Annotated in this window: 57 protein-coding genes and 1 pseudogene (2 of these 58 only partly in view); 39 read left to right on the top strand and 19 right to left on the bottom strand. The window is 72.8% G+C overall.

The window, feature by feature from the left end:
* A protein-coding gene (locus ACIRO3_RS25520) for a hypothetical protein (RefSeq protein WP_404140674.1) crosses the window boundary here: on the top strand, nt 1–40 show its final stretch. Its footprint begins 413 nt before the window's first position; the window shows 40 of its 453 coding nt (coding positions 414–453); its start codon lies off the left edge, out of view; it ends in the stop codon at nt 38–40.
* Between the two features lie 56 nt (nt 41–96).
* Here the strand turns inward: ACIRO3_RS25520 and ACIRO3_RS25525 are convergent, their stop codons facing one another.
* Nucleotides 97–1,200 (bottom strand): alkene reductase, encoded by a 1,104-nt coding sequence (locus ACIRO3_RS25525; protein WP_404140677.1) that lies wholly within the window; start codon nt 1,198–1,200, stop codon nt 97–99.
* Between the two features lie 66 nt (nt 1,201–1,266).
* Here ACIRO3_RS25525 and ACIRO3_RS25530 point away from each other — a divergent pair, with 66 nt between their 5' ends.
* From ACIRO3_RS25530 to ACIRO3_RS25540, 3 genes are all read left to right on the top strand, one after another.
* Nucleotides 1,267–1,653 carry a MerR family transcriptional regulator gene (locus ACIRO3_RS25530; RefSeq protein ID WP_404140680.1) on the top strand — a complete coding sequence of 129 codons (387 nt, stop codon included), beginning with the start codon at nt 1,267–1,269 and terminating at the stop codon, nt 1,651–1,653.
* Between the two features lie 186 nt (nt 1,654–1,839).
* Nucleotides 1,840–3,093, top strand: coding sequence for a hypothetical protein (locus tag ACIRO3_RS25535; protein WP_404140683.1), 1,254 nt, complete (start codon nt 1,840–1,842; stop codon nt 3,091–3,093).
* 192 nt (nt 3,094–3,285) lie between these two features.
* Complete coding sequence (locus ACIRO3_RS25540; RefSeq protein ID WP_365998697.1) at nt 3,286–3,537, top strand: EF-hand domain-containing protein; 252 nt, start codon at nt 3,286–3,288, stop codon at nt 3,535–3,537.
* Between the two features lie 126 nt (nt 3,538–3,663).
* Here ACIRO3_RS25540 and ACIRO3_RS25545 read toward each other — a convergent pair whose 3' ends face one another.
* From ACIRO3_RS25545 to ACIRO3_RS25565, 5 genes are read right to left on the bottom strand one after another with little or no spacing between them, the layout of a single operon-like run.
* The gene (locus ACIRO3_RS25545; protein WP_404140686.1) at nt 3,664–4,653 is read right to left on the bottom strand and encodes an ABC transporter substrate-binding protein; all 990 of its coding nucleotides are present in this window, start codon (nt 4,651–4,653) and stop codon (nt 3,664–3,666) included.
* A gap of 1 nt (nt 4,654) precedes the next feature.
* On the bottom strand, nt 4,655–6,709 hold the full coding sequence (locus tag ACIRO3_RS25550; protein ID WP_404140689.1) for an ABC transporter permease subunit: 2,055 nt from the start codon (nt 6,707–6,709) through the stop codon (nt 4,655–4,657).
* A 46-nt stretch (nt 6,710–6,755) separates the two neighbouring features.
* A complete protein-coding gene (locus tag ACIRO3_RS25555) occupies nt 6,756–7,865 on the bottom strand; it encodes a glycine betaine/L-proline ABC transporter ATP-binding protein (protein WP_404140691.1) in 1,110 nt (369 codons plus the stop codon).
* A complete protein-coding gene (locus tag ACIRO3_RS25560) occupies nt 7,862–9,427 on the bottom strand; it encodes a GMC oxidoreductase (protein ID WP_361771817.1) in 1,566 nt (521 codons plus the stop codon). The genes ACIRO3_RS25555 and ACIRO3_RS25560 overlap by 4 nt, the downstream gene beginning before the upstream one ends.
* A 14-nt stretch (nt 9,428–9,441) precedes the next feature.
* On the bottom strand, nt 9,442–10,926 hold the full coding sequence (locus tag ACIRO3_RS25565; protein ID WP_365998693.1) for an aldehyde dehydrogenase family protein: 1,485 nt from the start codon (nt 10,924–10,926) through the stop codon (nt 9,442–9,444).
* A gap of 218 nt (nt 10,927–11,144) precedes the next feature.
* On the opposite strand from ACIRO3_RS25565, the gene ACIRO3_RS25570 reads away from it, so the two are divergent.
* Entirely contained in the window at nt 11,145–12,635 is a 1,491-nt protein-coding gene (locus tag ACIRO3_RS25570) for a glutamate synthase subunit beta (RefSeq protein ID WP_404140693.1), read from the top strand.
* A gap of 115 nt (nt 12,636–12,750) precedes the next feature.
* Complete coding sequence (locus ACIRO3_RS25575; RefSeq protein WP_404140695.1) at nt 12,751–13,107, top strand: hypothetical protein; 357 nt, start codon at nt 12,751–12,753, stop codon at nt 13,105–13,107.
* A gap of 93 nt (nt 13,108–13,200) precedes the next feature.
* On the opposite strand, the gene ACIRO3_RS25580 is transcribed toward ACIRO3_RS25575, so the two are convergent.
* Nucleotides 13,201–13,344 carry a hypothetical protein gene (locus tag ACIRO3_RS25580; protein ID WP_361771813.1) on the bottom strand — a complete coding sequence of 48 codons (144 nt, stop codon included), beginning with the start codon at nt 13,342–13,344 and terminating at the stop codon, nt 13,201–13,203.
* 257 nt (nt 13,345–13,601) lie between these two features.
* Here ACIRO3_RS25580 and ACIRO3_RS25585 point away from each other — a divergent pair, with 257 nt between their 5' ends.
* The 16 genes from ACIRO3_RS25585 (at nt 13,602) to ACIRO3_RS25660 (ending at nt 29,423) form a co-directional block, all read left to right on the top strand.
* Nucleotides 13,602–15,446: an enoyl-CoA hydratase-related protein gene (locus ACIRO3_RS25585; RefSeq protein ID WP_404140697.1), complete on the top strand. Its 1,845-nt coding sequence runs from the start codon at nt 13,602–13,604 to the stop codon at nt 15,444–15,446.
* 65 nt (nt 15,447–15,511) lie between these two features.
* Nucleotides 15,512–16,567 (top strand): hydrogenase expression protein HypE, encoded by a 1,056-nt coding sequence (locus ACIRO3_RS25590; RefSeq protein ID WP_361771811.1) that lies wholly within the window; start codon nt 15,512–15,514, stop codon nt 16,565–16,567.
* Nucleotides 16,568–16,677: 110 nt separating this feature from the next.
* Nucleotides 16,678–18,462 carry a nickel-dependent hydrogenase large subunit gene (locus tag ACIRO3_RS25595; RefSeq protein WP_365998689.1) on the top strand — a complete coding sequence of 595 codons (1,785 nt, stop codon included), beginning with the start codon at nt 16,678–16,680 and terminating at the stop codon, nt 18,460–18,462.
* Entirely contained in the window at nt 18,459–18,980 is a 522-nt protein-coding gene (locus ACIRO3_RS25600) for a hypothetical protein (protein ID WP_404140700.1), read from the top strand. Before ACIRO3_RS25595 ends, ACIRO3_RS25600 begins: the two co-directional genes overlap by 4 nt.
* Nucleotides 18,977–19,645: a DUF5947 family protein gene (locus ACIRO3_RS25605; protein WP_404140702.1), complete on the top strand. Its 669-nt coding sequence runs from the start codon at nt 18,977–18,979 to the stop codon at nt 19,643–19,645. The genes ACIRO3_RS25600 and ACIRO3_RS25605 overlap by 4 nt, the downstream gene beginning before the upstream one ends.
* Nucleotides 19,642–20,364 carry a DUF6084 family protein gene (locus ACIRO3_RS25610; protein WP_404140704.1) on the top strand — a complete coding sequence of 241 codons (723 nt, stop codon included), beginning with the start codon at nt 19,642–19,644 and terminating at the stop codon, nt 20,362–20,364. The genes ACIRO3_RS25605 and ACIRO3_RS25610 overlap by 4 nt, the downstream gene beginning before the upstream one ends.
* On the top strand, nt 20,361–21,905 hold the full coding sequence (locus tag ACIRO3_RS25615; RefSeq protein ID WP_404140705.1) for a hypothetical protein: 1,545 nt from the start codon (nt 20,361–20,363) through the stop codon (nt 21,903–21,905). The genes ACIRO3_RS25610 and ACIRO3_RS25615 overlap by 4 nt, the downstream gene beginning before the upstream one ends.
* Nucleotides 21,902–22,411, top strand: coding sequence for a hydrogenase maturation protease (locus ACIRO3_RS25620; protein ID WP_361771805.1), 510 nt, complete (start codon nt 21,902–21,904; stop codon nt 22,409–22,411). Before ACIRO3_RS25615 ends, ACIRO3_RS25620 begins: the two co-directional genes overlap by 4 nt.
* Complete coding sequence (locus ACIRO3_RS25625) at nt 22,408–22,512, top strand: DUF6893 family small protein (RefSeq protein ID WP_404140708.1); 105 nt, start codon at nt 22,408–22,410, stop codon at nt 22,510–22,512. The genes ACIRO3_RS25620 and ACIRO3_RS25625 overlap by 4 nt, the downstream gene beginning before the upstream one ends.
* 127 nt (nt 22,513–22,639) lie before the next feature.
* A complete protein-coding gene (locus ACIRO3_RS25630) occupies nt 22,640–23,035 on the top strand; it encodes a hydrogenase maturation nickel metallochaperone HypA (RefSeq protein WP_361771804.1) in 396 nt (131 codons plus the stop codon).
* A gap of 3 nt (nt 23,036–23,038) precedes the next feature.
* Nucleotides 23,039–23,941, top strand: a complete 903-nt coding sequence (gene hypB, locus ACIRO3_RS25635) for a hydrogenase nickel incorporation protein HypB (protein WP_404140710.1) — start codon at nt 23,039–23,041, stop codon at nt 23,939–23,941.
* A complete protein-coding gene (gene hypF, locus ACIRO3_RS25640; RefSeq protein ID WP_404140712.1) occupies nt 23,941–26,442 on the top strand; it encodes a carbamoyltransferase HypF in 2,502 nt (833 codons plus the stop codon). The genes hypB and hypF overlap by 1 nt, the downstream gene beginning before the upstream one ends.
* Nucleotides 26,411–26,788 carry a HypC/HybG/HupF family hydrogenase formation chaperone gene (locus ACIRO3_RS25645; protein ID WP_404140714.1) on the top strand — a complete coding sequence of 126 codons (378 nt, stop codon included), beginning with the start codon at nt 26,411–26,413 and terminating at the stop codon, nt 26,786–26,788. The genes hypF and ACIRO3_RS25645 overlap by 32 nt, the downstream gene beginning before the upstream one ends.
* Entirely contained in the window at nt 26,785–27,939 is a 1,155-nt protein-coding gene (gene hypD / locus ACIRO3_RS25650) for a hydrogenase formation protein HypD (RefSeq protein WP_361771800.1), read from the top strand. The genes ACIRO3_RS25645 and hypD overlap by 4 nt, the downstream gene beginning before the upstream one ends.
* A gap of 67 nt (nt 27,940–28,006) precedes the next feature.
* Nucleotides 28,007–28,996 carry a hydrogenase expression/formation protein HypE gene (gene hypE, locus ACIRO3_RS25655; protein WP_404140802.1) on the top strand — a complete coding sequence of 330 codons (990 nt, stop codon included), beginning with the start codon at nt 28,007–28,009 and terminating at the stop codon, nt 28,994–28,996.
* Between the two features lie 169 nt (nt 28,997–29,165).
* On the top strand, nt 29,166–29,423 hold the full coding sequence (locus tag ACIRO3_RS25660; protein WP_404140716.1) for a hypothetical protein: 258 nt from the start codon (nt 29,166–29,168) through the stop codon (nt 29,421–29,423).
* Nucleotides 29,424–29,473: 50 nt separating this feature from the next.
* On the opposite strand, the gene ACIRO3_RS25665 is transcribed toward ACIRO3_RS25660, so the two are convergent.
* Both ACIRO3_RS25665 and ACIRO3_RS25670 read right to left on the bottom strand, forming a co-directional pair.
* Entirely contained in the window at nt 29,474–30,037 is a 564-nt protein-coding gene (locus ACIRO3_RS25665) for a DoxX family membrane protein (protein WP_404140718.1), read from the bottom strand.
* A 172-nt stretch (nt 30,038–30,209) separates the two neighbouring features.
* Nucleotides 30,210–31,346 (bottom strand): AI-2E family transporter, encoded by a 1,137-nt coding sequence (locus ACIRO3_RS25670; RefSeq protein ID WP_404140720.1) that lies wholly within the window; start codon nt 31,344–31,346, stop codon nt 30,210–30,212.
* A gap of 157 nt (nt 31,347–31,503) precedes the next feature.
* Here ACIRO3_RS25670 and ACIRO3_RS25675 point away from each other — a divergent pair, with 157 nt between their 5' ends.
* A complete protein-coding gene (locus ACIRO3_RS25675) occupies nt 31,504–33,042 on the top strand; it encodes an MFS transporter (RefSeq protein WP_361771796.1) in 1,539 nt (512 codons plus the stop codon).
* 169 nt (nt 33,043–33,211) lie between these two features.
* Nucleotides 33,212–33,421 carry an acyl-CoA carboxylase subunit epsilon gene (locus ACIRO3_RS25680; protein WP_404140722.1) on the top strand — a complete coding sequence of 70 codons (210 nt, stop codon included), beginning with the start codon at nt 33,212–33,214 and terminating at the stop codon, nt 33,419–33,421.
* A 45-nt stretch (nt 33,422–33,466) separates the two neighbouring features.
* On the opposite strand, the gene ACIRO3_RS25685 is transcribed toward ACIRO3_RS25680, so the two are convergent.
* A complete protein-coding gene (locus ACIRO3_RS25685) occupies nt 33,467–35,098 on the bottom strand; it encodes an FAD-dependent oxidoreductase (RefSeq protein WP_404140804.1) in 1,632 nt (543 codons plus the stop codon).
* A 295-nt stretch (nt 35,099–35,393) separates the two neighbouring features.
* On the opposite strand from ACIRO3_RS25685, the gene ACIRO3_RS25690 reads away from it, so the two are divergent.
* The 7 genes from ACIRO3_RS25690 (at nt 35,394) to ACIRO3_RS25720 (ending at nt 40,702) form a co-directional block, all read left to right on the top strand.
* The gene (locus ACIRO3_RS25690; RefSeq protein WP_404140724.1) at nt 35,394–36,494 is read left to right on the top strand and encodes a SchA/CurD-like domain-containing protein; all 1,101 of its coding nucleotides are present in this window, start codon (nt 35,394–35,396) and stop codon (nt 36,492–36,494) included.
* A gap of 97 nt (nt 36,495–36,591) precedes the next feature.
* Nucleotides 36,592–37,038, top strand: coding sequence for a cupin domain-containing protein (locus ACIRO3_RS25695; protein WP_361771793.1), 447 nt, complete (start codon nt 36,592–36,594; stop codon nt 37,036–37,038).
* Nucleotides 37,035–38,306, top strand: coding sequence for a beta-ketoacyl-[acyl-carrier-protein] synthase family protein (locus tag ACIRO3_RS25700; RefSeq protein WP_361771792.1), 1,272 nt, complete (start codon nt 37,035–37,037; stop codon nt 38,304–38,306). Before ACIRO3_RS25695 ends, ACIRO3_RS25700 begins: the two co-directional genes overlap by 4 nt.
* A complete protein-coding gene (locus ACIRO3_RS25705; protein ID WP_404140726.1) occupies nt 38,303–39,553 on the top strand; it encodes a ketosynthase chain-length factor in 1,251 nt (416 codons plus the stop codon). Before ACIRO3_RS25700 ends, ACIRO3_RS25705 begins: the two co-directional genes overlap by 4 nt.
* A 57-nt stretch (nt 39,554–39,610) precedes the next feature.
* Entirely contained in the window at nt 39,611–39,865 is a 255-nt protein-coding gene (locus ACIRO3_RS25710) for an acyl carrier protein (RefSeq protein ID WP_361771790.1), read from the top strand.
* A gap of 1 nt (nt 39,866) precedes the next feature.
* Nucleotides 39,867–40,349, top strand: coding sequence for an SRPBCC family protein (locus ACIRO3_RS25715; RefSeq protein WP_361771789.1), 483 nt, complete (start codon nt 39,867–39,869; stop codon nt 40,347–40,349).
* A 20-nt stretch (nt 40,350–40,369) separates the two neighbouring features.
* Nucleotides 40,370–40,702 carry a TcmI family type II polyketide cyclase gene (locus ACIRO3_RS25720; RefSeq protein ID WP_361771788.1) on the top strand — a complete coding sequence of 111 codons (333 nt, stop codon included), beginning with the start codon at nt 40,370–40,372 and terminating at the stop codon, nt 40,700–40,702.
* 162 nt (nt 40,703–40,864) lie between these two features.
* Here the strand turns inward: ACIRO3_RS25720 and ACIRO3_RS25725 are convergent.
* Nucleotides 40,865–41,149, bottom strand: a pseudogene (locus ACIRO3_RS25725) (amidohydrolase); the annotation flags it as partial.
* A 174-nt stretch (nt 41,150–41,323) separates the two neighbouring features.
* Here ACIRO3_RS25725 and bla point away from each other — a divergent pair.
* Entirely contained in the window at nt 41,324–42,259 is a 936-nt protein-coding gene (gene bla / locus ACIRO3_RS25730; RefSeq protein ID WP_404140729.1) for a class A beta-lactamase, read from the top strand.
* 42 nt (nt 42,260–42,301) lie between these two features.
* On the opposite strand, the gene ACIRO3_RS25735 is transcribed toward bla, so the two are convergent.
* Nucleotides 42,302–43,555 (bottom strand): NAD(P)/FAD-dependent oxidoreductase, encoded by a 1,254-nt coding sequence (locus ACIRO3_RS25735; protein WP_404140731.1) that lies wholly within the window; start codon nt 43,553–43,555, stop codon nt 42,302–42,304.
* A 234-nt stretch (nt 43,556–43,789) separates the two neighbouring features.
* Between ACIRO3_RS25735 and ACIRO3_RS25740 the strand changes: the two genes are divergently transcribed.
* Nucleotides 43,790–44,686 carry an oxygenase MpaB family protein gene (locus tag ACIRO3_RS25740; RefSeq protein WP_404140733.1) on the top strand — a complete coding sequence of 299 codons (897 nt, stop codon included), beginning with the start codon at nt 43,790–43,792 and terminating at the stop codon, nt 44,684–44,686.
* A 73-nt stretch (nt 44,687–44,759) separates the two neighbouring features.
* On the top strand, nt 44,760–45,077 hold the full coding sequence (locus ACIRO3_RS25745) for a UBP-type zinc finger domain-containing protein (RefSeq protein ID WP_404140735.1): 318 nt from the start codon (nt 44,760–44,762) through the stop codon (nt 45,075–45,077).
* 52 nt (nt 45,078–45,129) lie between these two features.
* Here the strand turns inward: ACIRO3_RS25745 and ACIRO3_RS25750 are convergent, their stop codons facing one another.
* On the bottom strand, nt 45,130–46,620 hold the full coding sequence (locus ACIRO3_RS25750; protein ID WP_404140737.1) for an Ig-like domain-containing protein: 1,491 nt from the start codon (nt 46,618–46,620) through the stop codon (nt 45,130–45,132).
* A 419-nt stretch (nt 46,621–47,039) separates the two neighbouring features.
* Between ACIRO3_RS25750 and ACIRO3_RS25755 the strand changes: the two genes are divergently transcribed.
* Nucleotides 47,040–48,293 carry a serine hydrolase domain-containing protein gene (locus tag ACIRO3_RS25755; protein WP_404140739.1) on the top strand — a complete coding sequence of 418 codons (1,254 nt, stop codon included), beginning with the start codon at nt 47,040–47,042 and terminating at the stop codon, nt 48,291–48,293.
* Nucleotides 48,294–48,377: 84 nt separating this feature from the next.
* Here ACIRO3_RS25755 and ACIRO3_RS25760 read toward each other — a convergent pair whose 3' ends face one another.
* A complete protein-coding gene (locus ACIRO3_RS25760; protein ID WP_404140741.1) occupies nt 48,378–49,106 on the bottom strand; it encodes a GAF domain-containing protein in 729 nt (242 codons plus the stop codon).
* Between the two features lie 325 nt (nt 49,107–49,431).
* Between ACIRO3_RS25760 and ACIRO3_RS25765 the strand changes: the two genes are divergently transcribed.
* Together ACIRO3_RS25765 and ACIRO3_RS25770 are read left to right on the top strand one after the other, a co-directional pair.
* Nucleotides 49,432–49,731, top strand: coding sequence for a DUF6247 family protein (locus tag ACIRO3_RS25765; protein WP_361771780.1), 300 nt, complete (start codon nt 49,432–49,434; stop codon nt 49,729–49,731).
* The gene (locus ACIRO3_RS25770; protein WP_365998665.1) at nt 49,728–49,988 is read left to right on the top strand and encodes a hypothetical protein; all 261 of its coding nucleotides are present in this window, start codon (nt 49,728–49,730) and stop codon (nt 49,986–49,988) included. Before ACIRO3_RS25765 ends, ACIRO3_RS25770 begins: the two co-directional genes overlap by 4 nt.
* Before the next feature lie 68 nt (nt 49,989–50,056).
* Here the strand turns inward: ACIRO3_RS25770 and ACIRO3_RS25775 are convergent, their stop codons facing one another.
* Nucleotides 50,057–50,545 (bottom strand): carbonic anhydrase, encoded by a 489-nt coding sequence (locus tag ACIRO3_RS25775; RefSeq protein ID WP_361771778.1) that lies wholly within the window; start codon nt 50,543–50,545, stop codon nt 50,057–50,059.
* 369 nt (nt 50,546–50,914) lie between these two features.
* Here ACIRO3_RS25775 and ACIRO3_RS25780 point away from each other — a divergent pair, with 369 nt between their 5' ends.
* Nucleotides 50,915–51,184 (top strand): hypothetical protein, encoded by a 270-nt coding sequence (locus ACIRO3_RS25780; RefSeq protein ID WP_404140744.1) that lies wholly within the window; start codon nt 50,915–50,917, stop codon nt 51,182–51,184.
* 258 nt (nt 51,185–51,442) lie between these two features.
* Here ACIRO3_RS25780 and ACIRO3_RS25785 read toward each other — a convergent pair whose 3' ends face one another.
* The gene (locus ACIRO3_RS25785; protein WP_404140746.1) at nt 51,443–51,898 is read right to left on the bottom strand and encodes an STAS domain-containing protein; all 456 of its coding nucleotides are present in this window, start codon (nt 51,896–51,898) and stop codon (nt 51,443–51,445) included.
* 364 nt (nt 51,899–52,262) lie between these two features.
* Here ACIRO3_RS25785 and ACIRO3_RS25790 point away from each other — a divergent pair, with 364 nt between their 5' ends.
* Complete coding sequence (locus ACIRO3_RS25790; protein WP_404140748.1) at nt 52,263–52,910, top strand: lysophospholipid acyltransferase family protein; 648 nt, start codon at nt 52,263–52,265, stop codon at nt 52,908–52,910.
* 83 nt (nt 52,911–52,993) lie between these two features.
* Here the strand turns inward: ACIRO3_RS25790 and ACIRO3_RS25795 are convergent, their stop codons facing one another.
* The 3 genes from ACIRO3_RS25795 to ACIRO3_RS25805 form a co-directional block, all read right to left on the bottom strand.
* Entirely contained in the window at nt 52,994–53,479 is a 486-nt protein-coding gene (locus ACIRO3_RS25795) for a peroxiredoxin (RefSeq protein WP_404140750.1), read from the bottom strand.
* Between the two features lie 199 nt (nt 53,480–53,678).
* A complete protein-coding gene (locus tag ACIRO3_RS25800) occupies nt 53,679–54,821 on the bottom strand; it encodes a winged helix DNA-binding domain-containing protein (RefSeq protein WP_404140752.1) in 1,143 nt (380 codons plus the stop codon).
* 130 nt (nt 54,822–54,951) lie between these two features.
* Nucleotides 54,952–55,072 carry the end of an LmeA family phospholipid-binding protein gene (locus tag ACIRO3_RS25805; protein ID WP_404140754.1) on the bottom strand. 647 nt of this gene lie beyond the right edge of the window, so the window shows 121 of its 768 coding nt (coding positions 648–768); its start codon lies beyond the right edge, outside the window; its stop codon occupies nt 54,952–54,954.

A 55,072-nucleotide genomic window follows, 5' to 3' on the forward strand; every position in this document is an offset into this window, starting at 1 on the left:
CCTCGGGTTGTACATGGCGCGAGCGACCGGCAGGATCTGACCCGACGCCCGGACGGCCCGGCGGCCCGACGACCCGCCGGGCAGATCACCCGCCGGTCAGACTCCGGCCAGGGTGGGGTAGTCCGTGTACCCGGACGCGCCTCCCACGTACATGAGGCCGTGGTCGTGCAGGGGGTTCAGGGGCGCGCCCCGGCGCAGGCGCTCGACAAGGTCCGGGTTGGCGATGAAGGCGCGGCCGAGCGAGACGAGGTCCGCGCCGGCGGCGAGAAGGCGTTCGGCCTTCGCGGCGCCGCCGTCGGCGGGCAGGGGAACGCCCCACCCGAGGACCGGATTGGCCATCAGCGTGCCCGTCCAGCCCGTGCGGATCTGCCGGAAGACCTCGTCGTCGGGATCGGCGAACACGACGTGGACGTAGGCGAGGTCCCGGGGGAGCGCGGCGAGGAGAACGCGGTAGAGGTCGGCGGTTTCGCCTTGCTCGTCGATGCCGTTGAAGGTCGCGCCCGGCGCCAGGCGGATGCCGACCCGGTGGGCGCCGATCGCGCGGGTGACCGCCTCGACGGTCTCCAGGACGAAGCGGATCCGGTGGGAGAGGGGCCCGCCGTAGGCGTCGGTGCGCCGGTTGGTGTTCCCGGCGAGGAACTGGTGCAGGAGATGGCCGTTGGCGGCGTGGACCTCGACCCCGGCGAAGCCCGCGTCGACGGCCTTGCGGGCGGCCTCGGCGAAGTCGGCGGCGGTGGAGCGGATGTCGGCGGTGGTCATCTCGCGCGGGGTGACCGCGGGCCGGACGCCGTTCGGGGTGTGGATGGGCTCGGGGAGCGGCACGGGCGACGGTGCGACGGGGATGTGGCCGCTGTTGTCGGGGTGGCCCACCCGCCCGCCGTGCTGGAGCTGGAGGAACATCCGCCCGCCCGCCTCCGCGACGGCGTCCGTCACGGCCCGCCAGCCGGCGACGTGGGCGTCGGTGTGGATCGCCGTGATGTTCGGGTACGTCTGTCCGACCGCGTTCGGGGTGGACGCCTCGGCGATGATCAGTCCGGCCGAGGCGCGTTGGGCGTAGTACGTGGCCATCAGGGGGCCGGGAGTGCCGTCGGCCTCGGCGCGGTTGCGTGTCATCGGCGCCATCACCAGACGGTTCGGAAGCCGCAGGCCGCCCAGCGGGGCGGGTTCGAAGAGCCGGGATTCCCTCGGTGTGATCGTCATGGCCGTACCGTAGGAGTTGACATCAGTGTCAGGTTCAAGTCGATGAACCGATCGATGGGATGGGACATGCGAATCGGTGAACTGGCGGGAGCCACCGGAGTGAGCGAGAGGTCGCTGCGCTACTACGAGGCGCAGGGGCTGCTCACGCCCGGCCGAACCCCCGGCGGCCATCGCGACTACGGCGACTGGGCGGTCGACCGCGTCATCCGTATCCAGGCGCTCTTCGCGGCCGGCCTCCACAGCAAGAAGATCGCGGAGCTGCTTCCGTGCCTGCGCGACGCGGACGGCGGCCCGGCCGGGAACGCCACGCCGAAGCTGGTGGCCGAGCTCCGTACGGAGCGCCGGCGCATCGACGGCCTGATCACCGAACTGCTCCTGACCCGCGAGGTCCTGGACGAGGCGATCGACGCGGCCTCGGGCGCGCAAGCCGGTTCCCCCGCCGTCGGTGTGTAGGACCCGCCCTCCGCGTGTACGCCCGCCGTCGGTGTGCAGGCCCCGCCCCCCGCGTGTAGGCCCGCCGTCCGTGCGTAGGCCTGCCGTCCGTGTGTAAGCCGGTCGGGCCGTGGCGTGGTGCCGGGGAACGGCGACGGTCCGGGGTCTAGCCTCGGCGGCCGGACGATCAGGACAGGTAGGTGCGCCGTGCCCCGTTCCGCAGTTCCCGAGACCATTCGGCGGCCGGCCGGCGCCGGCCGGCGGCTCGGCCCCTTGCTCCTGTGGGTGACCCTGTGTGCGTTCGGCCTCGGCCCGGTCGGCACGGCGGCGGCCTCCGACCCCGCCGGCGGGGCCGTTCCCACCCCGCTGTACGTCTCCGACTACGGCAACAACCGGGTCCTGAAGGTGCCGGCCGACGGCAGCGGCGGTCAGAACCTCGTCCCCACCACCGACCTGCTCCGCCCCACGGGCATGGTGGCCGACGCGGCGGGCGACCTGTACGTCTCCGACACCGGCAACAACCGGGTGGTTCGGATCCCGGCCGACGGCGGCCCCCAGACCACGGTCCCGACCGACGGACTGTCCCGCCCCCTGGGCCTCGCCCTCGACGCCGCCGGCGACCTCTACATCGCCGACAGCTTCAACGACCGTGTCGTGCGGGTGCACGCCGACGGCGGCGGTCAGAGCACCGTCCCCACCACCGGGCTGCTCCATCCGTGGGGCCTCGCCTTCGATTCCGAAGGCACGCTCTACGTCTCCGACTTCGTCAACGACCGCGTCGTGCGGCTGCGCGCGGACGGCGGCGGTCAGAGCACCGTCCCCACCACCGGCCTCTCCCAGCCGGCCGGGATCGTACTGGACCCCCGGGGCAACCTGTACGTGTCCGACACCGGCAACAACCGTGTGGTGCGGGTGGCGGCCGGCGGCGGCCAGAGCACGGTCCCCGCGGTCGGGCTCAACGACCCGCTGGGACTGGCCCTGGACGAGCGCGACAACCTCTACGTCGCGGACGCCTTCAAGAACCGGGTCGTGCGTCTCGCCCCGAACGGCGGCGGCCAGACCACCCTGCCCGTCACCGGGCTGAACACCCCCACCGGCCTGGCGATCCCGCCCTCCGCGACCCGGCTGCGGACGACCGACGCGACCGCCCGGCGGGAATCCCACCCGCAGGTCCTGACGGTCAAGGGCCTCACCGCCACCCTCACCACCGGCCACGGCGCCCCCGTACCCGGTCGGACGGTGGTCTTCAGCGACGCCCGCCGCGAACGGACCCTGTGCACGGCCGAAACCGACAACCGCGGCACGGCCCGCTGCGACGCCCGGATCCGCGCACCCGCCGGCGTACTGGACCGCCTCTACGAGGACCTGCTGCGCCGCGGCTACCTGGCACGGTACGAGGGATCCCCGACCCACGCGGCGACCGCCGCCCCGGGCGCCGTACGAGCCGCCCGCCCGCACTGACCCGACTGCACGGGAACAACGAACGGGGACGCGGGAGACCGGGCCGCGGAGGCACGCGGCGGGGGTCCTGGTGCTGTGACCGGAAGGGTTTCCGGACACCGCGACCCGGCAAACCCTTCCGGCCACAGCACTAGGCTTCGGTCCGGCGGACCGGACCTCCGTACCGCCCCCTCCTGCGGAAAGGACGACGTCATGAGCGAGAAGGCCCGCAAGCTCTTCGACGCACTCGATCTCGACAGCGACGGCGTCCTGACGCGCGTCGAGGTGATCTCGGCCCTGCGGACGAAGGGCCCCACGCTCGCTTCCACCGGTGTCCTGCCCTTCTGGGGCGTGAGCGACGTCGACGCGTCGTCGGCCCTCTTCGACCGGGCCAACCTCGACGGTGACGGGGTGCTGACCTTCGAGGAGTTCGAGCGGGAGGCCGACCGCCGCTTCGGCTGGTAACCGGGCGCGGGTCCGGCGCGATCCCGAGGCCGCCCGCGCCCCGGGGCCGGCACATGACACGACGGCGCCCCGCCACCGCGATCCCGGTGGCGGGGCGCCGTCGCGCACCCGGAGGGCAGGCGGACGTCAGCGGACCCAGGGCCGCCAGACGTCCTCGTTCCGCTCCACCCACTTCTTCGCCGCCTGCTGCGGTGACAACTTCTCCTCGGCGATCATCAGGGCGACCTCGTTCTGCTCCTCCACGGTCCAGTGGAACTTCTTCAGGAAGCCTGCGGCCTTCCCGCCGTCGTCCGCGAACCGTGCGTTGAGGTACTTCTGCAACGGCGTGTGCGGGTAGGCACAGGCCACCTTCTCGGGGTCGGCGTCGCAGCCCTCCTTGTACTCGGGCAGCTTCACCTCGGTCATCGGGACCCGCTCGAAGAGCCACTGGGGCTTGTACCAGTACGTCAGGAAGGGCTTCTTCTCCTTGGCGAACTGCTTGATCTGGGTGATCTGGGCGGCCTCGGAACCGGCGAAGACCACCTCCAGGTCCAGGTCCAGGTTCTTCACCAGCGCCTTGTCGTTCGTCACGTACGAAGGCGAGCCGTCCATCAGCTGACCCTTGCCGCGGCTCTCGGGCGTGCGCAGCTGGTCGGCGTACTTGTCGAGGTTCTTCCAGTCGGTGACGTCCGGGTGCTGCTCGGCGAAGTACGTCGGCACGAACCAGCCGATGTGGCCCGTCACCCCGAGGTCACCGCCGTTGACGATGGTCTTCTTGTCCTCGACGTAGCGCTTCTGCTGCTCGGGGTGGCCCCAGTCCTCCAGGATCGCGTCGACCCGGCCCTGACTGAGGGCGTCCCACGCGGGCACCTCGTCCACCTGGACGGTGTCCACCCGGTAGCCCAGCTCGTGTTCGAGCAGGTAGCCCGCCACGGCCGTGTTGGCCTGCGCGCCGACCCAGGACTGCACGGAGAGCGTGACGGTCTTGGCGCCCTGGGCGGCGGCGTACGGGGACGCCTGGCGGGTCATGTCGGCCGCTCCGCAGCCGGTGACGACGGCCAGGGTGCTCGCCGCGGCGAGCGCGGCGACGATCCGTCGGCGGGCACGTCTCACGGGAAGGGTTCGCGTCTCGGTCATCTCAGGCCTCCTTCGTCTTCGTCGAGGGCTGGGTCACCCGGTCGAGCATCAGGCCGAGGCAGACGATCGCGGCGCCCGCGACCAGTCCGGTGGCCAGGTCACCCTGGGCCAGGCCCAGGACGACGTCGTAGCCGAGGGCGCCACCGCCCACCAGGCCGCCGATGATGACGACGGCGAGGACCAGGACGACGGCCTGGTTGACGGCCAGCAGCAGCGCCGGCCGGGCCAGGGGCAGCTGTACCTGCCGCAGCTGCTGGTATCCGGTGGCCCCGAGGGAGCGGGCGGACTCCATCGCGGCCGGATTCACCTCGCGCAGCCCCTGCGTGGTGATGCGGACCACGGCGGGCAGCGCGTACACGACGGCGGCGGCCGCCGCCGGGGCGCGGCCCACACCGAAGAGGGCGACGACCGGGATGAGGTACACGAACTGGGGCATCGTCTGGCACACGTCGAGCACGGGCCGCAACAGCCGCTCCGCGCGGGCGCTGCGGGCGGCGCCGACAGAGATCGCGAAGCCGAGCACCAGCGTCACCGCGACGGCGGCGAGCACCTGCGAGAGCGTGTCCAGCGCGGGCTCCCACACGCCGAGCACGCCGATGGCGGCCAGGGCGAGTACGGCGGTCAGCGCGGTGCGCCGGGTACCGACCAGGACGCCGATCGCGCCGACCAGCAGCAGGAGCAGCCACCACGGGGCGGCCTGGAGCCCGGAGCGCAGCGGGTCGAGGAGCCACCCGGTGAAGCGGGCCGCCCAGTCGGCGGTGCCGCCGACGACGGGAACCCCGGAGTAGAGGTGGTCGGTCATCCAGGCCACGGCCCGGTTGACGGGGTCGGCGAGGGACACGTTCCAGGACCCGGGCCACTGCGAGGTGCCCAGCATCCGGCCGGCCACGGCCACCGCGACGACCGCGAGCAGGCAGAGCAGGCGTCCGTACCAGCCCGCGAAGACGCGGCGCAGGAAGTGCTGCTCGGCCGCCGGGGCCGGGTTGGAGCCGAGCCGGGCACCCGCCGCGTCGGCCGTGCGGTCCAGGACCACGGCCAGCAGCACGATCGGGATGCCCGCGGCGAGCGCCGCGCCGACGTCGACGGAGGCCAGGGCCTGGTAGACCCGGTCTCCGAGGCCGCCCGCACCGATCACGGAGGCGATGACGGCCATGGACAGGCCCATCATGATCGCCTGGTTGACGCCCAGCAGGATCTGCCGGCGTGCCAGCGGCAGGCGCGCGGTCAGCAGCCGCTGGCGGCCGGTGGCGCCGAGCGAGGCGGCGGCCTCCATGACCCCCGCGTCGGCGTCGCGCAGACCGAGGGCGGTCAGGCGCGCCATGGGCGGGGCGGCGTAGACGACGGTGGCCAGCACGGCGGCGGGCACCCCGATGCCGAAGACCAGCACCATCGGCAGCAGGTACGCGAACGCGGGCAGGATCTGCATGGTGTCGAGCACGGGGCGCAGGAGGCGCTCGGTGCGCGCGGACAGCCCGGCGGCCAGACCGAGCAGGCCGCCGACGGCGACCGAGGCGGCCACCGCCACGACCATCAGGGCCAGGGTCTGCATGGTGGGGATCCACATGCCGAGCAGGCCGCAGACGGCGAAGGCGGCCATGGAGGTCAGGGCGAGCCGGGCACCGGCGAGGCGCCAGGCCACGAGCCCGGCGAGCGCGGTGACACCGGTCCAGCCGGCGGCGAGCAGGACCACGTACACGGCGCGGACCGACACCACGACCACGTTGCTGACGTGACCGAAGAAGTAGAGGAACAGCGGGTGGCTGTCACGGTGGTCGATGATCCAGTCGCCGGCCCGGCCGAGGGGGCCCGACAGGTCCACGGCAAGGGCGCCGGGCCAACTGCCCGCGCCGGGGAAGAGGACTCCGAGCGTGAGCACCACGGCCGCGGCGACGGCGAGGGGCAGGACCCTGCGACCGACACGGAAGGGGAGCCGGGACCCGGGGCGACGGGACGAGGAGCCGTCGGGGGAAGGGGACGAACCGCCGGTGGGCGGCTTCGTGTCCCGCGGCGCGGACGACGAGGCGGGCTCGCGCACGGGCGTCGTGGTGGAGGTCATCGCCACCACCGCCGGGGCGCGGGGACGTTGCGGACGGCGCCGGTTCTCATGCGGCCACCTCCCCGGTCCGGGGGGCGGGTATCCCGGCGACGACGGCGAGCAGCGCCGCGTCGTCGACCACGCCGAGACAGCGGCCCCGGTCGACGACGCGCGCGGGACCGCCGCTGCGGGCGACCGCCTCGATGGCCGCCACGATCGTGGTGGACGGGTTCAGGGCGGGCCCCTGTTCGGCCTCGGCGGCGGAGGCGGGGCGCATGGCGCTGCGCACGGTGAGCACCTGCTCGCGCGGCACGTCGCGCACGAAGTCCCGCACGTAGTCGTCGGCGGGGGAGCCGACGATCTCCTCGGGCGTGCCGAGCTGCACGATCTCACCGTCGCGCATGAGGGCGATCCGGTCGCCGAGACGCAGGGCCTCGGACAGGTCGTGCGTGATGAAGACCATCGTGCGGCCCTCCTCGTGGTGCAGGCGGGCCACCTCCTCCTGCATCTCCCGGCGGATCAGCGGGTCCAGGGCGCTGAACGGTTCGTCGAACAGCAGGACCTCGGGGTCGGCGGCGAGGGCGCGGGCGAGGCCGACGCGCTGCTGCTGACCGCCGGACAGCTCGCCGGGGCGGCGCTCCTCCAGGCCTTCGAGCCCGACCTTGACGGTCATCTCGGCGGCCTTGGCGCGCCGTTCGGCGCGGCCCACCCCCTGGATCTCCAGCCCGTAGGCGACGTTGTCCAGCACGGAGCGGTGGGGCAGCAGGCCGAAGTGCTGGAAGACCATGGCGGCGCGGTGCCGGCGCAGCTCCCGCAGCCTGGCCCGGTCCATGGCCAGGACGTCCTCGCCGTCGATGGAGAGGGAGCCCGCGGTGGGCTCGATCAGCCGGGTCAGGCAGCGGACGAGCGTGGACTTGCCGGAGCCGGACAGGCCCATCACGACGAAGGCCTCGCCCTTGCGGACGTCGAAGCTGACGTCGCGGACGGCGGCGGTACAGCCGGTGCGCTCGCGCAGCTCGGCGGCGGACAGGCCGGCGTCGGCGGAGCCGGGGACCTTGGCGGCCGCGGCGCGGGGGCCGAAGACCTTCCAGAGGCCGTCGACGGCGAACACCGGCGGTCGGGTGTCGGGAGTCGATCCGTTGGAGCTTTCGTCGGTCGTGTGCGTCTTCGGGTTCATCGCGTGGCGCCTCCCAGCAGCTCGGCGGCTTTCTCGCCGACCATGAGCACTCCGATCATCGGATTGACCGCGGGCATCGTCGGGAAGACCGACGCGTCCGCGATCCGGATCCCGTCCAGGCCCCGGACCCTCAGGTCCGGGCCCACGACGGCCCCGGGGTCGTCCGCCGCGCCCATCCGGCAGGTGCCCGCCGGGTGGTAGACGGTGTGCGCGACGGAGCGGGCGTACGCGCTGAGCTCCTCGTCGCCGGTGACGTCCGGACCGGGACACACCTCGCGCTTGAGCCATCCGGCCAGCGGCTCCGTCGCGGCGATCTCACGGGCGATCTTGATGCCGTCGACCAGCGTGCGGGCGTCGTAGTCCTCGTCGTCCGTGAAGTACCGGAAGTCGAGGGCCGGCTTCACCTCGGGGTCCGCGCTGGTCAGGTACAGCCGGCCTCGGCTGCGCGGCTTGGGGATGTTCGGGGTCAACGACACCCCGTGCGCGGGGCGTTCGTAGCCGATGCGCTCCGGGTTGTCGGTGAAGGGGACCTGGTAGAAGTGGAACATCAGGTCCGGACCCGCGGATTCGGGGTCGCGCCGCACGAACAGGCCGGCGTCACTGTCCATCGCCGAGTTCTCGGGGATCGGACCGTCGGTCTCCCACACGATCACCGACTCCGGGTGGTCGAGCAGGTTCTCGCCGACACCGGGCAGGTCGTGGACCGGGGGAATGCCGAGCGCCTCCAGCTCCGCGCGCGGGCCGATGCCGGAGTGCAGCAGCAGGCGGGGGGTGTCGACCGCGCCCGCGCACACCACGACCTCGCGGCGGGCCCGGATCAGCGACCGGGCGCCGTCACCGGACCGTACGTGGACCCCGCGCGCCCGGGTCCCCTCCAGCTCCAGCCGGTACGCCCAGGTCTCCAGCAGCAGCGTCAGGTTCGCCCGCTCGTCCATGACGGGGTGGAGGTAGGCCACCGAGGCGGAGGAGCGCTTGTTGGTCTCCGGGTGGTACGCCAGGTCGAAGAACCCGGCGCCCTCGTGGAACGGCTTCGCGTTGAAACCCTCGACGCGGGGAACACCCAGCGCGTGCTCGGCCGCGTCCACGAAGTCGCGGGCGATGGCGTTCCGATCGGCCTCCCCGACGGGGACGATGTTGTTCAGCAGCCTGTCGAAGTACGGGTCCATGGCGGCGGCGTGCCAGCCCTCGGCGCCCGCGTCCGACCACTCGTCCCAGTCGGACGGCAGGGGCTTGAACGCGATCAGGGTGTTGTGCGAGGAGCAGCCGCCGAGGACGCGGGCACGGCTGTGTCTGATGTGCGAGTTGCCGCGGGGCTGCTCGGTGGTGGGGTAGTCGTAGTCGAGTTCCCCGCCGAGCAGGCCCATCCAGCGCCGCAGGGTGAGGACGTCGGGACGGTCGACGTCGCTCGGGCCGCCCTCGATGACGGCGACCGTGACGTTCGGGTCCTGGGTCAGCCGGGCGGCGATCACCGAGCCGGCGGTGCCGCCGCCGACGATGACGTAGTCGTACTCCGCGATGGTGTCCTCGGCGGCGTGCCGGCCGAGGTCGGTGTGCGTCGTCATGAAGAAGTTCCCTTTCAGCCCGCGAACCAGCGCACGGGACGCGGCGCCAGGTTCTGGTAGACGTGCTTCGTCTCGCGGTACTCGGCGAGACCCGACGGCCCGAGCTCGCGCCCGACACCGGACTTCCCGAAACCGCCCCACTCCGCCTGCGGCAGGTAGGGGTGGAAGTCGTTGATCCAGACGGTGCCGTGGCGCAGCCGGCCCGCCACCCGGCGGGCGCGGCCCGGGTCGGCGGTCCACACGGCGCCCGCGAGCCCGTACTCGGTGTCGTTGGCCAGTGCCACGGCCTCGTCCTCGGTGCGGAACGTCTCCACGGTCAGGACCGGACCGAAGACCTCCTCGCGCACGACGCGCATCCGGCGGTCGCAGTGGTCCAGCACGGTCGGACGGTAGAAGTTGCCCGGTCCCTCGGGGCGTTCGCCGCCGGCGCGCAGCACGGCGCCCTCGGCGAGGGCGGAGGCGACGAACGACTCGGTCCGTTCCCGCTGTGCGGCGGAGACCATCGGGCCGCACTCGACGCCCGGGTCGGTGCCGCGGCCGAGGCGGATCTTCTCGGCGCGCCGGGCGAGTTCGGTGACGAAGCGGTCCCGTACGGACTCCTCGACGATCAGCCGCGATCCGGCCGAGCAGACCTGCCCGCTGTGGATGAAGGCGGCGTTCAGGGCCTGGTCGACGGCGGTGTCGAAGCCGTCGGGGGTGGCGCAGGCGTCGGCGAAGACGACGTTGGGGTTCTTGCCGCCGAGTTCGAGGGCGACCTTCTTCACGGTGTCGGCCGCGGCGTGGGCGACCTTCGTCCCGCTGGCGAGTCCACCGGTGAACGACACGAGGTCGACGTCGGGGTGGGAGGAGAGGCGGGCGCCGACGGGGTCCCCGGCGCCGGTCACCAGGTTGGCGACCCCGGTCGGCAGTCCCGCCTCCACCAGCAGCTCGACGAGGACGACCGTGCTCAGCGGGGTGAGTTCGCTGGGCTTGATGACGAAGGTGTTGCCCGCGGCGAGCGCCGGAGCCACCTTCCAGCTCGCCTGGAGCAGCGGATAGTTCCACGGAGTGATCAGGGCGCACACCCCGACCGGCTCGTGCACGACCACGCTGTGGATGTCGGCGGAACCGGCGTCCACCACACGGCCGCCGCCCTCGCCGATGACGAGGTCGGCGAAGTAGCGGAAGGCGGCGCTGACGCAGTCCACGTCCACGCGCCCCTCCTCCAGGGTCTTGCCCGCGTCCAGGCTCTCCAGGAGCGCGATCCGCTCCCGTTCGCGCTGGAGGAGGTCGGCCGTGCGGCGCAGCACCTCGGCGCGCTCGGCCACCGGGGTCTGCGGCCACTCGCCGCCGTCGAAGGCGGCGCGGGCCGCGCTCACGGCCGCGTCGGCGTCGGCGGCGCTGCCCTCGGCGACCACCGCGAGCACGGTGCCGTCTGCGGGATCCAGGATCTCCCTCGTGGCGCCGGTCGACGCGGACCGCCACTTTCCGGCTGTGTGAATGCTCAGTTGCTCCGACACGACGCGCTGTACCTCCGGTTTCCGCACCGCGGCGGACCCGCGGTGATGGTGCAGTGGGGCCCGCCTGCCCCCGCGAGTCGAGGTCATGTCCCGCACGTCACGGGAAGTGACCGGTGTCACGTTGGCGAGCACCCGTTTCCGGCTCTCGCGAAACAGTGACAAAGGCGGCGTAACCTGGTCGAACCGCCGTATCCGCGCGTCAGTCATGGAGGCGGCGCATGACCGATCCGTTCGGCTTCCTCAGGACGCCCCGCAGCCCCGTCCCGGCGCGCCCCGCGGACGAGCGGCTCGGAGACTGGCGCGAGGTCCACCGCGGGCAGGCGCTGCTGCCCCTGGTGTCCGAGCAGGCGAACCGGTGCATGGACTGCGGGATCCCCTTCTGCCACGCCGGGTGCCCGCTGGGGAACCTGATCCCCGAGTGGAACGCGTACGCCGCCCACGGCGCCTGGCAGGCCGCCTCCGACCGGTTGCACGCGACGAACAACTTCCCCGAGTTCACCGGCCGGCTCTGCCCGGCCCCCTGCGAGGACGCCTGCGTCCTGACGATCAACGCCCACGCGGTGACCATCAAGAACGTCGAGCAGACCATCGCCGACCAGGCGTGGGAGCACGGCTACACCGCGCCGGCGCCGCCCGGCCGACTCAGCGGCAAGACCGTCGCGATCATAGGATCCGGCCCGGCCGGCCTCGCCGCGGCCCAGCAGCTCACCCGTGCCGGGCACACCGTCGTCGTGTACGAGCGGGCGGACCGGATCGGCGGACTGCTCCGCTACGGCATCCCGGCGTTCAAGATGGAGAAGGCGCACCTGGACCGCCGCGTCGAACAGATGCGGGCCGAAGGGACCGTCTTCCGCACCGAGAGCGACATCGGCGGTCGGGTCGACGCGGCCGACCTCCGCGGCCGGCACGACGCCGTCATCGTCGCGGTCGGCGCCATGGAGCGCCGGGAGCTGCCGGTACCGGGCCGGGAGCTCGGCGGGATCCACCAGGCCATGGAGTACCTGACCGGCGCGAACAGGGTCGTGGAGGGTGACCTCGCGGTACCCGGGATCACCGCCGCGGGGCGGCACGTGGTGATCATCGGGGGCGGGGACACCGGCTCCGACTGCCTGGGCACGGCCCTGCGCCAGCACGCCCTGTCGGTGGTCCAACTCGACATCAACCCGGAGCCCGGCCCCACCCGGCCCGACACCCAGCCCTGGCCGGTGTACCCGAAGGTCTACCGGATCTCCCACGCCCACGAGGAGGCACGCGGACGCCACGGCGCCGATCCCCGGGCCTTCTCCTGCGCGACCCTCCACTTCGAAGGGGACCCGACCGGCCGGGTCCGGGCACTGCGCCTGACCGGGGTGGAGCCCGCGGAGCGCCGCGCCCTGCCCGGCACCGAGCGGGTGATCGAGGCGGGGCTGGTGCTGCTGGCGCTCGGCTTCTCGGGACCCGAGCGGGCCTGCGGGCTGGGCGAGCAGCTCGGCCTCGTACGGGACGAAAGCGGGAACTTCGCGCGGGACGCGGACTTCGCCGCGCTCGGCGGGCCGTCCCGGCCGACGGACGGCGTGTTCGTGGCGGGCGACGCGGGCCGCGGGCAGTCCCTCGTGGTGTGGGCGATCGCGGAGGGCCGCTCGGTCGCCGCCGCCGTCGACCGCTACCTGACGGGCGGCACGGCCCTCCAGGCCCCGGTCCGCGCGCAGGACCGACCGCTGCTCACATGAGCCGGGCGCCCCGCGCACGCAGGTGTGGTGCGGGCGAGTGGCGTGTGTGGTGCGCACGCGTGTGTGGTGTGCACGCATGCACATCAATGCCGGCCCGACGGACAGACGTAGTGGTATGACCACGCAGCGAGCAGATCAGTTCGATTCGGACCGAATCGGGACCCGGCCCCGCGCCGAGGTCGAACGCCGCCACGACGCGCTGGAGGCCGACAGCCTCGGGCCGCACGGCGGGACCCAGCTCTCCAAGGGCGCCCTGACCGGTTACCAGTGGGCGCTGGGCCGGGGCGACGGGGCTCCCGTCACCGGCGCGGTGGCCGAGAGCACGCCCGACCTGGACCTGTTGACGGCCGAGGTGGACGCCGCCACGGTGCAACTGGAGGCCGGACCGCAGCAGACCCTGCCGCGCGACTACACCCAGGGCGTGCACGACGCCCTGGCGTGGGTGTGCGGCCACACCGACGACTCTCCCTGACGGGCTGACGGGCTGACGGGCTGACGGGCTGCCGGGCCGCGGCCGGGCCGACGGGCCGCGGCCGGGCCGACGGGCCGCGGCCGGCGGATGCGCTCAGTGCTCCGACGCGCCGAACTCGGCGTGCTGGGTCCGCAGCGCGAAGTCCGGTTCCCCGGTCGGCTCGGCCGGCGGGAGGCACACCCGCCGCGCCTCCGCGCGCGCCTCGACCAGCAGTTCCTCGAACGCCTCGTCCGTCATGGTCCTCACCGTCCCGGTCCGGCCCCGTGGTCGGTCCGCCGAACTCACCCCTGATTCGTCGCCGGTCGCGGGCGGGATTGGCGAGGGCGCCGCCCGACGGCGCCCGGACGCCCGCCAGGTGGCGGCGCGCTCCGCCCGCTTTCGAGTGACGTCCGCGCTTCGTGCCGCGGCAACGTGACCGCGGTGCCCGACGATCGCAGGCGGCCGGGGATGCCCGGCCAGGGTCCGCCGACGGCGGCTGGTCGCGGGGAGACGGTGTGCACATCCTGCTGGTGGCGAGCGCGTTCAACAGCCTGACCCAGCGCGTCCACGCGGAGCTGCGGGACCACGGTCACCGTGTCTCCGTGGAGCTGGCCGTGCCGGGCGCCCCCCTCACCGACGCGGTACGCCGGCGCCACCCCGACCTGATCATCGCGCCGATGCTCACGACGGCGTTGCCGCGGGAGATCTGGGCGGACCACACCTGCCTGATCGTGCACCCGGGGCCGGTCGGGGACCGCGGCCCGTCCTCGCTCGACCGGGCGATCCTCGACCGCGAGGACCGGTGGGGGGTCACCGTCCTCCAGGCCACCGGGGAGATGGACGCCGGCGACGTCTGGGCCTTCGCCGACTGTCCCGTGCCCGAGGTGGCCAAGAGCGACCTGTACCGGGGAGAGATCGCGGACGCGGCCCTGCGGGCGGTGCTGACCGCGGTGGAACGCTTCGCCTCCGGTACGTACACCCCCCGACCCCAGACCACGCACCACACCCGGCCCTACCTCGGCCAGGAGGACCGCCGGATCGACTGGGCGGCCGATCCGACGGACCGGGTCCTGCGCACGCTCCGCGCGGCCGACTCCCGGCCCGGCGTACTGGACGAACTGCTCGGCGGCGCCTGGTACCTGCACGGCGGTCGGCCCGAGTACGAGCTGCGAGGCCGCCCCGGCGAACTGCTGGCCACCCGGGACGGAGCCGTCTGCCGGGCGACCACCGACGGCGCCGTCTGGATCCCCGAACTCCGGGCCCGGCGCGAGCCCGGACAGCCCGCCCCGGTCAAACTGCCCGCCACCCTGGCCCTCGCCGATCGGCTGCCGCCCCTGCCCGAGCTCCCCGCCCCGCCCTCGTTCGACGGCCCGGGCGGCGCGGACGGCCCGGACTGCCCGGACGGACGGGACGGATCAGGCGGCCCGGACGGATCGCGCGGACAGGACGGATCGCGCGGCGACGGCGTCCCGGGCGACATCGGATACCGCGAGGAGGGCCGGGTCGGCTTCCTGTCGTTCTCCTTCCCCGGTGGCGCGATGGCCACCGACCACTGCCGGCGCCTGCTGCACGCCTACCGCCACGCCTGCGCCCGCCCCACGTCCGTCCTGGTCCTCGGCGGCGGGCGGGACTTCTTCTCCAACGGGATCCACCTCGGCGTCATCGAGGCGGCCGCCGACCCCGCCGCCGAGTCCTGGGCGAACATCCGGGCCATGGACGACCTGGTGGAAGCGATCCTGACCACCACCGACCGCCTCGTCGTGGCCGCCCTCGGCGGGAACGCCGCCGCCGGAGGGGCCATGCTGGCCCTCGCCGCCGACGAGGTCTGGTGCCGGAGCGGGGTCGTGCTCAACCCGCACTACCGGCTGATGGGCCTGTACGGCTCCGAGTACTGGACGTACACCCTGCCCCGCCGCGTGGGCGCCGCCGTCGCGGAGCGACTCACCACCGACGCCCTGCCGCTGAGCGCCGCCGCCGCCGAGGGGCTCGGCCTGATCGACCGCACGGTGCCCTGCGCCCCCGGCGCGTTCGCCGCCGAGACGGCCCGCCTCGCGGGACTGCTGGCACACTCGCCCGCCACGCTGTCGCGGATCGCGGGCAAGAAGGCGGCTCGCGACCGCGACGAGGCCGTCAGGCCGCTCGCCTCCCACCGGGAGGCGGAGCTGACCCGGATGCGGGCCACGTTCCTCGACCCGCAGGCCCCCTACCACGCCCTGCGCCGGGCCTTCGTGCGCAAGGAACCCGCGACCGGCACCCCGCCGCACCTCGCCGACCCGGCGTCAAGCCGGCGCGGCGACGTCACCGCAATGGCCGCACATGACAGCCCACCCGGATCGGGGTCCTGTTACCAAGAAGGGTGAGGGCGTCGGCCCACACGCGGACGCTTCCCACACCTCCCCGCATACCTCCCCAAGGAGGCATCCTCATGGATGCAGCAACGCCGACCACGGTCGAGGACCCCCCGATCCACATCCTCTGGATCAACGCGGGACTGAGCTGCGACGGCGACTCGGTGTCCCTGACGGCAGCGATGCAGCCCAGCATCGAAGAGATCGTGATGGGCGTGCTGCCCGGTCTGCCGAAGATCGCCGTGCACTGGCCGCTCATCGACTTCGAGTGCGGACCCGTCGGCGGCGCCGACAACTTCATCGAGTGGTTCTTCAAGGGCGAGCGCGGCGAGATCGACCCCTTCGTGCTGGTCGTCGAGGGGTCCATCCCCAACGAGAAGATCAAGCCCGAGGGCTACTGGTGCGGCTTCGGGGACGATCCGGAGACCGGCCAGCCCATCACCACCAGCGAGTGGCTCGACCGGCTGGCTCCCAAGGCCCTCGCGGTGGTGGCCATCGGCACCTGCGCCACGTACGGCGGCATCCACGCGATGGAGGGCAACCCCACCGGCGCCATGGGCGTGCCCGACTACCTCGGTTGGGACTGGAAGTCCAAGGCGGGCATCCCCATCGTGTGCGTGCCGGGCTGCCCGATCCAGCCGGACAACTTCTCCGAGACCCTCACCTACCTCCTGTACCAGGCGGCGGGTTCGGCCCCGATGATCCCGCTCGACGACAAGCTGCGCCCCACCTGGCTGTTCGGCGCCACCGTCCACGAGGGCTGCGACCGGGCCGGCTACTACGAGCAGGGCCAGTTCGCGGAGACCTACGACTCCCCGAAGTGCCTTGTCAAGCTGGGGTGTTGGGGTCCCGTCGTCAAGTGCAACGTGCCCAAGCGCGGCTGGATGAACGGCATCGGCGGCTGCCCCAACGTCGGCGGCATCTGCATCGCCTGCACCATGCCGGGCTTCCCCGACAAGTTCATGCCCTTCATGGACGAACCCCCCGGCGGCAAGGTGTCCGCCACCGCCAGCGGCATCTACGGCGCGGTGATCCGAAAGCTCCGCGCGGTGACGGCGCACACCGTCGACCAGGAACCGAAGTGGCGCAACCCGGGCGAGAAGCTGACCACCGGCTACCGGCCGCCGTGGTGACACCTCCCCGCGCACCCCGACCGTAGGCCGCGGAGCCGCACCCCGCGAGAACCCCGGCACCCGCGAGAACCCCTCAGCACCCCCACCGAAGAAGGGTCACGGCAGACACGATGGCACCGAAGACGAAGGCGGCCGGAGACGGCAGCGGCCTGGTGGAGATGTCCTGGGATCCGATCACCCGGATCGTGGGCAGCCTCGGCATCCACACGAAGATCGACTTCAAGCAGAAGCGCGTGGCGGAGTGCTACAGCACCTCGTCGGTCTTCCGCGGCTACAGCGTCTTCATGCGCGGCAAGGATCCCCGCGACGCGCACTTCATCACCAGCCGCATCTGCGGGATCTGCGGCGACAACCACGCCACGTGTTCCGTGTACGCGCAGAACATGGCCTACGGGGTGAAGCCGCCCCACCTCGCCGAGTGGATCATCAACCTCGGCGAGGCGGCGGAGTACATGTTCGACCACAACATCTTCCAGGAGAACCTGGTCGGGGTCGACTACTGCGAGAAGATGGTCCGCGAGACCAACCCCGGCGTGCTGGAGCTGGCCGAGCGCACTCCCGCCCCGCACGCCGGCGAACACGGCTTCAAGACCATCGCCGACATCATGCGCTCCCTCAACCCGCTGGAGGGGGAGTTCTACCGCGAGGCCCTCCAGGTCAGCCGCTACACGCGCGAGATGTTCTGCCTGATGGAAGGGCGCCACGTGCACCCCTCCACGCTCTACCCCGGCGGCGTCGGCACCATCGCATCCGTCCAGCTCTTCACGGACTACATGAGCCGCCTCATGCGGTACTGCGAGTTCATGAAGCGCGTCGTACCGCTCCACGACGACCTGTTCGACTTCTTCTACGAGGCCCTGCCCGGCTACGAGGAAGTCGGCCGTCGGCGCGTGCTCTTGGGCTGCTGGGGCGCGCTCAACGACCCGGAGCACTGCGACTTCACGTACGCCAACATGACCGACTGGGGACGGAAGATGTTCGTCACCCCGGGCGTGGTGGTGGACGGCAAACTGGTCACCAACGACCTCACCGAGATCAACCTGGGCATCCGGATCCTGCTCGGCAGCTCGTACTACGACGACTGGCAGGGCCAGGAGAAGTTCGTCACCCACGACCCGCTCGGGAACCCGGTCGACGCCCGCCACCCCTGGAACCAGCACACCATCCCCGCGCCGCAGAAGCGCGACTTCGACGACAAGTACAGCTGGGTGATGTCGCCCCGCTGGTTCGACGGCAAGGACCACCTGCCCCTCGACACCGGCGGCGGCCCCCTCGCCCGCCTGTGGTCCACCGCCCTGTCCGGACTGGTGAACACCGACTACGTGCAGGCCACCGGCCACAGCGTGGTCATCACCCTGCCGCGCACGATGACCAAGCCCGAGACCCGCTTCGAGTGGAAGATCCCGAAGTGGAGCAACGCGCTGGAGCGCAACCGCGCCCGCACGTACTTCCAGGCGTACGCCGCCGCCATCGCGCTGCACTGCGCCGAGAAGGGCCTCGCCGAGGTACGCGCCGGACGCACCCAGACCTGGGAGAAGTTCGAGGTCCCCGACGAGGGCCTGGGGGTCGGCTTCACCGAGGCCGTGCGCGGCGTCCTCTCGCACCACATGGTCATCCGCGACGGCAAGATCGCCAACTACCACCCCTACCCGCCGACCCCGTGGAACGCCAGCACGCGCGACACCTACGGCACCCCCGGACCGTACGAGGACGCCGTGCAGAACACGCCCATCTTCGAGGAGAACACCCCGGAGAACTTCAAGGGCATCGACATCATGCGCGCCGTGCGCAGCTTCGACCCCTGTCTGCCGTGCGGCGTCCACATGTACGTCGGCGGCGGCAAGACGGTCAAGCAACTGCACGTCCCCACCGGCCTGAGCGGACTGGGCGGATGAGCGCCCCCACCGGCGCCCGGCAGGCGGGCCTGCGCGTCGAGGAGGTCCTGGACCGGCTGGCGGCCACCGGCGACCGGGAGGTGTGCGCGGCGGCCGAGGAACTGGTGCGCGTGCTCATGGACCTCTACGGCGCAGGACTGGCGAGCATCACCACCCGCCTCGACGACGAGGCCCTCGCCGCGCTCCTGGACGACGAACTCGTCTCCGGGCTGCTGGCCCTGCACGACCTGCACCCCGAGGACGCGCACACCCGGATCGCCCGCGCCCTGGCGGCCGTACGCGAACCCGTGGAACTGGTCGGCTTCGACGAGAGCACGGGCGTCCTGCGCCTGCGGTCCGCCCCGAGTTCCGGCTGCGGTTGCGCAGGCGGCGCCGACGACGGCCGGCAGGCCGTCGAGGACGCGCTGGCCTCCTTCGCGCCCGAGGTGACCGAGATCCGGATGGAAGCGGCCGCGCCACAGCAGCCGCTGCTGCAGATCGGCGTCCGCCCGAACACCAGCCCGGCGCGGGTTTCGTGAGCGCGTCACAGGGCTGGGCACCGCCCGCCGCGCGGACCGGCGGACCGCGCGGCCTGCGCCGGTTCGCCGGGCCGCGCGCCCCCCGCCCCGAGACCTGTGAACTGTGCGGGATCGCGGTCGCCGAGGACGGCCACCGCCACCTGGTCGAGATCGAGAAGCGCGCCCTGGTGTGCGCCTGCACGGCCTGCTCCCTGCTCTTCGACCGGCCCGGCGCGGCGACCGGACGCTACCGCGCCGTCCCGAACCGCCACCTCACCGACCCCGACCACCCGCTCGACGACGGGGTGTGGGAACAGCTCCAGATCCCGGTCAGCGTCGCGTTCTTCTTCCGCAACGCCGCCCTGGACCGACTCGTCGCGCTGTACCCCAGCCCCGCCGGCGCCACCGAGAGCGAACTCGACCCCGCCACCTGGCAGGCCGCGCTCGGCGGCAGCCCCCTGTCCGCACTGCTCGAAGCGGACGTCGAGGCACTGCTGCTGCGGCGCACCGAAGGGCGTACCGACTGCTACCTGGTGCCCATCGACATCTGCTACGAACTCGTCGGCCGCATGCGCCTGTTGTGGCAGGGCTTCGACGGCGGGTCCGAGGCGCGCGCAGCCCTGACGACCTTCTTCGAACAGGTCGAGCGCCGTGCCAAGTCCCCGGCGAAGGTGGTGAGGCCATGACGGAGTTCGGCTTCACCTGCACCGGCGTGCGGGCCGACCAGTACGCCGCCGGCCCCACACTCGTCTTCCGGCTGGCCATCACCGCCACCGAGCAGACCCGGATCCACGCCCTCGCCCTGCGCTGCCAGATCCGCATCGAACCGGCCCGACGAGGCTACGGACCGGTCGAGGCCGAAGGCCTCGCCGACCTGTTCGGGGAACGCTCCCGGTGGGGCAACACCCTCCTGCCCGTGCAGTTCGCGCAGGTCACCCTCATGGTGCCCAGCTTCACCGGCTCCACCGAGATCGACCTGGTCGTGCCCTGCACCTACGACATGGACATCGCGGCGAGCCGCTACCTCGGCGCCCTGGAGGACGGCGAGGCGCCCCTGCTCATGCTGTTCTCCGGCACCGCCTTCACCGGCGCCGGCGGATTCCACGTCGAGCCCGTCCCGTGGGACCGCGAAGCCTCGTACCGCATGCCGGTCGCGGTCTGGCAGGAGATGATCGAGCAGCATTTCCCCGGCTGCGGATGGCTCAGACTGCCCCGCGACACCATGGACGAGCTGCTCGCCTACCGCTCCCGGCACGCCCTCGCCTCCTGGGAGGCCACCGTACGGGCCCTCCTGGACGCGGCGGCGGTCCCGGCCGCCGCCCCGGACGCGAAACCCTCACCGCAGGAACGCTTCCGGGCGGGCGCCCTGCCGCCGCGCACCGCGCAGAGGACGGTCGCGCCATGACGACGACCACAGGGACGACGACCACAGGGACGACGACCACCGGGACGACCACCACCACGACCCCGGCCGGCGCGGCCGGGACGACCGCGCTCGAAGCCCGTTTCGAGATCGCCCGACAGGTGGCCGACGCCGTGCTCTTCGAGGGGTACGTGCTCTACCCCTACCGGGCCTCGGCCGCCAAGAACCGGCTGCGCTGGCAGTTCGGCGTCCTCGTGCCGCCCGCCTGGGCACCCGCGCACGAGGAGCACTGCCTCCAACAGACCGAGATCCTGATGGAGCCGAAGGGACACGCGAGGCTCGCCGTCGAGCTCCGCTTCCTGCACGCCCAACGACGCACCGTCCAACAGGCCCGACCGGACGGGTCGTTCACCGACGTGACGGAGCTGCACCTCGAGGACCGGGTCCTCGTCCCCTGGGACGAGGGAACCGAGGAACGCGTCGAGATGACCGTGGACGTGGCCGACCTCACCGGCGAGGGCGTCCGGGTCCCGGTCACCCGACCCGCACGCGAGGAGACCGAGGACGTCCGCGACGCGGACGGCCCGGTCCTCGGCCGGCTGCTGCGCCGCACCGAGAAGATCGACGCGGTCGTCCGACTGCGCGCGAGCGAACTCGACTGCGCCTACCGGGCCTGGAAGCTGACCGCGGTGGTGGAGAACACCAGCCCGTGGGCACCGGACGAGAACGGCGCCGACCGGGACGCCGCGCTGCCCCGCTCACTGGTCGCCGCGCACCTCCTGCTCGGACTCGACAAGGGCTCCTTCCTGTCGATGACCGACCCGCCCGAGTGGGCCAAGGGAGCGGTCGCCGACTGCGTCAACCGGCACACCTGGCCCGTGCTGGCCGGCGAGCCCGGCCGCGCCGACGTGGTGCTCTCCTCCCCGATCATCCTGGAGGACCACCCCGGCATCGCCCCCGAGAGCATCGGCGCCATGTACGACGCCACCGAGATCGACGAGATCCTCGCGCTGCGCACCGCCGCCCTCACCGACCAGGAGAAGCGCGAGGCGCGCGGCACCGACCCGAGGGCCGCCGCCGTGATCGACCTCGCCGAATCGATGCCGCCCGAGGTCCTCGAACGGCTGCACGGGGCGGTTCGGGGCCTGCGGGAGATCACCGATCCCGGCATCCCCGTGGACGCCCCGACCGGACTCGAGTCCCTCGAACCCTTCGACAGCCAGGCCGTGTTCCGGCCCGAGACGCCCTGGTGGGACCCCGCCCACGCGGACCCCGTCGACGCCGCCCGGCAACCTGTCCTCGTGGACGGCGTTCCGGTGGGCGTCGGCAGCCGCGTGCTGCTGCGCCCGGGCCTGCGGCGCAGCGACGCGCAGGACCTGTTCCTCCACGGCCGCTCCGCCCAGGTCGAGGCCGTGCTGCACGACGTGGACGGGGGAGTGCACCTCGCCGTCACGGTGGAGGGCGACCCCGGCGCCGACATCCGGCGCGAGCAGGGCCGCTTCCTCTACTTCCAACCCGACGAGGTGAGCCCCCTGGAGCAGACGGGCCCCGCGGCCGACGTGATCCCCCCGGAGGGCACGTGACCGGCAGAACCCTGATCGCGGGAATCGGCAACGTCTTCCTCGGCGACGACGGATTCGGCGTCGAGGTGGTGCGCGGCCTGTCCCCGCACCACCTCCCGGACCACGTGGAGGTGGTGGACTTCGGCGTGCGCGGCGTCCACCTCGCCTACCAACTGCTCGACGGCTACGACACCCTCGTCCTGGTGGACGCCACCGCGCGCGGCGGCGAGCCCGGCACGCTGTACCTCATCGAGGTGGACGACCGCGCCGACGCCCCGATCGGCGGCGCCGTGCTCGACGGCCACCACATGTCCCCCGACGCGGTGCTCGCGCTCCTGGGCACCCTCTGCGAGGGCACGGGCGGCACCCCGCCCCGACGCACGCTGGTGCTGGGCTGCGAACCCGCCTCCGTGGAGGAGGGCATGGGCCTCAGCGCACCGGTGGCCGCCGCGGTCCCGGAAGCCGTGCGGACGCTCGTGGGACTGGTTCGGGAAGACCTGGTGACAACGGAGGAGAGAACCCCATGAAGAAGGAAGTCCTCTGCGGCGTGGCCCTCGCCGCCCTGCTCACGGTGGCCGCACTGGTCGCCCCCGACATCAAGCGTTACCTGCGCATGCGCAGGATGTGACGGCCCCCGCACCCCCTCGCACGCCCCGGCGCCCGAATGGCGTACGGGGCGTGCGGCGCGTCGGCGTGCCCGCCCGCGCCGTCCCCCGCCTGCCGGTCTAATGAGCCCCGGCAGGACGGAGCCCCCGATGCACGAGATGTCGATCGCCATGGCCGTGGTGAGCCAGGTGGAAGAAGCAGCCCAGGCCGGCGGGGCGCGCGTGGTGACCTCGGTCCGACTCGAAGTCGGCGAGTTGGCCGGAGTGGTGCCCGACGCACTCGCATTCTGTTTCGAACTGGCCTGTGCCGGAACGGTTCTGGAGGGTGCCGAGCTGGTCACCGAGCCCGTGGCGGCCCGCGCGCACTGCCGCCCCTGCGCGGCTGACTGGGCGGTCGGCATGCCGCCCGCGCTCTGTTGCCCCCGGTGCGGCAAGGCCACGGACGTCGAACTGACCGCGGGCCGTGAGCTGCGGATCCTCACCGTGAACTGGGAGGACTGTCCCGCCCCCACGCGCCACCGCCAACCGATCCCCGAGGAGCGCTGAACCATGTGCCGAGTCGTCGACCTCAAACAGGCGGTGCTGGCCAAGAACGACGCGGCCGCCCAGACCCTGCGCGCCCGACTCACCGCCCGCGGCACCACGGTCGTCAACCTGCTCTCCAGCCCGGGCAGCGGGAAGACGGCGTTGCTGGAACGCGAACTGCTGCTCGCCCGCGAGCGGGGAGTGGCCGTCGCCGCCCTCACCGCCGACCTCGCCACCGAGAACGACGCGGTACGGCTGGCCCGTTCCGGCGTTCCCGTCAAGCAGGTGCTCACCGACGGGCTGTGCCACCTGGAAGCCGGGATGCTGAGCCGGCACCTGGACGGCTGGATGCCGGACGACACCCGGCTGCTCTTCGTGGAGAACGTCGGCAACCTGGTCTGCCCCGCCTCCTACGACCTCGGGGAGTCCCTGCGGGTCGTCCTGGCCTCCGTGACCGAGGGCGAGGACAAGCCGCTCAAGTACCCCACCGCCTTCGGGCTCGCCCACCTGGTGGTCGTCACCAAGACCGACATCGCGAAGGCCGTCGAGTTCGACGAGGAGGCCTTCCGCGCCCATGTGCAGCAGGTGAACCCGGGCGTGGAGGTGGTCCTCACGTCCGCCCGCGCGGACGAGGGCGTGGGCCTCCTGCTCGACCGGGCCCTGGCCGTCGGGGCGGGCGCCGCGGTGCACGCGCCGGTCATGGCGGGGCGGGACGGCGGCCACCTCGACCACCACGCTGCGCACGACCACCACCACGCTGCGCACGACCACGACCACGACCACGACCACGAGCACGAACAGGATCACGTCCACGGGGCCGATCACAGCCACGACCACGATCACAGCCACGATCACCGCCACGACCACAGCCACGGTCCCCTGCACCCGCATCGGCACGCCGACGCGGCAGCGACGCAGACCCGCTGATGGAGGCGGTGCAACGGCGACGGGTCACCGTCCGGGGCGTGGTCCAGGGCGTCGGATTCCGCCCGTACGTCTACACCCGGGCCATCGCGCTCGGACTGGCCGGCCACGTCACCAACACCCCCGAAGGCGTCGTCGCCGAGGTCGAGGGCGCCTCGGCGGCCGTCTCGGAGTTCTGTGAGCGGCTCGCGGCCTGCGCCCCGCCGTTGGCCGTGGTGGACGCCGTGGACCACTGCGAGGTACCCGTCGCGGGCGGCACCGGCTTCACCATCGTCGCCTCCAGGGGCGGCGGCCCCGCCCGCACGCTGGTCTCGCCCGACGTGGCCACCTGCGCGGACTGCCTCAGGGAGCTGGCCGATCCGACCGACCGGCGCCACCGCCACCCCTTCATCACCTGCACGCACTGCGGGCCCCGCTTCACGATCGTCACCGGCCTGCCGTACGACCGGGCCCACACCACGATGGGCCGCTTCCCGATGTGCCCGGACTGCGCCCGGGAGTACACCGACCCCACCGACCGCCGGTTCCACGCCCAGCCCGTCGCCTGCCCGGCCTGCGGCCCCCGGCTGCGGCTCCTCGTGGGCACGCCGCCCCGGGAAGCGACGGTCGGCGACCGGACGACCGGTCCGACGGCCGACGACCCGACGGCCGACGACCCGACGGCCGACGACCCGACGGCCGACGACCCGACGGCCGACGACCCGGTGGCCGGGGCGCGCCGACTCCTGGCCGAGGGGGCGATCCTCGCGGTCAAGGGACTCGGCGGTTACCACCTCGCCTGCGACGCGACGCACCCCGGGGCGGTGGCCGAACTGCGCCACCGCAAGGGCCGCGGGGACAAGCCCTTCGCCCTGATGGCCCGCGACCTCGAGGACATCGCACCCCACGTCCACCTCGACGCGCGGGAACGGAGCCTGCTGACCGGCTCCGTACGCCCCATCGTCCTGCTGCGCCGCCGTCCCGAGGCCGCCGAACTCGTCGGGGTCGCCCCGGGCAACCCGGACCTCGGCGTGATGCTGCCGTACACACCGCTGCACCACCTGCTGCTCGGACTGCCCGGCGACCCTCCTGGTCCCCGCCTGCTCGTCATGACCAGCGGCAACCTGGCCGGCGAGCCGATCGTGACCGACGACGCCGAGGCCCTGGAGCGGCTCGGCCGGTTGGCCGACGCCTGGCTCACGCACGACCGTCCCATCCACGTCCCCTGCGACGACTCGGTGGTCCGGGTCCTGGACGGGGAGCCGCTGCTCGTGCGGCGCTCGCGAGGCTACGCACCCCTGCCCCTGGAGCTCCCCCTCCCGGTGCCCGCGACGCTGGCCACCGGGGGAGACCTGAAGAACGCCTTCTGCCTCGGCGAGGGCCGGCGGGCCTGGCTGTCCGCGCACATCGGCGACATGGACGACCTCGCCACCCAGGACGCCTTCGCCGGCGCGGTGCGCCAACTGGAGAGCATCACCGGCGTCGCCCCGGCCCTCCTCGCCGCCGACCGGCACCCCGCCTACCGATCGGCGCACTGGGCCGTCCGCAACGCCGGGGACCGGCCCGTGATCCGCGTCCAACACCACCACGCGCACATCGCCTCCGCCATGGCCGAACACGGTCTGGGCGCGGACCGCCGGGTGATCGGGGTCGCGTTCGACGGCACGGGCCACGGCGACGACGGGGCCGTGTGGGGCGGGGAGTTCCTCCTCGCCGACTACGCGGGTCACACCCGCTTCGCGCACCTCGCCTACGTGCCGCTGCCCGGAGGCGACGCCGCCGTGCGGCGCCCGTACCGCATGGCGCTGTCCCACCTGCGGGCGGCGGGTCTCGACCGGTCGCCGGACCTGCCGTGCGTGGCGGTCTGTCCGCCCGATGAACTGCGCGTGCTGGAAACCCAGTTGAGAACCTCACTCAACTGCGTGCCGACCTCCTCGATGGGTCGCCTCTTCGACGCAGTCTCCTCGCTGGCCGGCATCTGTCACCACGCGGGCTACGAGGCCCAGGCGGCGATCGAGCTGGAGGCCGCGGCGCGCACGGCCCATGCCCCCGGCGGCGCGGACGAGCGGTACTCCTTCGTCCTGCGACCCGCCGCACCCGGGACCGGCGCCGACGCCGTCCCCGAGGCCGCCGCCCAACCCGACCCCCCGATGACCGTCGACCCGGCTCCCGTGCTCGCGGCCGTGGTGGCCGACGTGCGCGCGGGAACACCGCCGTCGCTGATCGGGGCTCGCTTCCACCGCGCCGTCACGGACCTGGTGGCCGAGGTCTGCGTCGCCGCCCGGGAGCGGCACGGCCTGGACACCGTCGCCCTCACGGGCGGCGTGTTCGCCAACACCCTCCTCTCCTCGGCCTGCGCCGAGGCCCTGCGGGGGCACGGCTTCACGGTACTGCGCCACCACCGGGTGCCCCCGAACGACGGGGGACTGGCGCTCGGACAACTCATGGTGGCGGCGGCCCGCACCATCGAACACCCACAGCGAGGAGAAGCCCATGTGCCTGGCGGTACCCGGCAGAGTGGTTGAGATCGCGGAGGAGAACGGCACCCGCATGGCCACCGTCGACTTCGGCGGAGTGGTCAAGGAGGTGTGCCTGGAGTACCTGCCGGACCTCCAGGTGGGCGAGTACGCCATCGTCCACGTCGGCTTCGCGCTCCAGCGGCTGGACGAGGAGTCGGCCAAGCAGACCCTTGAACTCTTCGCCCAACTCGGCATGTTGCAGGAGGAGTTCGCAGACCCGTGGGAACAGGCGGCGGAGGCGGGCGGGGCCCCCTGGCCGTTCGAGGACGACGAATCGGACACCGTCGCCGACCCGGCGGTCGTGGGACCGGTCGACGGTGGGCACGTACCGCAGGAGGCGCAGCAGCAGTGAAGTACATCGAGGAGTTCCAGGACCCCGACCTCGCGCGTCGGCTCCTGGACGACATCCACGCCACCGTCACCCGTCCGTGGGCGCTGATGGAGGTGTGCGGAGGGCAGACCCACACCATCATCCGGCACGGGATCGATCAACTCCTGCCCGAACAGGTGGAGTTGATCCACGGTCCCGGCTGCCCGGTGTGCGTGACACCGCTGGAGGTCATCGACAAGGCCCTGGAGATCGCCTCCCGGCCCGGCGTGATCTTCTGCTCGTTCGGGGACATGCTCCGCGTCCCCGGGACCGGCCGCGACCTCTTCCAGGTCCGCAGCGAGGGCGGCGACGTACGCGTCGTCTACTCCCCGCTGGACGCGCTGAAGATCGCCCGGCAGAACCCGGCGAAGGAAGTCGTCTTCTTCGGCATCGGCTTCGAGACCACCGCCCCGCCCAACGCCATGACGGTCCACCAGGCCAGGAAGCTCGGCATCCGCAACTTCAGCCTGCTCGTCTCCCACGTGCGGGTCCCCCCTGCCATCGAGGCGATCATGCAGTCGCCGAGCTGCCGCGTCCAGGCCTTCCTGGCCGCCGGACACGTCTGCAGCGTGATGGGGATGGGGGAGTACCCGGAGCTGGCCGCCAGGCACCGGGTCCCCATCGTGGTGACGGGCTTCGAGCCGCTGGACATCCTCGAAGGCGTACGGCGTACCGTGCGCCAACTCGAACGCGGTGAGCACACGGTGGACAACGCCTACGCGCGCGCGGTCCGCCCGGAGGGCAACCCGGCCGCCATCGCCATGCTGGAGGACGTCTTCGAGGTCACCGACCGCGCCTGGCGGGGCATCGGGGTCATCCCGAACAGCGGTTGGCGGCTGTCCGAGCGCTACCGGGACCACGACGCCGAACACCGCTTCTCCGTCACCGGCATCACCACCCGCGAGCCCGCGGAGTGCCGTAGTGGCGAGGTCCTCCAGGGCCTCATCAAGCCGAACCAGTGCGAGGCCTTCGGCACCACCTGTACGCCGCGCAACCCCCTCGGCGCCACCATGGTGTCCAGCGAGGGCGCCTGCGCCGCGTACTACCTCTACCGGCGGCTCGACCTCACCCCGGTCCGCGGCCCCGTCCCCACCGCACAGACCACGCCGCTGGAGGCGAGCCCCGTTGCCTGAGACCACCACCCTCGACGTCACCGGTTGGACCTGCCCGGCCCCCCTGCGGGACCGTCCCCGCGTGGTGATGGGCCACGGCGGCGGCGGCGCGCTCTCCGCCGAACTGGTACAGCACCTCTTCGCCCCGGCGTTCGGCGGCGAGGTGCTGGCCCAGTTGGGCGACGCCGCCGCCGTCACCCTCGGTGGCGCCCGACTGGCCTTCTCCACCGACTCGTACGTGGTCAGGCCGCTGTTCTTCCCCGGCGGTGACATCGGCGACCTGGCCGTCAACGGAACCGTCAACGACCTGGCGATGAGCGGCGCCCGCGCCGCGTACCTGTCCTGCGGGTTCATCCTCGAAGAAGGCGTCGAGATGTCCGTGGTGGCCCGCGTCGCGCGGTCCATGGGCGCGGCCGCGCGCGCCGCCGGCGTCGAGATCGCGACGGGCGACACGAAGGTCGTCGAGGCCGGCCACGGTGACGGCGTCTACGTGAACACGGCGGGCATCGGCCTGATCCCGGACGGCGTGGACCTGCGCGCGCAGCGCGTCGTGCCCGGCGACGTGGTCATCGTCAGCGGCGAGATCGGACTGCACGGCGTGGCCATCATGAGCGTGCGCGAGGGCCTGGAATTCGGGGTGGACGTCGAAAGCGACTGCGCGGCGCTCGGCAGCCTTGTCGAGGCCATGCTCGCGGTCACCTCCGACCTGCACGTGCTCCGCGACCCCACTCGGGGCGGGGTGGCCGCCGCCCTCAACGAGATCGCGGCCGCCTCCGGCACCGGAGTCGTCATCCAGGAGGGCAGGGTCCCGATCCCGGTCCCGGTCGCGAACGCCTGTGCGATCCTCGGCCTCGACCCCCTGTACGTGGCGAACGAGGGGAAGCTGGTCGCGTTCGTACCCCGCGAGCACGCGGACGCGGTCCTCGAAGCGATGCGCGCCCACCCGCTGGGACACCGCGCGGCCGTGATCGGGGAAGTGGTGGAGGCCCACCCCGGTCTCGTCGTCGCCCGCACGGGCCTGGGCGGGACACGCGTGGTGGACCTGCCGATCGGGGAGCAGCTGCCGCGGATCTGCTGACCCTGGCGGCCGCCCGGTCCCGCGGCCGGGCGCAAGAGGGGATGATGCTCGGCATGAAATTCGAACATCCGGCCGAAAAGAACGAGGACGGACGGGTCGGTCCGTTCGAGAGGCCGGCCGAGCCGGCCTCCAACTTCACGAGCTCGGCGGCCTTCTTCGCGGGGTGTGCGTGGCCCTGGTGGTCAACGTCGTCGTCGTGCACGCCCTCCACCTGTCCCAGAGCCGGCAACACCTGGCGGGCGACGCCGTGGCCTCCGTCGCCCTGCTCCTGCTGGCCTTGCTGAAGAACTCCGAACGGCGGGCCGAGCACGCCATCCGGCGCAAGCTGGGCGCCATCGCCGCGGCGCTGCTGGAGCAGCACGCCGGCAAGCCCGGCACGGCGCACGAGGACCTGGAGAAGGCGATCGGGATCGAGGAGCGCCAGTAGGGCCGACCCGGACGCCACGGGCCTTGCCGGCGCCACTTCGACGACGGGGCCTACGCGTCGACGCCCGAGAGCGGATCCCCGTCCGAGACCTCGCCGGGGGCCGCCGCGGCGGCCAGGGCGGCGGTGCGGCGGCCGACGACGACGGTCGCCGCGGCCGCGCTGAGCGCGAACGCCAGCGCCAGCACCGCCGGTCGGTCCAGCCGGTGCCGGGTGAAGTGGTCGACGGAGTGGCGGCCCGGCCCGGCGAGTCCCAGTCCGGCCGCCACGAAGCCGAGGAAGGCCGGGTACTCGAAGCCCCCGCCCTGCGCGAAGAACCCCGCCGGGGCGTGCACCGACACGGCGCCCGCCATCGCGCCCGCCGCGGCGGCGCCCGCGGCCGGGGTCGCCAGCCCGAGCGCCAACAGCGCGCCACCGCCCGCCTCGCCGAGACCCGCCGCGATCGCGCTCTGCCGGCCGGGGACGAAGCCCATGTGCTCCATCGCCTTCGCCGTGCCGTCGACGCCGCCACCGCCGAACCAGCCGAACAGCTTCTGCGTGCCGTGCGCCATCAGCACACCGCCCGCTCCCAGCCGCAGGGCGAGCAGTCCGAGGTCCTTGCGCCGGTCGATGTCCATGAGGCCGAGGCCTTTCCGTGGGCGTGGGGTGGGGTGGAGTGGGTGTGAGGCGTGCGGCCGGGGATGTCCGTGGCCGGTGGTCCGTGGTCGGTCGGTCCCGGGTCCCAGCTTGACGGGGGCACGCGGCCCGCGCACCCGATGCGTACGCCGGAAGGGTCCCCGGACCGGCTCCTCAGGCGGGGGCGGGCGGACGCAGTGACTGTCGGACGGCCCAGGCCACCGACACCAGCGGCACCGCGACCACCGCGCCGACGACGCCCGCGGCGATGGCACCGGCCACCACCGACAGGGCCACGACCACCGGATGCAACCGCACGGCCCAACTCATCACGAGCGGGTGCAGCAGATGGCCCTCGATCTGCCCGATGACCACGATCAGCGCGACAACCAGGCACGCCACCAGCGGCCCCTTCGCGGCCAGGGCGATGACGGCGGCCACCGCGAGGGCGACCGGGGATCCGATCAGCGGGACGAACGCGGCGAAGAACTCCAACAGCGCGAGCGGCACGGCCAGCGGCACCCCCAACGCGAACAGAGCGACCCAGACGAGGATCGCGTTCGTCCCGGCGACGAGCAGGATGCCGTGGGTGTATCCGGTGAACGTCCGCCACGCCGCCCGTCCGGCGGCGGCCACCCGGTCCTCGGCGGTCGGCGGGAGCTGGGCGCAGAACCACGCCCACTGCCGATCGCCCGAGTGGATGAAGAAGACCGAGCAGAACAGCGCCAGGGCGATCACGGTGAAGATCTCCACGAGCCGGCCGGCGCCACTGACCGCGGTGCTGAGCAGGGTCGAGCGGTGGCTCGACAGGTACGAGGTGATGCGCGCCTGCAAGTCGTCCAGCGCGTGGGGGTCCAGGCGCAGCGGCGGCTGCTCCAGCCAGCGCTGGATCCGCCCCAGGCCGTCCTTGAACTCCGCGAGCAGGTTCGTCCACTCGGAGGCGATGGTCTCGCCGACGAAGGCGAACGCGCCGAGCAGCAGCACGATGCTGCCGACCAGGGCGCACGCGACGGCCAGCGGGCGGGGGATCCACCGGTCCAGGAGACCCGTCAGGGGGCGGAGCACGGCGGTGACCACGAGACCGAGGAAGACGGCCACGCCGACCTCGTGGAACCGCCCCAGGATGACGAACACCGCGTACGTCACGGCTCCCACGGCCAGCAGCCGCCAGGAGTACGCGGCGACCGTGCGCAGCAGCGGGGAGACGTGGGGCGTGCCCGCCCCGACCGGAGGTCGCGGACGCCCGGGGCGGCCGGTCGCGCGCGGGCGGAGTGGGCGGGGTGCCGACCGCGCCGCGGATCGCCTGGTCATGGCAGTGCCCCACCTCCGGAAGTGTTCCTGGACAGGTTCCACGGCGCGGCGCGTCCCCCCGCGGGCCCGAGCCCACATTCGCCCGAACGAACCGCCGGATACCCCCGTTTCACACGCGCGCGTTTGCTCGGGAGGGAGGTCGGGCAGACGGTGCGTCATGGCTGAGCTCACGGGTGGGAATCAGGGGACGATCACGACGAGCGTCCCCGCGCGATTGGACCGGCTGCCGTGGTCACGGTGGCACTGGATGATCGTGATCGGACTGGGGACCGTCTGGATCCTCGACGGTCTGGAAGTCACGATCGTCGGCAACATCGCCGGTCGCCTGTCCGAGGACGGCAGCGGCCTCAGCATCACGGACGCCCAGGTCACCGGAGTCGCGGCGGCCCTGTACGTGGCCGGGGCCTGCGCCGGGGCGCTGTTCTTCGGACGCCTCACCGACCTGTTCGGCCGCAAGAAGCTCTTCCTCATCACCCTCGGGGTGTACCTGGCGGCGACCGCGCTCACCGCCGTGTCCTTCTCCCCCTGGTGGTTCTTCGTCTTCCGCTTCCTCACCGGCTTCGGCATCGGCGGGGAGTACGCGGCCATCAACTCCGCGATCGACGAGCTGATCCCCAGCAAGTACCGGGGGCGCGTCGACCTGATCATCAACGGCAGCTTCTGGCTCGGCGCGGTCGCCGGCGCGCTGCTGTCCGTCCTCGCGCTCGACACCGACATCTTCCCGGCCTGGCTCGGCTGGCGGCTGACGTTCGCGCTCGGCGTCGTCCTGGGTCTGGTGATCCTGCTCGTCCGCCGGCACGTGCCCGAAAGCCCGCGGTGGATGTTCATCCACGGCAAGGGCGAGGAGGCGGAGAAGCTCGTCGCCGACGTCGAACGCCAGGTGGAGCGGGAGAAGGGCACCCCGCTCCCGGAACCGGGGGAGGCCATCACCGTCGAGCAGCGCGGCAGCATCGGGTTCGGGGAGATCGCCAGGACCGTCTTCCGGTCCTACCCGCGGCGGGCCGTGCTCGGCCTCTCCCTCTTCGTCGGTCAGGCGTTCCTCTACAACGCGATCACCTTCGGCTTCGGCACCATCCTGGTCCGGTTCTTCGACGTGTCCAGCGGTGTCACCGGCTACTACTTCGCCGTCATCGCCTTCGGCAACTTCCTCGGACCGCTGTTCCTCGGGCGGTTCTTCGACACGATCGGCCGCCGGCCGATGATCGCCGGCACCTACGTCCTGTCCGGCCTGCTGCTCTTCGGTACCGCGTGGCTCTTCGGGGCCGGCATGCTCACCGCCTTCACGATGACCGCCTGCTGGTGCGTGGTGCTCTTCTTCGCCTCCGCCGGGGCCAGTTCGGCGTACCTGACCGTCAGCGAGATCTTCCCCATGGAGACACGGGCGATGGCGATCGCCTTCTTCTACGCGGTGGGCACCGCCGCAGGCGGCATCTCGGGCCCGCTGGTCTTCGCCGACCTCACCTCCAGCGGAGTGGTCGCCGACGCCGTGCTCGCGTTCTGCATCGGGGCCTCGCTGATGGTGGCCGCGGGCCTGGTCGCGGTCTTCTTCGCGGTGGCGGCGGAGGGCAAGTCGCTCGAATCGATCGCCAAGCCCCTGTCCGCCCGCACCGCCGAGGAGCGGGGCGGAGCCGACGGCGCAACGGATGGCGGGCCGCGGTCGACCGACCGCGCGGAGAGCCGCCCGTCCCTCGGATGACGTCCCACCCGGGCAGGAGTTCCCGCCCGGGCGCCCGGCCCGGGCGTGACCCGGACGGCTGTGGACAAGCCCGTCGAACACGACAGGCCGCCGCCGCGCTCGTAGCGTCAACGGCATCAGGGGGCCAGGTGCCCCGAAGGGCGAACTCTCCTGACGGGAGGGCATGCCGATGCCGGAAGACGCTTCCGTGTCCAGCCTGCTGCGCGTCCACCGAGGATCCGCCGAACCGGAGGAACTGGCCGCGATAGCCGTCGTGGTCGCCTGCCTCGCCGGCCGCCTGTCGCGGGCGGCGACCCGCCCCGATGAGTCCGGGCGCCACCGCCCGCATCCGCGCCCCGGAGGCCACGGATGCTGGGCGGGGTGCTGGGCCTGCCGGTGACACCGGCAGGCCGCACGGACCTCGGTCCCGCCCTCGATCCAGTACTCAGTCCCGCCTGAGGACGGTCATCATGGCCGCCAGCAGCGCCTCCTGGGGGTCGGCCACCGCGTCCTCGCATCGCCAGGCCACGAACCCGTCCGGCCGCACGAGAACCGCGCCCCCGGCCCCGATCTCGTGGACCTCCGTCCAGTCGGCGTCACCGGGCTGGACCAGGTCGGCGTCGGACGCGGAGCCGATCGTGTACCCCTCCAGGCGCGCCGACAACTGCTCGGCCACCTGCGCCGCGGCCGTCCGCCAGGGGGTACCCGTCCCGCTGAGCAGCACGAAGGACCGCTCGTACAGGTCGAGCAGCGAGATGCGCTCCCCGGCCCGGGTCACCCACATGTGCGGCGCCCTGGTACCGACGTCACCCTTCAGGCGCAATGCCTCGGGGATGATCGGTCGGCCCGGGTCGTCGCCGACGACCGCGCCCTGCGGGTAGCAGTAGCCCATCGCCGTGGTGAGGACCCCGCTGCCGGGGCCCCCGCCCATGGTCGGCGGCGGGGTGTACCCGGGGTGGCTGTGTTCCGCGGAACGCGCCGAGGCCCGCAGGCTCGTCGCCCGGGCCACCGGCAGCCGCTCGGCCTCGTACGTGTCGAGCAGCTCCTGGCCGGCCGCGCCCTCGAGCACCGCCGCGATCTTCCACGCGAGGTTGTGCGCGTCCTGGATGCCGGTGTTCGAACCGAACGCCCCCGTCGGGGACATCTCGTGGGCCGCGTCGCCGACCAGGAAGGCCCGGCCCGACGAGTACCACTCCGCCACCCGTTCGGCCGCGTGCCAGGGAGCCCGGCCGCCGATCTCCACGTCCAGGTCGGGCACGCCGATGGCCGCGCGGATCTGCCGCGCGCAGCGCTCGTCCGTGAAGTCCTCCAGCGTCTCCCCGTTCTCGGGGTGCCACGGGGCGTGGAAGACCCACTGGGTCTCGTTGTCGACCGGCAGCAGCGCCCCGTCCGCGCCCGGGCGCATCAGGTAGCAGACGATGAACCGGACGTCCCCAAGGACCTCGATGAGCTGCTCGGAACGGAACGTGATGCTCACGTTGTGGAACAGTTCGCCGCTGCCCGTCTGGGGGATCCGCAGCGCCTCCCGGACGGGACTGCGCGGCCCGTCCGCGGCGATGAGGAAGTCGGCGCGCACGGTGAGGTGCTCGCCCGTCTCCCGGTCCTTCACCAGGGCGGTGACGCCTTCCTCGTCCTGGTCGAAACTCATCAGCTCGGTGGAGAACCGCACGTCCGCGCCCTGTGCGCGGCTCTGCTTGGCCAACTCCGGCTCGATGTTGTTCTGGCTGCACAGGCACCAGCCGGTGGGGCTGAAGCGGGCCAGTGCCCCGGACGGGTCAACGCCCTTGATCAGCCAGTTGAACTCGCCCCCCACCAGGGACTGGGCCTGCAGAATTCCGTGGTTCTCCTCCAGCACGGCTGCCGCGTCGCGGATCGCCGGCTCGGCCTGAGCCGTTCGGAAGAGCTCCATCGTGCGTGCGTTGATGCCACGGCCGCGCGGGTGGACGGACGTACCGGCGTGCTTCTCGACCACCATGTGCCTGACGCCGTGACGGCTCAGGAACAGGGAGGTGGACAGGCCCACGAGTGAGCCGCCCACCACAAGGACCGGTACACGGACGTCGACTTTGTCTTCGATCAACTGAGGGCTCCTGTTTCTGTGCGGGGCGGTGCACTTCCTTATGCCCCGATCAGCCGGCGGACCCGGGCGATTCGTCACTTCTCACCCGGACGATCCTGAGATCTGGCGTTCTGCCCCCTGCTGGATGACGATGAGCGACAGCGGATCGACGCATATGCCCCCTCTTGTCCGTCCTGTCGAGGGGGTGACCGGCCCCGGACCGTCCCGGCCGGCGAAGGCGACGCGGTGCTCCGGGACCACACACCCGACGACCACGTCCCACGAACGAGACCCCTCACGAAGGAGTGAGCAGATGACAACCGCCCTGTCCGAGAGGGTGTCCCAATCGGCTTTCGACGGATCCATGCTCCGGGTCGTCCTGCTGATGGACCTGCACGAAGGCGTCCAGCAACAGTTCTTCGACGCCTACGAGCAGCTCCGCCACGACATCGCCTCGGTTCCGGGGCACCTCGGCGACCAGCTGTGCCAGTCGTTCGAGAACCCCTCCCAATGGCTCATCACCAGTGAGTGGGAGAGCGCGCCCCAGTACCTCGCCTGGGTCAACAGCGAGCACCACGCCGAGCAGGTCAAGCCGCTCGGCGCCTGCGCCCGCAGCATGCGACCGCTGAAGTTCACCGTGCTGCGGGAGACCGGCAAGCGCTACGACCGGCCCGAGCTGACCCCCTCCGTGCGGCTCCAGCCCACGCCCCGCCTCGGAGCCGGGATCGTCCGCCACGCCCTGACCTTCACGGTCAAGCCGGGCAGCGAGAAGGCCGTCGCCGACCTGCTGTCCTCCTACGACTCCCCGGCGGCGGAGGTCGACGCGCACACCCGCCTGTGCCGCACCTCCCTCTTCATGCACGGCAACCGGGTGGTCCGGGCCGTAGAGGTAGAGGGCGACCTCACGGCGGCCCTGCGCCACGTGTCCGAGCAGCCGGAGGTCCGCGCCGTCGAGAAGGCCATCAACCCGTACCTCGAACAGGACCGCGACCTGGCCGACCCCGAGTCCGCCCGCCTGTTCTTCATGAAGGCGGCCCTCCCGGCCGTCCACCACGTGGCCGACCGCGGCGCCGACGACACCCCCGTGACCCGGCACGCGCTGTTCTACCCGGCACGCGAAGGCCGCGGCGCGGAACTCGCCGAGTTCCTGTCCCAGCAGGACGAGCGGGCAGCGGCCCGACCCGACGGCCCGGTCCGCAGCAGCAGCATCTTCCAGCGCGACGACATCGTCGTGCGCCTCCTCGACGTGTCCCTCCCGGCGGGCGCCGACCTCGCCGCCGCCTTCGAGATCGAAGGACCGCGCGCCGAGGCGACCCTGGAACGGCTGCTCGCGGCGCCGCCCGGGACCCGCGGCCCGGCAGCGCCCCACCCCATGACCCCGGTCACCGACCGCCGGGCACCCGAACGGTCCTGAAGGACCGCCCGGCACCCGCGGCCCGGCCGGGCCACCGCCACCACCACCCCGCCCCGCGCCCTGTCGAGGCGACCCGCACGCCTGGAGGAAGTCAGTCATGAGCACACATCGCCCACGCATCGTCGACCTCAGCGAGACCCAGCCCAACCGCAGGCGCGGAGGCGACCTGAGAGCGGTGCTCACCCCGACCTCGGTCGGCTCGACCAGCGGGTTCATGGGCCTGGCCGTCATGGCCCCGGGCGAGTCGATCGCCGAGCACTACCACCCGTACTCCGAGGAGTTCGTGTACGTGGTCGCCGGCAACCTGGAGGTCGACCTCGACGGGGAGGCCCACCCGCTGCGCACCGACCAGGGGCTGCTCGTACCGCTGAACGTGCGCCACCGGTTCCGCAACGTCGGCGACACCGAGGCCCGCATGGTCTTCCACCTGGGCCCGCTCGCCCCCCGGCCGGAACTCGGCCACGTCGACACCGAAGAGGCCCCGCACCCGCACGAGTCCGCGTGGGACCAGCGGCCACCCGAGCACTCGGAGGTCGTCGCATGACCCGCCGACGGGTGGCCGTGACCGGGGTCGGCGTCGTCGCCCCCGGTGGCATCGGCACCCGCGCCTTCTGGGACCTGCTCTCCAACGGGCGCACGGCGACGCGGGGCATCACCCTCTTCGACCCGACCGGGTTCCGCTCCCGGATAGCCGCGGAGGTCGACTTCGACCCCGCCGAGCACGGGTTCGCGCCCGGCGAGGCGCAGCGACACGACCGGTACATCCAGTTCGCCCTGGTCGCGGCGCGCGAGGCGGTGGCCGACGCCGGCCTCCGGCTCGACTCCGACGAGGCCTGGCGCACGGGAGTCTCCCTGGGCACCGCCGTCGGCGGAACCACCCGCCTGGAGCACGACTACGTCGCCGTCAGCGACAAGGGCGCCTGGTGGGACGTCGACCACCGGCTCTCCTCGCCCTTCCTGCACCGGGCGTTCACCCCGGCCACGCTGGCTTCCGCCGTCGCGGAACAGACGGGCGCCCGCGGGCCCGTACAGACCGTCTCGACGGGCTGCACCTCGGGCCTCGACGCCATCGGGTACGCCGTCCACGCCATCCAGGAGGGTCGGATGGACGTGTGCATCGCCGGCGCCTCGGACTCTCCCGTCTCCCCGATCACCGTGGCCTGCTTCGACGCCATCAAGGCGACCTCGCCGAACAACGACGACCCCGCCCACGCGTCGAGGCCGTTCGACGCCGACCGGGACGGGTTCGTCCTCGGCGAGGGCGGAGCCGTCCTCGTCCTGGAGGAGCTGGAGCGCGCCCGTGCCCGCGGCGCCACCGTCTACTGCGAGATCGGCGGGTACGCCACCTTCGGCAACGCCCACCACATGACCGGCCTCACCACCGAGGGGCTGGAGATGGCCCGCTCCATAGAGACCGCCCTCGGGCAGGCCCGGGTCAACGCCGCGGAGATCGACTACGTCAACGCGCACGGCTCCGGGACCAAGCAGAACGACCGGCACGAGACCGCCGCCGTCAAGCGGGTGCTCGGCGACCACGCCTACCGGACTCCGATGACCTCCATCAAGTCCATGGTCGGCCACTCGCTCGGTGCCATCGGCGCCATCGAGCTCGCCGCCTGCGTCCTCGCGATGACCCATCACGTGGTGCCGCCGACGGCGAACTACGAGACCCCCGACCCGGAGTGCGACCTGGACTACGTGCCGAAGACGGCCCGCAGCCACACCCTGCGCAGCGTGCTCTCCGTCGGCAGCGGATTCGGCGGATTCCAGTCCGCCGTCGTCATGACCCAGCCGAAGGAGGTGCGCGCGTGAACAGTCGCTCCGAGGGAGCCTCGGTGATCACCGGCATCGGGGTGGTCGCGCCCAACGGGATCGGGATCGAAGCCTTCTGGAAGGCGACCCAGGCCGGCGACAGCGTCCTGGACCGCGTCAGCCGACAGGGCTGCGAACACCTCCCGCTGCGCATCGCGGGAGAGGTGCGCGGCTTCGACCCCGGCACCCTGGTCGAGGACCGCTTCCTCGTACAGACCGACCGGTTCAGCCACTACGCGCTCGGCGCCGCCGACCTCGCCCTGGAGGACGCCCGGCTCGCCCAGGCCGACTACGCCGACGACGCCTTCTCGGTCGGGGTCGTCACGGCGGCCGGGTCGGGCGGCGGCGAGTTCGGGCAGCGCGAACTGCAACGGCTGTGGGGGCAGGGCCCCCGCTACGTCGGCCCCTACCAGTCGATCGCCTGGTTCTACGCCGCCAGCACCGGACAGATCTCCATCCGACGCGGGCTCAAGGGCCCCTGCGGGGTGGTCTGCGGGGACGAGGCCGGCGGGCTGGACGCCTTCGCCCACGCCGCCCGGGCCATCCGGCAGGGCAGCCGGGCGATGCTCGTCGGCGCGACGGAGGCACCACTCGCCCCCTACTCGGTCGTCTGCCAGCTGGGCTACGAGGGCCTGAGCACCGACGACGACCCCGAACGGGCGTACCGCCCCTTCACCGCGAAGGCATCGGGCTTCGTACCCGCCGAAGGCGGCGCGATGTTCGTGGTCGAGGACGCCGCGTCCGCCCGGCGGCGCGGCGCGACCGTCCGCGCCGTCGTGGCCGGCCACTGCGCGACCTTCACCGGCCCGCACCGCTGGGAGGAGTCGGGCGAGGGCCTGTCCCGCGCCGTCCGCGGCGCCCTGCGCGAGGCGGACTGCGCCCCCGAGGAGATCGACGTGGTCTTCGCCGACGCCCTCGGGATCCCCGCGGCCGACACCGCCGAGGCGTGGGCCATCACCGACGTCCTGGGGAGCCGCGCGAGCCGGGTGCCGGTCACGGCGCCCAAGACAGGTACCGGGCGGGCGTACTGCGCCGCCGGCACCCTCGACGTGGCCGCGGCCGTGATGGCACTGGAACACGGCGTCGTACCCCCGACGCCGAACGTCTTCGAGGTCTGCCACGACCTCGATGTGGTCACCGGAGGAGCGCGCACGGCACGGTTGCGGACCGCGCTCGTGCTCAGCCGGGGCCAGATGGGCTCGAACTCGGCCCTCGTCCTGCGCAGAGGACCGGAATCCGCCGTGTAGGGCGCGCCACGCCGGCGCCGCCGGCCCACCCGCCCTCGTAGGAAGAGAGAAGGCACCATGTCCGACCGCCTCACGATGGAAGAGCTGGCCTCGCTGATGAAGAACGCCGGCATCACCGTCGACCCCGCCGAGCTGACGAGTCGCCCGGAATCCCGGTTCGACGAGTACGGCCTCGACTCCCTGGGCCTGCTCGGCATCGTCGGTGAGCTGGAGAACCGGCGCGGCCGGGCACTGCCCACCGACGCCGACCGCTGCGCGAGCCCGCGCGAGTTCCTCGACCTCGTCAACAACAGCCTCATGACAGGAGCCTGACATGCCCGGCCACACCGACAACGAGATCACCGTGAACGCACCCGTCGACGTGGTGTGGGAGGTGACCAACGACCTCCAGAACTGGCCGCAGCTCTTCAGCGAGTACGCCTCGATCGAGATCCTCGACCGCGTCGGGGACACCACGAAGTTCCGGCTGACCATGCACCCCGACGACAACGGCGTGGTGTGGAGCTGGGTGTCGGAGCGGACCGTCGACCGCGACGGCCTCACGGTCAAGGCGCGGCGGGTGGAGACCGGCCCGTTCGCCCACATGGACATCCACTGGGAGTACCACCCGGTCTCCGGCGGATCCACCCGGATGCGCTGGGTCCAGGACTTCGCGATGAAGCCCGACGCTCCGGTCGACGACGCCTGGATGACCGACAACATCAACCGCAACTCGCGCACGCAGATGGCCCTCATCCGGGACAAGATCGAACAGCTGGAGCGGGAGAGCCGCGAGCCCGTGACCAGTCAGCGCTGATGGAAGAAAGGCACAGCACAATGCACCAGGCTCTCATCGTGGCCCGCATGGCCCCCGGTTCCGCACCCGACATCGCCGGCCTGTTCGCCGCGTCGGACGCGGGCGAACTGCCCCACCTGGTCGGGGTCAAGAGCCGCAGTCTCTTCCAGTTCGGGGACGTGTACCTCCACCTGATCGAGTCCGACAAGCCGCCGGCCCCGGCGATCGCCCAGGTGACCGACCATCCGGAGTTCCGGGACCTCAGCGACCGGCTCTCGGTGTTCATCAGTCCCCACGACCCGCAGACCTGGCGCAGTCCCAAGGACGCCATGGCCCAGCAGTTCTACCGCTGGGAGCGCGCGGGCGGCCGGTAGCGCCGCCCGGCGTCCACGCCACGGACACCACGCCACACCGCGACGGCTCTGCCCCGTTCCCCGGGGGCAGAGCCGTCGGTGCGCACGGCCGGCCGATCAGCCGCGGGCCGCCCGACCGGCCGCCGCCACGACGTGCTCGCGCGAGGCCCGCGCCTCCTCCCTTGTCGGTGAACCGGTCACGTCCGCCGGCCCGTTGGTCCGCGCGCCCTGGAGGGTCGCGAAGTCCAGCACGTCGAGGGTGCCGATCCGGGACGGCTCCCGGCCCGTGCCGTACGCCGCGTTGACGGCGCGCATGCGTTGGCTCGCGTGCAGGGTCCGCATCTGCGTGAACATGTCGCCGGCCGGCGCCACCTCCACGTCGATGCTCAGCCCCGGCCGGACACCGGTTCCGAGCGCCTCGTCGACCGCGGGAACGGCGCTCTCCAGGCCGATCTGCGCGTCCGAGGGGCGGGCCCGGCGGGTCGAGCCGGCCTTCGCTCATCGTGTGACCGCCCCCGTCCTCGAACCAGGCCGCGTTGTTCCCGGGGGCGCCATGCCCGGGTTCCGCGCCACAGGGGAACCATTGGTCCCTATGGTGCGTGTCTGGAGGAAAACACCCTGACACCACGGGAAGGGCGACCCTTGAACTCCACGACATCGACCGGATCGGGCTCGCGTCGACGCGCGATCCTCGCGCTCGGGGCGGGGGCGGCAATGACCGCGGCCCTCCCGATGGGCGGGACCGCGTACGCCTCCGGCAGGCAGGACGACCTCGTAACACGCCGGTGCCGGGAACTGGAGCGACGGCACTCGGCCCGCCTCGGCGTGTTCGCCTTCGACACGGCCACCGGCCGGACCGTGAGCCACCGGGCGGACGAACTCTTCCCGATGTGCTCGCTGTTCAAGACGCTCGCCGCGGGGGCCGTCCTGCGCGACCTCGATCGCCGCGGCGAGTTCCTCGCCAAGCGCGTCCACTACACCGCCAAGGACGTGGAGGCGGCCGGCCACACACCGATCACCTCCAAGGCCGAGAACCTCGCCCAGGGCATGACCGTCGAGGAACTGTGCTCGGCCATGGTCTCCTTCAGCGACAACGCCGCCGCCAACCTCCTGCTGCGTGAACTCGGTGGCCCGACCGCCATCACCGGGTTCTGCCGCTCGCTGGGGGACGGGACGACCCGGCTCGACCGCTGGGAACCCGAACTCAACTCGGCCGAACCCGAGCGCGTCACCGATACCACAAGCCCCCGGGCCATCGGGCGGACCTACGCACGCCTCACCCTCGGCGGCGCGCTCACACCCCCCGACCGGGAACGGCTGACCGGCTGGATGCTGGCCAACACCACCAGCGGCAATCGGTTCCGTGCCGGCCTTCCCCGGGAGTGGACGCTCGCGGACAAGACGGGAGGCGGCCGGTACGCCACCAACAACGACGCGGGCATCGCCTGGCCGCCCGGACGTCCCCCGATCGTCCTGGCCGTGCTGACGACCAAACGCGATCCCGACGCCCCGGCCGACGATCCGCTGGTCGCCGACGCCGCCGCGCTGGTGGCGAGCGTACTCGGCCCCCGGAGGTAGACCCGGCCGGTCGCCCTTCCCGCCGCCCCGCCGCCCGGCCGCTCAGGCGCGGGCGGCGCGATCGGCCAGCAGTTCGCGGGCGGCGCGCGTCCCGGAGGCCATGGCGCCCTGTACGGAACCCGTCGCGCGGTGGTCGCCGCACACGTACACGCCGTCCTCGACCCTCGTGGTCCGGCTGAGGGGCCAGGGCGGGAGCATCGCGGGCAGCGCGCCGGGCACCGTCACGGCGGCCACGGCCTGCCATCGGGTCGCGTCCGTGCCGTACACCTCCGACAGGACGGAGGCCAACGCCGTACGTCCGGCGGGGGTGTCGTCGCCGAGGACGGAGGTGGACACGAGGGCGCGTCCGTCGAGGGAGTAGCCGGGGGCCACCTCCGTGAGCACGCACGTGTTGAGGAACCGCCGCCGGCTGTCGACCAGCAGGGTCGGTTCGCGCAGCGGAGGGACGGGCGTCGCGTGGTAGTAGGTGGTGACCGTGCGCGTCGGGCCGGGCTCGCCCAGCGCCGGCACGAGCGCGGACGCGCACGCGGTGTCGGTGGCGACCACGACGCCGGTGGCCTCGTGGGCGCTGCCGTCCGCGAGCACCACTTCGGCGCCGGACACGGACGAGACGCGCGCCCCGAGCCGTAGGGAGCCCTCGGGCAGGGCGCCCGCCAACTGCTCGGGCACCGCCCCGATCCCGTTCGAGGGCAGGGTGAGGGTTCCCCGGATCATGCTGCGCCAGGTCAGGTGGAACATCCGGCTCGACGTCTCCAGCTCGTCCTCCAGGAAGACGCCCGCCAGGAACGGCCGCATGAAGGCGTCGACGAGCGCGTCGTCCACCCCCCAACGCGCCAGTTCCCGCCGGGTCGTGCGTTCCGGAAGCCGCCGCAGCGCCCGGACCGGCGCCAGGGCGTCCACCGCCGTGAGCGCGCCGAGCCCGGCCAGCCCGCGGACCGGGGTACGCCGACCGGTCAGCAGCGCGGCCGCGTCGCCCGGCCGCCTGCTCGGGTCCCCGAACCGGACCCGACCACCGTCCGGCATATGGGCCAGGACTCCCGGCGTGAAGGGGCGCAACCTCAGCCCGCGCAGGTTCACACGACGCTTGACCTGCGGGTAGGCGGTATTGAACACCTGGAACCCGCGATCCAGCACGAACCCGTCCCGAAGATCGCTGCGCATCCTTCCGCCGACCCCGTCGGACGCCTCCAGCACCCGCACGCGTACCCCCGCCCGTGCCAGGTCGAGTGCGCAGGTGAGACCGGCGAGCCCGGCCCCCACGACGATCACGCTGCCCTGCCGGTCACGACTGTTCACGGGTACCTCCTGGTGGCGGCTACACCCTGTCCTTCGCCGGCCGGGACCGAATCGGATGCGGTGGGTCATCGCTCCGGGGATCGACACGGCCGTGGCCGACGCCCGGGCCTTCCTCGCACCGCGCCCGGTGCGGGCCGAGGCGCGGTGCCCGGTACGGCGCGGGGCACCGCCGAGGGTCGGATGACCGGACACCACCACCTGGTGGGGCCGGCCGTCACGGAGGAGGATGGCGTCATGAACCCGCTCGCGCCGTCGCGTCGCGGTCCACGGGAGCGGCTGGGCGCCGGACTGTTCGCCCGCGTCGCCGGACCCGAGGGCCGGGCCAACCGCGCCCGCATCCACGGAACCCCGGGGCCCCGCTGGTTCGGGCCCGAGCGTCCGATCCGCACCGTGCACGGGGACGCCTCGATGTTCGTCGGCGGCCTCGGCGCTCTCCTGTTCCAGTCGCTGCACCCGCGGGCGATGGCCGCCGTCGCGGCGCACTCCGGATTCCGCGGCGACCCGTGGGGGCGGCTCCAACGCACCAGCACCTTCCTCGCGGTGACCACGTACGGCACCGCCGAGGACGCGCGGCGAGCGGTCGACCGGGTACGGGCCGTACACGAGGAGGTCCGCGGCCGGACATCCGACGGCCAGGCCTACCACGCGGCCGACCCGCACCTGCTGGGCTGGGTCCACGCGGCGGAGGTCGACAGCTTCCTCCGCGCCCACCAGCGCTTCGGCGCGCATCCCCTCGACGCCGCCGGCTGCGACGCGTACCTCGCGGACACCGCCCGGGTGGCCCGCGCGCTCGGCGTGGCGGACCCGCCCCGGAACCGGGCGGAGCTGGCCCGAACGCTCGCGGAGTACCGGCCGGAACTCCGTGCCACCCCCCAGGCCCGGGAGGCGGCGCGCTTCATCCTGCGCCACCCGCCGCTGCCCAGGGCGGCCCGGGGCCCCTACGCCGTGCTCGCCGCGAACGCGGTGGCCCTGCTGCCGCCGTGGGCCCCGGACATGCTGGGGCTCTCCCGGACGCCGGCCGGCTTGGGCGGCGGCCTCGTACGGCTCTCCGGACACGCCCTGACCCGCACCATCAGGTGGGCGATGGTCCCACCGCCGCCCGGACCGCCGGGTACGCCGACGGCTGACTGACACGGCTGGTTGACACGGCCGGCGGACACGCCCAGGGCCCGCACACCCACGCCCCCGAGACGCAGGAGTACCGATGGCCGGATGGATCGTCGCCCCCGACGCCGGGCGCGTCGAAGAGGTGAGCTGCGGACACCTCGACCAGGCGCCCCATGAGGAGCCGGCCGCGGCCGGCCGAGGCTGCGAGGAGTGCCTGGCGACTGGTGGCACATGGGTCCACCTGCGGAAGTGCCTGATCTGCGGCCACATCGGCTGCTGCGACAGCTCCCCGGGTCGGCACGCCTGGGGACACGCGGACACCACCGACCACGCGCTGGCACGCTCGTTCGAAAAGGGTGAGGCCTGGGCCTGGTGCTACCAGGACTCGCTGTTCCTGCTGCCCGCGCCGGTCTGAGCGTCAAGGCGCCCCCGCGCCGCAGGCTCCCCGGTCACGCCGGCCTCCCGGCTCAGGTGAGGGGGCGCAACCGCGACGGGGCGAGGGACACCGCCGACGCACGCGGCACGGCCGGCCCCAGCGAGGGCTGCGTCGCGGCGGCCAGGGCGCTGCCGGCCTGCCACGCCGACCAGTCGAGGTTCCAGTCGCCGAAGCCGTTGTCGAACGGTGTCATCCGCTCGCCACCGCTGTTCACCACCTCCACGATGTCCCCCTCCCGCACCAGGTCGAAGAACCAGGCGGCGTCGGCGGTGCTCATCCCCGTGCAGCCGTGGCTGACGTTCTCCTCGCCCTGCGCCTCGACCGACCAGGGGGCGGCGTGCACGTACTCGCCGCTCCAGGTCACCCGGGTCGCGTAGAGCACCGGCAGGTCGTAGAACTCGGTCGTGCCGCGCTTGATGCCCACGGTGTCCCCACGCATCCGCACTTTCGCCTCCTTGCCCAGCACCACCTTGACGCCACTGCGGGTCAGGAACCCGGCCTTCCCGGTGGTGACCGGGATCGTGCGCAGGACCCGGCCGTTGCGACGGACCGTCATCCGGTGGGCGGCGGAGTCGGTCACCGCCTCGACGCGTTCGCCGATGGTGAGGTGCGAGGGCTCCGAGGGACCGCCGTGCAAGTCCCCGATCTCGACCCCGTCGAGACCGCTGTGCACGCGCACCTCGGTGTGGGCGGGCCAGTACGCGCGCGGCCGGTAGTGCAGGGTCGAGTCGTCGACCCAGTACCAGCCGCCCTCGACGACCGGCTCCGATGTCACCTGGAGCGCCGCTTCGAGACGGGCCCTGGCCGACCGGTCCGTGGCCGGGACGGGGTGGCTCAGTGAGGCCGTCACGATCTGGCCCGCCCCGTACGTCCCCGATCGCGGGCCGAACTCGACCGTCAGCCTGTCGCGTTCCCGCGGCGGCGCGGTGCGGAAGGCCATGGTGACCCCGACCGGGGTGCCGGCGGCGTCCTGCGCGGCCACGCGCACGGTGTAGTGCTCGCCGGCCCGCAGCGGCTCGGTGTTGGTCCAGCGGTGGTCCACGGAGCCGAGCGCGCCACCGACATGACGGCCGTGCCCGTCCCGGACGGTCACGTGCGTCAACCGGCCCGGTTCGGCGAGGGAGATCTCCAGCGGGCCGCCCGCGTCCGTGGGCAGCGCGACCGCCCTCGCCTCGACGCCGGAACCCGAGCCCGTCGCGTCGCGGACGACCGACCCGGCCCCGTGTGCCGTGGCCAGGACCCGCTGCCGCTGCAACTCGCCGCACAGGCCCGCCCGGAACGCCTCGCCCCCACAGCGTTCGCCACCGTCCTCCTCGTCCTCGTCCTCGCTCGCGCCGGTGTCGAGGATCCGGCCGACCAGCAGCGCCACGGAGGCGTCCGGCCCGTCGGCGCCGTGACGCGTGGCAAAGGGCGCGGGGGCCGCGGCGGCCACGAGCGCGGTCCCGACCACCGCGCCGCCGACCAGGCTCCACACCTTGTTCCGGCGCCGCCCTTGCGCACGGTGTGTCGATGACGTCGTCATGCAGCCCTCCCAGTTCGCCCACGGCCGGATGGCAGCATCAGAACGATTTCAAGGCAGGATGATGATCATGACTCGGGCGTATGGGGCCGAACGGTGGAACAAGTGAACCCGTACGGAGCAGGCCGACTGGCGCCCGTCGGCCCTTGCCCGTACGGGGAAGCCACGCCCATGACCGGTCGTAAACGGAAGGTCGGGTGAGCGTGTGCCGCTGGAGGATGACGCCGACACCTGGCCGGAAATCACCCCCCGGACCCGGGGCCGTGGCCTTCTCCGTGGCTGACTCCCGCCAAGATCTTTCGTAGGCTCAGAGCCGTTGCCGCTCACCGAGGTTGACCCCCTCGAACGGCACCTGCGTCTGCGCCTGCGCATGCCCGCATGCCGCTCACCCGCATTCCCATCACGATCGAGTCGAGGAACCCGTGCGCCTGCACCTTGAACGACGCCTGACCATCGGTGCCGCCCTGCTTGCCGTCGTGGCAGGCCTGGCTCCGGCGGCCACCGCCCACGCGGCCCCGACGGCGCCGTCCGCCCCGACGGCGACGCGCCCCGCCGCCCAGCCGCCGGCGCCCGACCTGGCCGGCCTGGAGCAGGTCCTGCGCAACACCCTGGCGGCCGGAGCACCCGGCGCGACGGCCCGGTTCACCGGGCCCGCCGGCGTGGTGACCCGGGTGGCGGGCGTCCAGGACCGCACCACCGGCGCGGCGATGGACCCCGCTGCCCGCTTCCGAATCGGCAGCGTCACGAAGACGTTCTCCACCGTCGTGCTCCTCCAACTGGTGAACGAGGGGCGGATCGGCCTGGACGACCCGGTCAACCGTCACCTGCCGGGGCTGCTCCCGGACGACCGGATCACGGTGCGTCATCTCCTCACGCACCGGAGCGGATTGTCGGACTACACGAACGTCATGTTCGCGAACACCGTGCCGGGCTTCGAGTCCGTCCGGAACAAGGTGTTCGGGTACAAGGAGCTGGTCAACCTCTCCCTCGCCGAGCCCAGGACGACCGAGCCGGGCGTCTCGTACAAGTACTCCAACACGAACTTCGTCGTGGTCGGGATGCTCATCGAGAAGGCCACCGGACAGCCGGTGGCCAAGGAGTACGAGCGCCGCATCATCAAGCCGCTGAAGCTGCGCAACACCTCCTACGTCCACCCCGCCACGGTGATCAAGGGCGCCCACGCCCACGGATACCTCCACCCGGACCAGGAGGGGGCCCCGCTGGTCGACTCCACCGAGCAGACGGTGTCCTGGGCGCAGACCGCCGGCGCGATGATCTCGAACCAGGCCGACCTGAGCACCTTCATGTCCGCCCTGCTGCGGGGCAGGCTGGTACCGGCACCGCTGCTGGACACCATGATCACCATGACGCCGACCGACACCACCAACACCCGCTTCTACGGGCTGGGTCTGCGCCGCTACGACCTCTCCTGCGGGGCGCAGGTGTACGGCCACACCGGCACCGTCCAGGGCTTCTACACCTACGCCTTCACCACCCGCGACGGCAGCCGCAGCCTCTCCGCCATGGCGAACACCTCGAACAGGGGCGCCGCCAACACCGCGCTGGGCGGCACCCTCGAAGCCGCGTTCTGCGGAAAGCCCGCCACCGCACCGGCCGCCAAGGCGCGCGGCCTCGCGATGACCCCGGCCGAGGCGGACCTGCCCGAGCGTCGCTGACACCGGCCGGGTGCGGCACCGCGGGCGTGTTCCTTCCCCGCGGTGCCGCACCGACGTCACCGCCAGGACCCGAAGGGGACGGCCCTACGTGTCGGCGACGACCGCGTGCGGGTCCAGATCGCGCAGGATCAGCGCGTGCGCCACCCGGCCGGTGCGCTGACCCCGACGGGCGCTGTAGGTGTGCAAGGCCTGGCGCGCCTCGTGCGGGGCGAGGGAACCGGCGGTGGCGAGCATCACGGCCGCGGTGTCGACGGCGGCCTTCGTGGCGAGGGCGGCCTGCGTGTTGGTGACGACGTCGGCCGGGCGTGGCGGATTCGCCCGCCACGTGGCGACCGCGTTGATCGTGACGTCGGCCATGGCCTGGAGCACCGTGACGTCCGCCTCGGTCAGCGGCGTGGTGTCCCGGGTGAGCAGGTGCAACGCGCCGACCTTCTGTGCCCGGACGCGCAACGGCAGTCCGTGGGCTCCCCGATAGCCGGCCGCCCGGGCCAGCCGTGCGACATCGGGCCAGGCCTCGGTGTCGGCGTCGAGATCGGGCGAGTGAACGGGCGCTCCCAGACGGAAGCTGTCGGCGCAGGGGCCCTGGGCCGGATGGAAGTGGAAGAGCTCGGTCGCCTCGGCCCCGTCGTCGGTGACGGCCGCCGCGCGCAACCGCCCGCGCACGTTGGCGAGTATCACGGCCGCGGCGTCGACCGGGGTCAGCGCCACGCAGTTCCGGACGAGCCGGTCCAGCAGGGTCAGCGGGTCGACGTCGTCGGCGAGGGTGTCACCAAGGCTGACGAAGGCCTCGGCGAGCTGCTGGTCGCGGGTCATGCCGATGTCACCGTTCCCTCGTACGGCCCGTCGCCGGGCCTGGTCATGCGCCTGATGCGTCCCGCCATGGCCTCGCGGGCCCGGGCGATCATCCTTGCGTACGATCACGCCACAGGCCGGGTGCCACTCGCGGGCCGGTGCGGCGGGGTGTGCGCGTCGCCGCGCCGGCCCCTCGTCGGCGGAAGGACCGGACGGCCCCGGACCCGTGCCCCGGACCCGTGCCCATGCCGGAGCTTCTTGTGCCCGCCGCCCGCCGGATCCCCGGATGACCGCTTCCTTCGACCGGTCGGCCGCGTACCGTGGCGAGGAGACCGCTGGAGGAACCGTGAGCGCACAGCCCGAGTACGTGTCCGTCCCACCACCCCCACCGGCCGCGGCGGCCCAACTCCTCGCGCGGATCCGCGCCGACCGCCGGGCGGACCGGTGGGAGCCGGCCTTCGAACGGGACTGGGCCAAGGCGCTGGAGGACTCCCGCCACAGCTACACGCTCACCCCGCTGCACGACGTCGTCCGCGCCTGGCGGAGCCGGCTCGACTCGGCCCCGGCCGTGGACGCCTTCGTCGCCTCCGGGATGGACGACTCCGACCACGTGGCCCTCGAAGACGTCATCGGAGCCCGACCGTGATCGGTGCGCCATGGCCCGCCCGGCTCTCCCCGCAGGCCGCGCAGGTGCTGGCCGGGCTGCCCGCCCACGCCCGCGAGATGGCGCGCGACGTGCTGGACATCGCCGCCCGCACCCCCTGGGGTTGGCCGCAGTGGGACGCGGGCGACCCCGCGGGGGAAGACGTACGGTCGGCTTCCATCGGTCGTTTGAGCGTCATCTACCGGATCAACCGGGAGGCCGGGCGACTGTCGGTCCTGGACCTCGTCTGGTTCGGGTAGACCGTCACCGTCCGACGCGTGCCCGTCGTGGGGAGGAGCCGCGAACGAGCCCCTCCCCACGACGTCGGTCAGACGACCTCGTTGAGCTTGCCGGTCGCGACGTCGAAGACGAACCCGCGGATGTGCTCCTTGTGCACGACGAACGGGTCGGCCTTGATCCGGCCCACCGACTGCCGTACGTCCACGTCGAGATCGGTGAACGCCTCACTGGCCCATGCCGGCTTGATGCCCGTCTCCTCCAGGATGCCGTGCTTGAAGCCGTCGTCGTCGAACGTCAGCATTCCGCAGTCGGTGTGGTGGATGAGGATGATCTCCCTTGTTCCCAGCAGCCGTTGGCTGATCGCCAGCGACCGGAGTTCGTCCTCGGTGACCACTCCGCCCGCGTTGCGGATGACGTGCGCCTCCCCCTCGTTCAGTCCGAGGACGCCGTAGACGTCGATACGGGCGTCCATGCAGGCGACCACGGCCACCTGCTTGGACGGGGGCAGCGGCAGCGGGCCGGTGAAGTTCTCCGCGTAGACGGCGTTGTTGGCGAGCAGTTGATCGGTGACGGACATGTTCGGATCCTTGTCGTGCCGATGGGGGACCCACCCGGGCCACCGCGTGAACCGGGCGGGTTCGGACGCGGAACGGCCACGCACACGGACCGGAACACGTGCGCGTGACCTACCGACAAGCCTCGTCGAACAAGCGGACACGTCGAGTCGGCCAGAAGGCCTCGATCGACGGAGTGCTCGTGTCCATGGAGACAGTCAACTCACCGGACCGGCCTCCGCGCAAGGCAACAGCCGTTCGAAGACGGCGAACGGGCGGTCACCGCCGGCGCCCGGTGCGTCACCCCGTGGCGCGGCCGGCGCGTTGCTCCGTGCGGGGGAGGGGGTGTCACGGGGTGGGTGGCCGTTCGTTGCCCATGCATGACAGATCTCATGGTGAAGATTCCGGCCGACTGGCTGGCCCGGGTGTTCCTTTCGCTGCGTCGCGGCTCCTCACCGGACGCGCAGACCCTGGCTTCCGAGCTGGCGCCGTTCACGGAGAGGCCCGGCCAGCGGATCCCGATCCCGCGGGCGACCGTCCTGCGGACCGAGCAGGCGTTGAGAGGGGAACTGGAACGCGCCGCGACGGACGAGCGGCGGGCGCGGCTCGCGGAGGAGGCCGACTACCTGATCGGCGTCCGGGGCGGCGGCCGGATCCCCTAGCGGACCCGGACTCGGACCCGGACCCGGACCCGGACCCGGATCCCGGCTCGACGGGCCCGCCCGCCCCCGAGGCTGCGCGGGGCGGGCGGACCGGCTCGGAGGGTCAGGTCAGGGCGGGTCGGTGCTGCCTCCGCGGCCCGGCCGTGCGGGCGAGGTGGGGTGCGGGGGCGCTGCGACGTCGAGGCCGCCGTCGGCCCGGCTCCCGTCGCAGCAGGAGGACGGCGAGGAGCATCGGGATGACGGTCAGGAGTATGAACGTCACCGCGGTGCCGCTTCCCCCGAGGGGCCCGGCCGGTCCCGCGGGCCGGGTGGCGCCGGGCTCTCGGTGCCGTCCCCCGGATGGGGCCGGAGGCCGCCGTACGGGGACGGGGCGGACGCCGCCGCCGCGGCCAGGAGGCGTTGTACGGCCCTGGACTGGTTCACCATCCTCAGGCGCCGTCCGTGCCTGCACCAGTCGTCGAGGACCCGCAGGAGTCCGGAGTCGGCGAAGGTGACGAGCGAGGTGTCCAGGACGAGCCCGGTGTAGCCGTGGGTGGCGGCGAGGGCGAGCGTCACGCGCAGGGGGCGGGCGGTGTGGTGATCGATCTCGCCCGCCGGGGCGATGGTCAGGACGTTGCCCCGGGAATGGACCGTTATGGCGCAGGGCGTGCTGTCGGCGCCCGTGTCGTGGGGGGTCGTGTGGGTCAGTATCGGGCTGCTCGTTGCTGTACTCACGAACCGGACAACGGTCCGGCCCCCCGAGGAGGCAACGCGACCGGGGGTTCCTTCACCCCTCGTCGGGGTCAAGATCCCCGGTGTGGGGGAAAGCGATCGCCCGTTCGGGGCAGACCCGCAGCCGGCCGGTCGGATGGGCGGCCGGACGGTCGACGGTCGGATGGGCGGATGGGCGGATGGTCATCCGGCCCGTACTGCGCCTGACCGGCGCCGCGGCCGATGCCGTGGGCCGATGCCGCGGGCCGTTGTCGCGCTCCCGGGGAGCGGAAGTGCTCAGACGCGGATGAGTACCCGCGCTCACGACGCGGACCCCGTCGGGCCCGAGCATGGAGGCACCGCAAGAAGCCCTCGTGAAAGGCCCAGCGTGCTCAGTCGCATCGCCTCCGCCGTCGTACCCGTACTCGGACGTCTGACCGTCACGGCCGACGTCGCGTCGCTGCCCGCCGGCGGCGCGGTGATCGTCGCCAACCACACGAGCCTGGCCGACCCCGCCGTCGTCATGGCGGCCCTTCGCCGCCTGGGCACCGAACCTGTCGTGCTCGCCACGGCCGGCCTGTGGCGGATTCCGCTGCTCGGTTGGTCGCTGACGCGCGAGGGACACTTACCCGTGCGCCGGGGCACCGCGCGGGCCTCGGAGGCGCTGGAAACCGCGGTCGAGGCGCTGCGGGCCGGCCGGCACGTCCTCGTCTACGGGGAAGGCCGCCTGCCGGTGCGCCCGGACTCGGGCGAAGCGCCGCCGGAGGACTTCCGCAGCGGCCCGGCCCGCCTGGCCGGGGCCGCCGGGGTGCCGCTCGTACCGCTCGGCCAGGCCGGTGCCCGGCGGATCACCTCGGGCAGCACCGGCAAACAGCTGGCCGGCCTGCTGACCGCGCCGGTCCGTCGCCCCCGCCTGCACGTCCACGTCGGCACCCCCCGCAGCCTGCCCGCCGACACCCGCGAGGCCACCGCCCACGCCCGACACGCCGTCACCGCCGCCTGGGAAGTGGCGACCCGCGCCCTCCGCGAGGTCTGACCGCGGTCGGCGGGGCCCCTCGGCCGGAGCCCCCTCCGGCGACGGGGCGACGCGCGCGGGCCGGGCCGGCTTCGGGCGGTCCGTCAGTTCGTCCCGAGGCGGGAGAGCTGTTCGCCGATGGTGTCGGCCGGGGGGAAGGTGGCGCCGACGGCGGTGACGTGCTTCCAGTGCAGGACGCCGTCGGGGGCGATGATGAAGACGGCTCGGCGCAGCCCGATGAGGGGTGCGGTGATTCCGAAGGCGCGGGCGACGGCGCGGTCGGTGTCGGCGAGGAGCGGCAGGCGCAGCCCGCGGGAGCGGGCGAAGTCCTCGTGGCTGTCGACGCTTTGGGGGCTGATGCCCCAGACCTTCGCCCCACCGGCTCCCAGGGATTCCAGTCCGTCGGAGTAGGAGCACAACTGGGTCGTGCACACCGGGGTGTTGTCGCCGGGGTAGAACGCCAGGACGACCGGGCTCCCGCGGTGGCCGTGCAGGGTGTAGTCGGTGCGGACGAAGCCGTCCCCGGTCAGTTCACCGCCCGGCAGCCGGAAGTCGTCCACCACTTGGCCCACGGCTGGGGATCGGCCCACGATCGCTGTCCTCTCGGTTGCTGAAGGCGTGACGGATGTCGGGGTGCGAGGGACGGCGCCCGACATCCGACCCGCGGCCTGCTGCCCGCAGGCCGCCGCCGGGTCCGCATCGTACGCGGCGTCCTGCTCCAAGGTCTCGGTGACCCGGTACCGGCGTGCGCACCGGAGCGGCTCCCCTCCGGTGGGGCGGCCCGTACGGTCAGCCGCCCGGGAGCACCCGCACGACGGCGCCCGGCACCTTGGCCCACCAGTGGTCGTACCGGCGGTAGACGTGCGGTTCCCGGTCCCGCAGGAAGGACGTCAAAGCCTGTGCCTCGACGCGGAGTTGCTCCCAGACCTCGTCCGACAGCGGATGGAAGGCCGACACCTCGATTCCGCCCTCGGCCGGTCGCCACACCCCGGCCACGTACCCGTCCACCAGCACGGTCGCCAGCACGTCGCCGTTCCTGCGGATGACGAGGGCGCGGTACTCGGGCGGTATCACCCGGCCCCGGTCGGAGTAGGCGAGCAGCACGCTGTCCCACATGGCCATCAGCCGGGGCGGCGCCGGCGCGTCGCCGTCCGGGCGTGGCGCGTGCGGCACGTCGAACAACTCCTCGCCGCCGGGCCCCTCGTGGCGTACCAGGACATCGCCGAGCGCGCGCAGCGCCGCGCGTACCCGCGTCCGCGGGACCAGGGAGAACTGCGCCACGTCCGCGACCGACGCCGGTCCGAAACCCTCCAGGTAGCGCGTGACGAGCGTGCGCAGGGAGAGGTCGGACACCTGGGGGTCGGTCGTCACCGGCCGGACACGGGGAGCGATGTAGGAGGGCCGGTGACCGAACGACCACGGGGGAGCGGTGGGCGCGTGCAGCAACGGAGCGAACTGGCGCAGGCCCCACCACGCCCCGGGCCGCGCCGGCGCGCCGAGCCGCTGCTCCAGCCACGCCTCGTAGTCCGCGTTGGTGCGCGGCCGGTCGGCGAACGCCAGGATCTCCGGGACCAGGACCTCGGCGTCCTCGGCGGTCAACCCGGACGCCGTGAAACGGTCGTTGAGACGGGCGGCGCGCAGCGACGGGTGGACGGCCTCGCGGAAGGCCCGGTGGTCGTCGGCGTGCACGGCGTGCAGGGTGATCCGCATCAGGGTGGACTTGACGACCGACTGTCCGGCGAACGCGGTGTCCAAGTCGGCGGGTTCGAAGTCGCTCACCCGGTTCCACAGGGCGAGGTACGGGGAGGCCGCCTGCTGGGCCTGGAGCGCGACCACGCGCCGTACCGCCTCGGCGGCGCCGATCCTCTCCCGGGACGACAGCAACTGACGTGCGAGCGTGGAGCGGTTGAGTTCCCGCGCGGTGAACCTCATGGCGTGGTCGTCTCGTCCTCGTGTCGTGACGGGGGCGCCGGCGCCGCGGCGGGGCCCCGTCGGGCCGGCTGCCATTGTCACGGACCCCACTGACAGCCGAAGGCCGGCGAACCGCCGTCGGCGGGCCTGGCTACTTCCCCGCGCAGCGGTCGCCGCCCGCGGAACCCGCCCCGTCGCCGCCCGCGGAGTTCACCCGGATCGATTCCGGGGACAGCGAGAAGTTCAGCTCCAGTCCCGAGGCGGTCGGCCGG

Origin of the sequence: Streptomyces sp. NPDC102278 (assembly GCF_044766345.1) — a bacterium.
Classification (GTDB): Bacteria; Actinomycetota; Actinomycetes; order Streptomycetales; family Streptomycetaceae; genus Streptomyces.

Bases quoted from the DNA above. Each gene is read 5' to 3' on its own strand.
- ACIRO3_RS25610 (WP_404140704.1), top strand. From the start codon at position 19,642: ATGACGGAGTTCGGCTTCACCTGCACCGGCGTGCGGGCCGACCAGTAC.
- ACIRO3_RS25670 (WP_404140720.1), bottom strand. From the start codon at position 31,346: ATGACCAGGCGATCCGCGGCGCGGTCGGCACCCCGCCCACTCCGCCCG.
- ACIRO3_RS25645 (WP_404140714.1), top strand. From the start codon at position 26,411: ATGTGCCTGGCGGTACCCGGCAGAGTGGTTGAGATCGCGGAGGAGAAC.
- ACIRO3_RS25615 (WP_404140705.1), top strand. From the start codon at position 20,361: ATGACGACGACCACAGGGACGACGACCACAGGGACGACGACCACCGGG.
- hypE (WP_404140802.1), top strand. From the start codon at position 28,007: ATGGGCCACGGCGGCGGCGGCGCGCTCTCCGCCGAACTGGTACAGCAC.
- ACIRO3_RS25595 (WP_365998689.1), top strand. From the start codon at position 16,678: ATGGCACCGAAGACGAAGGCGGCCGGAGACGGCAGCGGCCTGGTGGAG.
- ACIRO3_RS25800 (WP_404140752.1), bottom strand. From the start codon at position 54,821: ATGAGGTTCACCGCGCGGGAACTCAACCGCTCCACGCTCGCACGTCAG.
- ACIRO3_RS25740 (WP_404140733.1), top strand. From the start codon at position 43,790: ATGAACCCGCTCGCGCCGTCGCGTCGCGGTCCACGGGAGCGGCTGGGC.
- ACIRO3_RS25630 (WP_361771804.1), top strand. From the start codon at position 22,640: ATGCACGAGATGTCGATCGCCATGGCCGTGGTGAGCCAGGTGGAAGAA.
- ACIRO3_RS25580 (WP_361771813.1), bottom strand. From the start codon at position 13,344: ATGACGGACGAGGCGTTCGAGGAACTGCTGGTCGAGGCGCGCGCGGAG.
- ACIRO3_RS25530 (WP_404140680.1), top strand. From the start codon at position 1,267: ATGCGAATCGGTGAACTGGCGGGAGCCACCGGAGTGAGCGAGAGGTCG.
- ACIRO3_RS25525 (WP_404140677.1), bottom strand. From the start codon at position 1,200: ATGACGATCACACCGAGGGAATCCCGGCTCTTCGAACCCGCCCCGCTG.
- ACIRO3_RS25690 (WP_404140724.1), top strand. From the start codon at position 35,394: ATGACAACCGCCCTGTCCGAGAGGGTGTCCCAATCGGCTTTCGACGGA.
- ACIRO3_RS25540 (WP_365998697.1), top strand. From the start codon at position 3,286: ATGAGCGAGAAGGCCCGCAAGCTCTTCGACGCACTCGATCTCGACAGC.
- ACIRO3_RS25775 (WP_361771778.1), bottom strand. From the start codon at position 50,545: ATGTCCGTCACCGATCAACTGCTCGCCAACAACGCCGTCTACGCGGAG.
- ACIRO3_RS25745 (WP_404140735.1), top strand. From the start codon at position 44,760: ATGGCCGGATGGATCGTCGCCCCCGACGCCGGGCGCGTCGAAGAGGTG.
- ACIRO3_RS25750 (WP_404140737.1), bottom strand. From the start codon at position 46,620: ATGACGACGTCATCGACACACCGTGCGCAAGGGCGGCGCCGGAACAAG.
- ACIRO3_RS25760 (WP_404140741.1), bottom strand. From the start codon at position 49,106: ATGACCCGCGACCAGCAGCTCGCCGAGGCCTTCGTCAGCCTTGGTGAC.
- ACIRO3_RS25555 (WP_404140691.1), bottom strand. From the start codon at position 7,865: ATGAACCCGAAGACGCACACGACCGACGAAAGCTCCAACGGATCGACT.
- ACIRO3_RS25720 (WP_361771788.1), top strand. From the start codon at position 40,370: ATGCACCAGGCTCTCATCGTGGCCCGCATGGCCCCCGGTTCCGCACCC.
- ACIRO3_RS25570 (WP_404140693.1), top strand. From the start codon at position 11,145: ATGACCGATCCGTTCGGCTTCCTCAGGACGCCCCGCAGCCCCGTCCCG.
- ACIRO3_RS25545 (WP_404140686.1), bottom strand. From the start codon at position 4,653: ATGACCGAGACGCGAACCCTTCCCGTGAGACGTGCCCGCCGACGGATC.
- ACIRO3_RS25675 (WP_361771796.1), top strand. From the start codon at position 31,504: ATGGCTGAGCTCACGGGTGGGAATCAGGGGACGATCACGACGAGCGTC.
- ACIRO3_RS25665 (WP_404140718.1), bottom strand. From the start codon at position 30,037: ATGGACATCGACCGGCGCAAGGACCTCGGACTGCTCGCCCTGCGGCTG.
- ACIRO3_RS25715 (WP_361771789.1), top strand. From the start codon at position 39,867: ATGCCCGGCCACACCGACAACGAGATCACCGTGAACGCACCCGTCGAC.
- ACIRO3_RS25700 (WP_361771792.1), top strand. From the start codon at position 37,035: ATGACCCGCCGACGGGTGGCCGTGACCGGGGTCGGCGTCGTCGCCCCC.
- ACIRO3_RS25625 (WP_404140708.1), top strand. From the start codon at position 22,408: ATGAAGAAGGAAGTCCTCTGCGGCGTGGCCCTCGCCGCCCTGCTCACG.
- ACIRO3_RS25600 (WP_404140700.1), top strand. From the start codon at position 18,459: ATGAGCGCCCCCACCGGCGCCCGGCAGGCGGGCCTGCGCGTCGAGGAG.
- ACIRO3_RS25575 (WP_404140695.1), top strand. From the start codon at position 12,751: ATGACCACGCAGCGAGCAGATCAGTTCGATTCGGACCGAATCGGGACC.
- hypF (WP_404140712.1), top strand. From the start codon at position 23,941: ATGGAGGCGGTGCAACGGCGACGGGTCACCGTCCGGGGCGTGGTCCAG.
- hypB (WP_404140710.1), top strand. From the start codon at position 23,039: ATGTGCCGAGTCGTCGACCTCAAACAGGCGGTGCTGGCCAAGAACGAC.
- ACIRO3_RS25695 (WP_361771793.1), top strand. From the start codon at position 36,592: ATGAGCACACATCGCCCACGCATCGTCGACCTCAGCGAGACCCAGCCC.
- ACIRO3_RS25560 (WP_361771817.1), bottom strand. From the start codon at position 9,427: ATGACGACGCACACCGACCTCGGCCGGCACGCCGCCGAGGACACCATC.
- ACIRO3_RS25710 (WP_361771790.1), top strand. From the start codon at position 39,611: ATGTCCGACCGCCTCACGATGGAAGAGCTGGCCTCGCTGATGAAGAAC.
- ACIRO3_RS25680 (WP_404140722.1), top strand. From the start codon at position 33,212: ATGCCGGAAGACGCTTCCGTGTCCAGCCTGCTGCGCGTCCACCGAGGA.
- ACIRO3_RS25780 (WP_404140744.1), top strand. From the start codon at position 50,915: ATGGTGAAGATTCCGGCCGACTGGCTGGCCCGGGTGTTCCTTTCGCTG.
- ACIRO3_RS25550 (WP_404140689.1), bottom strand. From the start codon at position 6,709: ATGACCTCCACCACGACGCCCGTGCGCGAGCCCGCCTCGTCGTCCGCG.
- ACIRO3_RS25590 (WP_361771811.1), top strand. From the start codon at position 15,512: ATGGATGCAGCAACGCCGACCACGGTCGAGGACCCCCCGATCCACATC.